This is a genomic window from Gimesia aquarii (assembly GCF_007748195.1).
Lineage (GTDB): Bacteria > Planctomycetota > Planctomycetia > Planctomycetales > Planctomycetaceae > Gimesia > Gimesia aquarii.
In genome coordinates, this window is record NZ_CP037920.1 from 1,441,786 (window position 1) to 1,499,456 (window position 57,671).

Annotated in this window: 49 protein-coding genes and 1 tRNA gene (2 of these 50 only partly in view); 24 read left to right on the forward strand and 26 right to left on the reverse strand. The window is 45.1% G+C overall.

Annotated features, from left to right (window positions below):
- On the forward strand, window positions 1-154 hold the 3' portion of the coding sequence (locus V144x_RS05955) for an ammonium transporter (protein WP_144982830.1). Its footprint begins 1,205 nt before the window's first position; the window shows 154 of its 1,359 coding nt (coding positions 1,206-1,359); its start codon lies off the left edge, out of view; it ends in the stop codon at window positions 152-154.
- A 244-nt stretch (window positions 155-398) separates the two neighbouring features.
- Window positions 399-1,886: a glycerol kinase GlpK gene (gene glpK / locus V144x_RS05960; RefSeq protein ID WP_144982833.1), complete on the forward strand. Its 1,488-nt coding sequence runs from the start codon at window positions 399-401 to the stop codon at window positions 1,884-1,886.
- Window positions 1,887-1,975: 89 nt separating this feature from the next.
- Here glpK and V144x_RS05965 read toward each other — a convergent pair whose 3' ends face one another.
- Both V144x_RS05965 and V144x_RS05970 read right to left on the reverse strand, forming a co-directional pair.
- On the reverse strand, window positions 1,976-2,665 hold the full coding sequence (locus tag V144x_RS05965) for a potassium channel family protein (RefSeq protein WP_144982836.1): 690 nt from the start codon (window positions 2,663-2,665) through the stop codon (window positions 1,976-1,978).
- Between the two features lie 71 nt (window positions 2,666-2,736).
- Window positions 2,737-4,548, reverse strand: coding sequence for a TrkH family potassium uptake protein (locus V144x_RS05970; protein ID WP_144982839.1), 1,812 nt, complete (start codon window positions 4,546-4,548; stop codon window positions 2,737-2,739).
- A gap of 90 nt (window positions 4,549-4,638) precedes the next feature.
- On the opposite strand from V144x_RS05970, the gene V144x_RS05975 reads away from it, so the two are divergent.
- The 5 genes from V144x_RS05975 to V144x_RS05995 all read left to right on the forward strand — a co-directional run bounded on the left by V144x_RS05975 (window position 4,639) and on the right by V144x_RS05995 (window position 9,421).
- Window positions 4,639-6,045 carry an HD domain-containing protein gene (locus tag V144x_RS05975; protein WP_144982842.1) on the forward strand — a complete coding sequence of 469 codons (1,407 nt, stop codon included), beginning with the start codon at window positions 4,639-4,641 and terminating at the stop codon, window positions 6,043-6,045.
- A 281-nt stretch (window positions 6,046-6,326) separates the two neighbouring features.
- A complete protein-coding gene (locus V144x_RS05980; RefSeq protein ID WP_144982845.1) occupies window positions 6,327-6,677 on the forward strand; it encodes a hypothetical protein in 351 nt (116 codons plus the stop codon).
- Window positions 6,678-6,933: 256 nt separating this feature from the next.
- The gene (locus V144x_RS05985; RefSeq protein WP_144982847.1) at window positions 6,934-7,287 is read left to right on the forward strand and encodes a hypothetical protein; all 354 of its coding nucleotides are present in this window, start codon (window positions 6,934-6,936) and stop codon (window positions 7,285-7,287) included.
- A gap of 494 nt (window positions 7,288-7,781) precedes the next feature.
- Complete coding sequence (gene folP / locus V144x_RS05990) at window positions 7,782-8,669, forward strand: dihydropteroate synthase (RefSeq protein WP_232102730.1); 888 nt, start codon at window positions 7,782-7,784, stop codon at window positions 8,667-8,669.
- A gap of 68 nt (window positions 8,670-8,737) precedes the next feature.
- Window positions 8,738-9,421, forward strand: a complete 684-nt coding sequence (locus tag V144x_RS05995) for an SGNH/GDSL hydrolase family protein (protein ID WP_232102731.1) — start codon at window positions 8,738-8,740, stop codon at window positions 9,419-9,421.
- Between the two features lie 24 nt (window positions 9,422-9,445).
- On the opposite strand, the gene V144x_RS06000 is transcribed toward V144x_RS05995, so the two are convergent.
- Both V144x_RS06000 and V144x_RS06005 read right to left on the reverse strand, forming a co-directional pair.
- Window positions 9,446-10,408 carry a carbohydrate kinase family protein gene (locus V144x_RS06000; protein WP_144982850.1) on the reverse strand — a complete coding sequence of 321 codons (963 nt, stop codon included), beginning with the start codon at window positions 10,406-10,408 and terminating at the stop codon, window positions 9,446-9,448.
- Between the two features lie 80 nt (window positions 10,409-10,488).
- Entirely contained in the window at window positions 10,489-11,079 is a 591-nt protein-coding gene (locus tag V144x_RS06005; protein WP_144982853.1) for a DUF2062 domain-containing protein, read from the reverse strand.
- Window positions 11,080-11,584: 505 nt separating this feature from the next.
- On the opposite strand from V144x_RS06005, the gene V144x_RS06010 reads away from it, so the two are divergent.
- The 3 genes from V144x_RS06010 to V144x_RS06020 are packed head-to-tail and all read left to right on the forward strand — an operon-like array spanning window position 11,585 to window position 13,821.
- Window positions 11,585-11,956: an STAS domain-containing protein gene (locus V144x_RS06010; RefSeq protein ID WP_144982856.1), complete on the forward strand. Its 372-nt coding sequence runs from the start codon at window positions 11,585-11,587 to the stop codon at window positions 11,954-11,956.
- 32 nt (window positions 11,957-11,988) lie between these two features.
- On the forward strand, window positions 11,989-12,795 hold the full coding sequence (locus tag V144x_RS06015; RefSeq protein WP_144982859.1) for a biotin--[acetyl-CoA-carboxylase] ligase: 807 nt from the start codon (window positions 11,989-11,991) through the stop codon (window positions 12,793-12,795).
- A 21-nt stretch (window positions 12,796-12,816) separates the two neighbouring features.
- Window positions 12,817-13,821 carry a D-2-hydroxyacid dehydrogenase gene (locus tag V144x_RS06020; protein WP_197998777.1) on the forward strand — a complete coding sequence of 335 codons (1,005 nt, stop codon included), beginning with the start codon at window positions 12,817-12,819 and terminating at the stop codon, window positions 13,819-13,821.
- 1,202 nt (window positions 13,822-15,023) lie between these two features.
- On the opposite strand, the gene V144x_RS06025 is transcribed toward V144x_RS06020, so the two are convergent.
- Window positions 15,024-15,506 carry an SRPBCC family protein gene (locus V144x_RS06025; RefSeq protein ID WP_144982862.1) on the reverse strand — a complete coding sequence of 161 codons (483 nt, stop codon included), beginning with the start codon at window positions 15,504-15,506 and terminating at the stop codon, window positions 15,024-15,026.
- 193 nt (window positions 15,507-15,699) lie between these two features.
- On the opposite strand from V144x_RS06025, the gene V144x_RS06030 reads away from it, so the two are divergent.
- Entirely contained in the window at window positions 15,700-16,479 is a 780-nt protein-coding gene (locus tag V144x_RS06030) for an SDR family NAD(P)-dependent oxidoreductase (RefSeq protein WP_144982865.1), read from the forward strand.
- Between the two features lie 75 nt (window positions 16,480-16,554).
- Here V144x_RS06030 and V144x_RS06035 read toward each other — a convergent pair whose 3' ends face one another.
- Together V144x_RS06035 and V144x_RS06040 are read right to left on the reverse strand one after the other, a co-directional pair.
- A complete protein-coding gene (locus V144x_RS06035) occupies window positions 16,555-17,667 on the reverse strand; it encodes a glycoside hydrolase 5 family protein (protein ID WP_144982868.1) in 1,113 nt (370 codons plus the stop codon).
- Between the two features lie 202 nt (window positions 17,668-17,869).
- Complete coding sequence (locus V144x_RS06040) at window positions 17,870-19,084, reverse strand: DUF3500 domain-containing protein (RefSeq protein WP_144982871.1); 1,215 nt, start codon at window positions 19,082-19,084, stop codon at window positions 17,870-17,872.
- 233 nt (window positions 19,085-19,317) lie between these two features.
- On the opposite strand from V144x_RS06040, the gene V144x_RS06045 reads away from it, so the two are divergent.
- Together V144x_RS06045 and V144x_RS06050 are read left to right on the forward strand one after the other, a co-directional pair.
- Complete coding sequence (locus V144x_RS06045; protein WP_144982873.1) at window positions 19,318-19,935, forward strand: TetR/AcrR family transcriptional regulator; 618 nt, start codon at window positions 19,318-19,320, stop codon at window positions 19,933-19,935.
- Window positions 19,932-20,870: an alpha/beta fold hydrolase gene (locus V144x_RS06050; protein WP_144982876.1), complete on the forward strand. Its 939-nt coding sequence runs from the start codon at window positions 19,932-19,934 to the stop codon at window positions 20,868-20,870. The genes V144x_RS06045 and V144x_RS06050 overlap by 4 nt, the downstream gene beginning before the upstream one ends.
- Before the next feature lie 26 nt (window positions 20,871-20,896).
- Here V144x_RS06050 and V144x_RS06055 read toward each other — a convergent pair whose 3' ends face one another.
- On the reverse strand, window positions 20,897-22,336 hold the full coding sequence (locus V144x_RS06055; RefSeq protein WP_144982879.1) for a catalase: 1,440 nt from the start codon (window positions 22,334-22,336) through the stop codon (window positions 20,897-20,899).
- Window positions 22,337-23,061: 725 nt separating this feature from the next.
- On the opposite strand from V144x_RS06055, the gene V144x_RS06060 reads away from it, so the two are divergent.
- Together V144x_RS06060 and V144x_RS06065 are read left to right on the forward strand one after the other, a co-directional pair.
- Window positions 23,062-23,349, forward strand: coding sequence for a hypothetical protein (locus V144x_RS06060; protein WP_144982882.1), 288 nt, complete (start codon window positions 23,062-23,064; stop codon window positions 23,347-23,349).
- A 393-nt stretch (window positions 23,350-23,742) separates the two neighbouring features.
- Window positions 23,743-24,357, forward strand: a complete 615-nt coding sequence (locus tag V144x_RS06065) for a hypothetical protein (RefSeq protein ID WP_144982885.1) — start codon at window positions 23,743-23,745, stop codon at window positions 24,355-24,357.
- Window positions 24,358-24,437: 80 nt separating this feature from the next.
- Here the strand turns inward: V144x_RS06065 and V144x_RS06070 are convergent, their stop codons facing one another.
- From V144x_RS06070 to V144x_RS06090, 5 genes are all read right to left on the reverse strand, one after another.
- Window positions 24,438-25,382: a sugar phosphate isomerase/epimerase family protein gene (locus V144x_RS06070; RefSeq protein ID WP_144982888.1), complete on the reverse strand. Its 945-nt coding sequence runs from the start codon at window positions 25,380-25,382 to the stop codon at window positions 24,438-24,440.
- A gap of 287 nt (window positions 25,383-25,669) precedes the next feature.
- On the reverse strand, window positions 25,670-25,984 hold the full coding sequence (locus V144x_RS06075; RefSeq protein ID WP_144982891.1) for a hypothetical protein: 315 nt from the start codon (window positions 25,982-25,984) through the stop codon (window positions 25,670-25,672).
- Between the two features lie 127 nt (window positions 25,985-26,111).
- Entirely contained in the window at window positions 26,112-27,293 is a 1,182-nt protein-coding gene (locus V144x_RS06080) for an esterase/lipase family protein (protein WP_144982894.1), read from the reverse strand.
- Window positions 27,286-28,461, reverse strand: a complete 1,176-nt coding sequence (locus V144x_RS06085) for a hypothetical protein (protein WP_144982897.1) — start codon at window positions 28,459-28,461, stop codon at window positions 27,286-27,288. The genes V144x_RS06080 and V144x_RS06085 overlap by 8 nt, the downstream gene beginning before the upstream one ends.
- Window positions 28,462-28,683: 222 nt before the next feature.
- A complete protein-coding gene (locus tag V144x_RS06090; RefSeq protein ID WP_144982900.1) occupies window positions 28,684-29,457 on the reverse strand; it encodes an SDR family NAD(P)-dependent oxidoreductase in 774 nt (257 codons plus the stop codon).
- Between the two features lie 337 nt (window positions 29,458-29,794).
- On the opposite strand from V144x_RS06090, the gene V144x_RS06095 reads away from it, so the two are divergent.
- From V144x_RS06095 to V144x_RS06105, 3 genes are read left to right on the forward strand one after another with little or no spacing between them, the layout of a single operon-like run.
- The gene (locus V144x_RS06095; protein WP_144982902.1) at window positions 29,795-31,474 is read left to right on the forward strand and encodes a DUF1549 domain-containing protein; all 1,680 of its coding nucleotides are present in this window, start codon (window positions 29,795-29,797) and stop codon (window positions 31,472-31,474) included.
- Between the two features lie 44 nt (window positions 31,475-31,518).
- Complete coding sequence (locus V144x_RS06100; RefSeq protein WP_144982905.1) at window positions 31,519-32,778, forward strand: DUF1501 domain-containing protein; 1,260 nt, start codon at window positions 31,519-31,521, stop codon at window positions 32,776-32,778.
- Window positions 32,775-33,848 (forward strand): WD40 repeat domain-containing protein, encoded by a 1,074-nt coding sequence (locus tag V144x_RS06105; RefSeq protein ID WP_144982908.1) that lies wholly within the window; start codon window positions 32,775-32,777, stop codon window positions 33,846-33,848. The genes V144x_RS06100 and V144x_RS06105 overlap by 4 nt, the downstream gene beginning before the upstream one ends.
- Window positions 33,849-33,868: 20 nt before the next feature.
- Here the strand turns inward: V144x_RS06105 and V144x_RS06110 are convergent, their stop codons facing one another.
- The 8 genes from V144x_RS06110 to V144x_RS06145 all read right to left on the reverse strand — a co-directional run bounded on the left by V144x_RS06110 (window position 33,869) and on the right by V144x_RS06145 (window position 40,672).
- The gene (locus V144x_RS06110; protein ID WP_197998778.1) at window positions 33,869-35,008 is read right to left on the reverse strand and encodes a 4-oxalomesaconate tautomerase; all 1,140 of its coding nucleotides are present in this window, start codon (window positions 35,006-35,008) and stop codon (window positions 33,869-33,871) included.
- A 139-nt stretch (window positions 35,009-35,147) separates the two neighbouring features.
- Window positions 35,148-36,722, reverse strand: a complete 1,575-nt coding sequence (locus V144x_RS06115) for a hypothetical protein (protein WP_144982911.1) — start codon at window positions 36,720-36,722, stop codon at window positions 35,148-35,150.
- Between the two features lie 28 nt (window positions 36,723-36,750).
- Entirely contained in the window at window positions 36,751-37,152 is a 402-nt protein-coding gene (locus V144x_RS06120) for a thioesterase family protein (RefSeq protein ID WP_144982914.1), read from the reverse strand.
- Between the two features lie 14 nt (window positions 37,153-37,166).
- Window positions 37,167-37,478 (reverse strand): carboxymuconolactone decarboxylase family protein, encoded by a 312-nt coding sequence (locus V144x_RS06125; RefSeq protein WP_144982917.1) that lies wholly within the window; start codon window positions 37,476-37,478, stop codon window positions 37,167-37,169.
- A 24-nt stretch (window positions 37,479-37,502) separates the two neighbouring features.
- Entirely contained in the window at window positions 37,503-38,294 is a 792-nt protein-coding gene (locus tag V144x_RS06130; protein ID WP_144982920.1) for a 2-keto-4-pentenoate hydratase, read from the reverse strand.
- A gap of 11 nt (window positions 38,295-38,305) precedes the next feature.
- Window positions 38,306-38,935: a TetR/AcrR family transcriptional regulator gene (locus tag V144x_RS06135; RefSeq protein WP_144982923.1), complete on the reverse strand. Its 630-nt coding sequence runs from the start codon at window positions 38,933-38,935 to the stop codon at window positions 38,306-38,308.
- 78 nt (window positions 38,936-39,013) lie between these two features.
- Window positions 39,014-39,568: a hypothetical protein gene (locus V144x_RS28300; RefSeq protein ID WP_197998779.1), complete on the reverse strand. Its 555-nt coding sequence runs from the start codon at window positions 39,566-39,568 to the stop codon at window positions 39,014-39,016.
- Between the two features lie 39 nt (window positions 39,569-39,607).
- Window positions 39,608-40,672, reverse strand: coding sequence for a hypothetical protein (locus tag V144x_RS06145; protein WP_144982926.1), 1,065 nt, complete (start codon window positions 40,670-40,672; stop codon window positions 39,608-39,610).
- 140 nt (window positions 40,673-40,812) lie between these two features.
- On the opposite strand from V144x_RS06145, the gene V144x_RS06150 reads away from it, so the two are divergent.
- Both V144x_RS06150 and V144x_RS06155 read left to right on the forward strand, forming a co-directional pair.
- A complete protein-coding gene (locus V144x_RS06150) occupies window positions 40,813-42,627 on the forward strand; it encodes a glycoside hydrolase family protein (protein WP_197998780.1) in 1,815 nt (604 codons plus the stop codon).
- Window positions 42,628-42,732: 105 nt separating this feature from the next.
- On the forward strand, window positions 42,733-43,923 hold the full coding sequence (locus tag V144x_RS06155) for a pentapeptide repeat-containing protein (protein WP_144982929.1): 1,191 nt from the start codon (window positions 42,733-42,735) through the stop codon (window positions 43,921-43,923).
- A 111-nt stretch (window positions 43,924-44,034) separates the two neighbouring features.
- Here V144x_RS06155 and fae read toward each other — a convergent pair whose 3' ends face one another.
- The 3 genes from fae to V144x_RS06170 all read right to left on the reverse strand — a co-directional run bounded on the left by fae (window position 44,035) and on the right by V144x_RS06170 (window position 45,676).
- Window positions 44,035-44,583, reverse strand: a complete 549-nt coding sequence (gene fae, locus V144x_RS06160) for a formaldehyde-activating enzyme (protein WP_144982932.1) — start codon at window positions 44,581-44,583, stop codon at window positions 44,035-44,037.
- Between the two features lie 96 nt (window positions 44,584-44,679).
- A complete protein-coding gene (locus V144x_RS06165) occupies window positions 44,680-45,417 on the reverse strand; it encodes a class I SAM-dependent methyltransferase (protein ID WP_197998781.1) in 738 nt (245 codons plus the stop codon).
- A 188-nt stretch (window positions 45,418-45,605) separates the two neighbouring features.
- A tRNA-Gln gene (locus V144x_RS06170) sits at window positions 45,606-45,676 on the reverse strand.
- A 286-nt stretch (window positions 45,677-45,962) separates the two neighbouring features.
- On the opposite strand from V144x_RS06170, the gene V144x_RS06175 reads away from it, so the two are divergent.
- From V144x_RS06175 to V144x_RS06185, 3 genes are all read left to right on the forward strand, one after another.
- Window positions 45,963-46,688 carry a tetratricopeptide repeat protein gene (locus tag V144x_RS06175; protein ID WP_144982938.1) on the forward strand — a complete coding sequence of 242 codons (726 nt, stop codon included), beginning with the start codon at window positions 45,963-45,965 and terminating at the stop codon, window positions 46,686-46,688.
- Between the two features lie 32 nt (window positions 46,689-46,720).
- A complete protein-coding gene (locus tag V144x_RS06180; RefSeq protein WP_144982941.1) occupies window positions 46,721-48,091 on the forward strand; it encodes a tetratricopeptide repeat protein in 1,371 nt (456 codons plus the stop codon).
- A gap of 543 nt (window positions 48,092-48,634) precedes the next feature.
- Window positions 48,635-53,509: a beta strand repeat-containing protein gene (locus tag V144x_RS06185; RefSeq protein WP_144982944.1), complete on the forward strand. Its 4,875-nt coding sequence runs from the start codon at window positions 48,635-48,637 to the stop codon at window positions 53,507-53,509.
- A gap of 102 nt (window positions 53,510-53,611) precedes the next feature.
- On the opposite strand, the gene V144x_RS06190 is transcribed toward V144x_RS06185, so the two are convergent.
- Window positions 53,612-54,811 (reverse strand): pyridoxal phosphate-dependent aminotransferase, encoded by a 1,200-nt coding sequence (locus tag V144x_RS06190; protein ID WP_144982947.1) that lies wholly within the window; start codon window positions 54,809-54,811, stop codon window positions 53,612-53,614.
- A 308-nt stretch (window positions 54,812-55,119) separates the two neighbouring features.
- Window positions 55,120-55,929 (reverse strand): hypothetical protein, encoded by an 810-nt coding sequence (locus V144x_RS06195; protein ID WP_144982950.1) that lies wholly within the window; start codon window positions 55,927-55,929, stop codon window positions 55,120-55,122.
- A gap of 327 nt (window positions 55,930-56,256) precedes the next feature.
- Between V144x_RS06195 and sppA the strand changes: the two genes are divergently transcribed.
- Window positions 56,257-57,671, forward strand: the 5' portion of a protein-coding gene (gene sppA / locus V144x_RS06200) for a signal peptide peptidase SppA (RefSeq protein ID WP_144982953.1). Its footprint extends 394 nt past the window's final position; the window shows 1,415 of its 1,809 coding nt (coding positions 1-1,415); it begins with the start codon at window positions 56,257-56,259; the stop codon falls past the right edge of the window.

Here is a 57,671-nt window from a genome sequence, read left to right on the forward strand (position 1 = left end):
AATCCTGGGATCAATTGTAATTCCCGTCTATGCATTTTTCACAATGCTCGTTCTCTTCTTAATCTTGAAAGTCATCGGACAATTACGTGTATCCGAAGAAGACGAATTGAAGGGTCTGGACTTATCAGAGCACGGAATGCAGGCTTACCACTAAGCTATAAATCTGAAAGGACGGCAGAAACACTGGTGCTTTGCAGGAGGTACCATTAAGTGTGACTGACTGATGGCTTGAGAAATGACTTCTCTCGCCATCAGTTTTTTTATGCGCTTTGAGAAGCGCTTCGACAAAGAAATCGGAAGAATTCCTTGAGAACTTTGCTCCGCTTACTTACTGTGAGTAGTAACTCTTGTAGTAACGATCATTCAATGAGCCTGCATTCAGCCCAAGGAGCAATCAGATGGCAAAGTACGTTTTGGCCCTCGATCAGGGAACGACATCAAGCCGATCCATATTATTTAACCATCAAGGGCAAATCGAAGCGACTGCACAGCAAGAGTTTGAGCAGATTTTCCCCTCTCCCGGATTGGTAGAGCATAATCCGGAAGCGATTTGGGATTCACAATTGGCAACTGCTCAAAAAGTCATTCGACAATCTGGTGCTGATTTGTCTGAAATCGCTGCGATAGGTATTACGAATCAGCGAGAAACAATAGTGCTTTGGGACCGTGACACGGGCAAGCCTGTCTCAAACGCCATTGTCTGGCAGAGCCGTCTGACAGCAGGACGATGCGATCAACTCAAAGCAGAAGGTTACGAAAAATTATTTCGTGAGAAAACGGGACTTGTTCTCGATGCCTACTTTTCCGGAAGTAAAATCGAATATCTATTGAATGAAATCAGTGGACTGAGAGATCAAGCCAGAGCCGGTAAAATTCTCATGGGTACAATCGATACATTTCTGATATGGCGACTGACCGGGGGAAAGGTGCATGTTACCGATCCAAGCAATGCCAGCCGGACACTGTTATACAATATTCACACTCATGAATGGGATAATGAATTGCTGGATGTCTTTGATATCCCCCGTTGTATGTTGCCTGAAGTGAAAAGCTCCAGCGAAGTTTATGGAGAGACTGCTTCCGAGCTGTTTGGGGCACCGATCAAAATTGCCGGGATCGCCGGTGATCAACAGGCGGCGACGTTTGGTCAGGGCTGCTTTGAATCGGGCTCAGCGAAGAACACTTATGGGACAGGCTGTTTCATGCTGATGAATACCGGCGAACAGCCTGTGCTCTCTGATGCAGGTTTATTAACCACCATTGGTTGGAGCATCAATGGAAAAGTCACTTATTGTCTGGAAGGCTCTGTTTTTATTGCCGGAGCGGCCATTCAGTGGTTACGAGATGGGTTACAGATAATTAAGACAGCGCCTGAAGTAGAAGCGTTAGCGTCACAAGTCGAAGATTCCGGCGATGTCTTTTTTGTCCCGGCTTTTGTTGGCTTAGGCGCCCCGTATTGGAATCAAGATGCACGTGGGACTCTTATAGGTTTAACACGCGGATCGACGAAAGAACATGTTGCCCGCGCTGTTTTGGAATCTTTAGCATATCAAAGCTGTGATGTCTTACACGCGATGGAACAAGACTCAAACATTAAACTGAAAAGTCTTAAGGTCGATGGAGGAGCAGCCGCTAACAGTTTATTAATGCAGTTTCAGGCAGACATGCTGGACGTACCCGTTCAACGTCCGGTTGTACATGAAACAACGGCTTTAGGTGCCGCCTACCTGTCTGGACTCGCAGTTGGATTTTGGCAGGATCAGGCAGAAGTCACTAACAACTGGGCACTTGATGCAGAATATCAGCCATCCATGGAAGCAAGCAGGCGAGACCATCTGTATCAGCGGTGGCAAAAAGCGATTGAACGCTCGAAGGATTGGGTGTAAATTCTGCTCTCGATGTTACTTTTTTGAGACTGGAATACGATCTCGTTTTTTCCCGCTAGTTAGATAAAACAGAAATCGCCAGATCTAACTTAGGTATTGCTCGTAGGGAGTCTTGCCAGATTTTGGTCGGTACCAATAATTAATAAAATATCAGATTCCTGTATTTGATAGTCGGGGTGAGGCACACAGTCGGTTGTATACATTTTGCCTATTTTTTGTTCGACTTCTTCAGAATTACGTTTCCGGATTGCAACTACATTGACCGAGTATTTAGATCGCATCGAAAGTTCGACCAGGTTTTTACCCACAAATTCATTCGGAGTTAAAAGCTCAATCATGGTATACCCATCACCGACCTGGAGATAATCTTCCAGGTGAGGATTGGCTAATAACCGAGCGAGGTGAGTTCCCGCTTGCACTTCGGGTTGAATGACTTCTGTCGCGCCGATTTGAGAAAAAATTTCAGCATGAAATTTAGACTGTGCACGGCAAATGATCTTGGGAACTCCCATTTTTTTGACGATCACTGTGATGAGTAATGCAGCCTCAAAGTTTTCACCAATCGAAATCACGCAGGCATCGACTTTGTCAATCTCCTGGCTCTTTAAAGCTAATTCATCTGTTGCATTGAGACGGACTGCGATGGCGACATCGTCTTTTACTTCATTGACCAGTTTATCAGAATGATCTATGGCGATGACTTCCACACCACTGTTTCCCAGTCGTTTGGCCAGTTCTATTCCGAATCGTCCTAATCCAATTACTGCTACTTTTATCACAAGATCATTTCTCCCACCGAGTATTAGTGTGTGATTGCTTCAATATATACGGATCTTTGTCTAAGGGTGGATTAACCTAAATTCACACTTTCTTCAGGATAGCTATATCGATATGAGGGACCACGATTTGTCAGGGCTATCAACGCTGTCAGAGGACCAACTCTTCCAATAAACATCGTAAAGATGATGACCCAATGTGAGGGCGTCGTCAAATCAGCGGTAATCCCCGTGGAAACACCAACAGTAGCGAAGGCGCTGGTCGTTTCAAACAGGTGGTTCAGAAAAATGTCTTGTCTGTTTTCAAATAAAACGACTAACAGTGTTGACGACATCAGAACCAGAATGCCCAGTGAGATGATCGTTAAAGATCGGTTAATTAAAGCGCTGGGTATTGTTCGGCCCATGATTTCTACACGATCCCTACCCTTGAGAAGAGACCAGACTGAGAGTAGGGCCAGTGCAAAGACAACGGTTTTGACTCCTCCACCAGTTGATCCGGGAGAGGCACCAATAAACATGAGTAATACTGCAAACAGTTTAGACTGCGGCTGTAATTCTCCTAAGTCTACTGTGTTAAAACCAGCCGTTCTGAAAGAAACAGACTGGAACCATGCTGAGTTGAGCAATTCTCCAGAAGAAACTTCTTTTTGCATATGGATTGATTCAAGCAGGTAGATTCCGATAGTCCCACCTGCCAGTAAGAAGATGGTTGTTATGAAAACGAGTCGTGAAGAAATTGTAAGCCTTACTTTTTGAGTGGGGTGATTAAACAGTGGTTTTCGTACTGAAAAGTTTGAGAAATGAGTGATTCCATAAAGCATAAAGTTATAGTTAACAGCAAAGCCTAAACCACCAATGATGATTAATATTGGCATTACCCCCCAAACTTGCCAGTGGTGTCCCATGTTGAGTAGATTGTCATCCATCAAACTGAAACCAGCATTACAATAGCCACTGATCGAATGAAAAAGACTATGGTAAATACGATCTCCCCAGGGAAGTTCAGGCCAAAGACCTGACAGGAAAAATGCGCCTGTCAGTTCCGTAAAAATCGTAATTCCCAAAATTGCCAATACTAATCGTCTGACATCTCCTCTTTGATGCGATTCCAGCATCTCGCTGAATGTGACACTCTCACGAATTTGCATCGTGCGTCCAAAAGCGGCTGCAAAAAAGGCACCGAATGTTAAGATACCTAAACCACCAATTTGAAAGAGAAACATGATAATGGTATGTCCGGTTCTGCTCCAGTAGGAGCCCGTGGGAACAATAGTGAGTCCTGTGACACAACTGGCACTGGTGGATGTAAATAAGGCAACCAGAAAAGGGGCCGTTTCCGAATCTTTGTCAGTAAGGTCCTGAACTCGGGCTGAAGGAAACATCAGGAGGGTGGTTCCAATGGCAATCAGGATGAGAAACGAAGCGGCAACGATTAACGCTGGATTCCAACCTCGGGATGAAACACGACGAATTAATATGATCGTTTCATAGAGGCTCCTGAGGATAATGCAAAATTCTGAAACATCTAAAATCAATTCCAGTTGGTTAGGGATCAAATTGTGAAAAATGAGAATCGCCAGACTAGTGAGTAACCAAAAGCCGGAAATCAACAGGTAGATCAGATTTCGCTTAATAAACTCTTTTTTTGAGATATACCAAAAATAGCGTAGTGAGAGGCTGAATCCAAAATACAGCATTGCGAGAACAATAGTGCCACCTAGTTCCCAATGTACTATAGTGGTAATCTTCAGTAAGCCATGTAGAATAACAAGGGCGATCACCGCGATGATTAGCGCAAAGATTTCTATTCGTCGCAATACACGGCAGCGCCGCGGATGATGGGTTTGATATTGAAAGCGACTTGGAAGATGTGACAATGCCATTAGGATTTTTTAATCTGCAACAAAATTCAAAATTATGAAAACATGTTCAGAGCACTTGTAGCACTATAATGCAATTGAAACTGTGAGAAAATGGTACGCGATTTTATTTCCGAAAGTTTGACTCATGATCCGATTCATGGATATATTCCCTTTACTTCTAAAACAGGAATTCCTGATGATGAAGTCTCAGAACAGGAAATTATAGATCATCCCTGGGTTCAAAGGCTCAGGCACATTCATCAACTACAAACGGCGTGGTGGGTCTTCCCGTCTGCAGAGCATATGCGGTTTCAGCATGTATTGGGAGCGATGCATCTGGCTTCTGTTACAATAAATGCCTGGTATGATTCTCTGAATAGCGCATGCAGGAATGTTCCTTCGTTGCCCTATGTCGAAAGTCTGGTTCGACTGGCTGCTTTATTACATGATGTCGGTCATGGCCCCTTCGGACATTTTTTTGACGATCATTACCTGGATCAGTTTGAGCTGACCCATGAAGACATCGGTGCCTATATCATTGAAAACGAATTGGGTGATTTGATTCGAGGAATTCGTAGAAATCCCAATGGGCGCTTAAATCCTCTTGAAGAATTGGATCCTAAACAGATCGGTTGGCTCATTCGGCGACCCGCTGGAGATTCTGAAAGCGAAGATGGAAATCCAGATTGGCTTTGCAAACTGCGGGCAATGTTCAGCGGAATTTATACTGTCGATAATATGGACTTCGTTTTACGCGATGCTTATATGTCGGGGTATAACACGCGGGCAGTCGATGTATCACGATTGGTACACTATAGTTTTTTTACGTCAGAGGGTTTAACTATTCATGGTCGTGGGTTACCTGCGTTAGTCAATTTTATTGAAACCCGAGCCAACCTTTTCAGGACGATTTATTATCATCGCACTGTTCGCGCAGTCGACATCGCTTTGGAAGAGATTTTCCCTGAAACAATGGAGCACCTGTTCCATGGAAATCCTCTTGAAAAGTTGGATGAGTACTTGGGATTTACAGAATCATCTTTTCTTGTCGACGTTGGCAGGTTTCAGAAAAGTTCTGATCCGGATGTTCAAAGTTTAGGTAAACGTTGGCAGGGGATTCTTTCACGAAATGTCGAGTGGAAGATGGCCTGTGAACGATCGATCAATTTTCATTCCGGAACGGCCGTCCATACCTCAATTTATTCTGAGCCTGATCTGGTCGAAAAGCGGGTACGTGCCAAACTGCCTGCGGAGTTAAATCAGATTCCACTAAGAATTGATGTCGCCAAGCATTATCATCGTCCTAGTGGGAGATTACCTGCAGGAGGCCAAAATTTCCTCCTTGATCCGGGCACCGAGGAAACACAGGAGCTTAACGATGATGAATTATTTAGGGCGTTGCCGGTGAGCTTTCTGATATTCAGAGTTTATACTCAGGACCATCAACACGATTTTGAGATTACCAACGCCATGAATGCTGCATTAGGTGAGGTCTCTGATTCCAAGACTAACATGTAATGCCCGTTTTAAATAATCGCTTCATCCGCTACAAATTCACCGACCTGCACAAGACTTTTGCCTCCGTGAGTTGTCCTCCAATGAAAACATTGTGAGCCTTGATAGAGCTGAACAAGAATCGAGCTGAGTTCACGAAATGACATTTCGTTGGAATTGAGAATCTTGAGGGGTTTTTGCTGTTTTTCTCCCTAAGTGGGCCAGACTAAAGTCCTGTTATGTCGGTCGTGTCGACAGAGGAAAATCAACGCGACTGATTTTAAGCCAAAGTCGATAGAACAAATATGATCGACTTAGAATTAGAACAGATGATGGAAAATCCCGAGTGGTGTCTTGTACTGAACCATTACAGCCAGTTACAACGTCAGGCTAAGGAACAAAACCCTGAGTTTGATGGTTGGATTGGTCGCCAGAATAAAGTAGAAGGAGTTGTTTTGGAGCGACTCCCCCGTATTCATGGTAAGCTGATTGCCTTCGATTTACTAAAATTCCAGCTTTCCGGGCGAGATTCGGGAGTGTATTATCAAGTGACTCGTTTGGGAGAAAAAATGCTTCCCAGGCTGGAGAAACTGATTACTAGTGCAAGTAATCCTGAGAGCCCCGATTCAGATCTTACCTATGCAAAGTCGGCATAACTACTCTATTGAGTCTGTTGGCGTCCCTTGGAAAAATAAAACAGCCTCTATTGCTCGAGTCAATAGAGGCTGTTTAAGTTTGTTATAGCTCCTGACGGCTGTCACACAAAAAGCGTTACCCGTCAGAATCAGCTGAGCTTACGCTTTTTTAGGAGCGGGAGCTGGAGCTTTCTTTGGAGGAGCTGGTGCGTTTTCTGCTTTTGGAGCAGGGCTAGCAGGTGCAGCTGAACCTTCGCAGCTTGAGCAAGGTGAAGCGTTGCAGCACTTTGGTGCTGGAGCTGGGCAACACTTTGGTGCTGGTGCACAGCATGTTGGTGCTGGAGCTGGGCAGCATACTGGAGCTGGCTTGCAGCAACGAACGCGTTGTGGACGACAGCAACGAACGCGTTCTGGCTTACAGCAACGAACGCGCTGTGGTCGACAGCAACGAACGCGTTCTGGCTTACAGCAGCGTTCACGTCGTGGTTTACAGCAACGAACGCGTTCTGGCTTACAGCAGCGGTTTAGTAACCCAGCTTCTGTGTTTGATGTGCTGAAAGATGCAGCGAACAAAGTCAATGCAGCAATCATTGAGAGTGTGACAGCTTTTCGAATCATGGTGTACTCCTGAGATTCTTTAATTAAAAGTGGTTCCACTTCGCTGAAAAAAGCCACTTGCTCATTCTTCAGCGATGTCTCTAAGCCTACGTACTTAGAGAAAACAGGTCTGTTTTTCTAGTTTGGTAAGATTTGCCGGTTACAGCAAATACGCTGATTACAATACCAGAACGAATTACGTTGTCAAAGTAAAGACAATACAAAAAGTTAAGTTTCTCTAAAAATCCTCAATTTCCTGAAGTAACTCTTTTTGGCTGTTTAATACCGAATATAGTGATGATTGAGCGTTTTCCTCCAAACAGAATCTGAGCGAGACCTGACGTTTTCAAGCAGAATCATAAAACAATAGACTGGTTTTGATTGCTCAAAAAATTATGATGTCGGATTCAACCTGATAAGTGCGGTCTCGTTTGCTTCCGGCTTGCAAGAGTGATGAATGGGCAGTAAAAGTAGGTATAATGAAGCTTAAACCTTATCAACACTGCTATTGATTTGATGGATTATTGAGTGAATTCACCACCTCTCGAAAGCTCAACCGAAAAAACAGGTTCTCTGCCAGTCTGGAAGTGTGGTTCAAAATCGATACCTTTCAGTCGGTTACCACTACTCATGGGAATTCTGAATGTCACTCCAGATAGTTTTTCAGATGGAGGAGAGGCGATTGAACTTGACTCTGCTGTCAAAAAAGGGTTGCAGCTTGTTCAAGAGGGGGCTGATATTTTAGATGTTGGTGGAGAGTCCACTCGTCCTGGGGCGGAGTCAGTTTCTTTAGATGAAGAATTAAGAAGAGTGATTCCAGCCATTAAAGCGTTATCAGCACAAACTCAGGTTCCCATTTCCATAGATACAACAAAAGCAGAGGTAGCCAGGCAGGCAATCCAGGCGGGAGCCACCATCATAAATGATATTTCGGGTTTTACTTTTGATCAGGATATGATCCCTCTCGCTTTAGAAACCCGGGCTGGCTTGATTTGTATGCATATTCAAGGAACTCCACAAACCATGCAAAAAAATCCTGAATATCAGAATGTAGTAACTGATATCAAAGCATGGTTTGGTGAACGTCTGCAAATATTGCTTGAGGCTGGAATTGAACAGGATCGGATTGTACTTGATCCTGGTCTGGGGTTTGGGAAGAATGCTGAGCATAATTTAGACATTTTGTCGAACATTCGAGATTTTAAAGAACTGGGTTTTCCTGTCCTTATTGGCCATTCTCGTAAACGCTTTTTGTCGAAATTACTTAATCGATCGGTTGAAGAACGTCTAGCAGGTACGATTGGAGTTTCACTCGCTTTAGCAGAACAATCTGTTGATATCCTACGTATTCACGATGTGGCCGCTAATCGTGATGCTTTGTCGGCCTGGGATGCAATTTCTCAGCGAGTTCCATGATTTCATTATTTAATTTCAGGAATTCAGAAAACAAAAATCTTTCTGGCATTTTAGTGATGAGGAACGCAATGAAAACAAGAGTCATTATTCCGCGTATGATCATAATGGTTTTGTTCTTTCACTTTTCAATAGATAGTTGGGCCGATGAGAAATCCGAACATGATTTTAAGAGGTGGGAACGATCAATTTCAGAGTTTGAATTGAAGGATCAAAAGCAGGGAGTTCAAAAGCAGGGGGTCTTGTTTGTCGGCAGTTCAAGTATTCGGCTTTGGGACTTAGAAAAATACTTTCCCAGTCAAAAAGCCATTAATCGAGGATTTGGTGGATCCGAAATCGTCGATTCAACTCATTTTGCCGATCGCATCATTTTGAATCACGAACCGCGGTTGATTTTTTTATATGCAGGTGACAACGATCTTTCACGTGATCGGACGGCGGAGGAAGTGGCTGGCGATTTCCAGAAATTTACAGAAGTAATCCATAAACGGCTTCCCAAAACGCGAATCGTTTTTATTGCTATCAAACCAAGTCTTCGACGTTGGGAACTGGCTGATACGATTATGAAAGCGAATCAACTGATTTGCCAGCGATGTGCAAATCATAATTTTCTGGATTATGCCGATGTCTGGAACCCGATGTTAGGAGCTGATTGTAAACCGCGTCCTGAATTGTTCAAATCAGATGGTTTGCACTTAAATCACGAAGGATACCTGGTCTGGACGAAAGTCGTTAAGCCTTATTTATGTCAATAAAAATCGATAGGAATTTGTCGAAAATCAGACGGTCTCAATTGGTAACTCATGAGAACTGACAAACTGATTCAATTCATTTCGGGTAAAAATACCGGCAGTGGCGCCAGTCGCACGAACACAACTATGTCCTAATGCAGAGCCAAACTGGAGACATTCTTCCGGACTTCCTTCTTCCAGTAAGCCGTGGATGAACCCTGCGACAAACGCGTCGCCGCTCCCAGTGCCATCTACCAGATTCACAGGATAAATTTCAGATTGAATCGTCTTGTTCTCACTCATCAAGATGCTGCCTTCACTCCCACAGGTAATGATGACCGTGTTAGCTCCTGCCGCCTTAAATTCGCGCGCTTGTTCAATCGGGTCTGATTTTCCTGTTATCAACTCTCCTTCATCATTGTTGGGCAGAAAATAGTCACTGAGAGGCAGAACCGGTTTCAGCATTTTCCAGTAGTCGTCTTGTTTGGGAGTGACAACATCCAGCACGGTCGTCACGCCGGCTTCTTTGGCGATATGGAACATATTTGACACATTTTCAGGGGATAATTCCTCTGAAAGGCAATATCCACCCAAATAGAGAATCCGACTCGATTGTATTTGATCTGGTGTGACCGTTGTTCCTGTAAACAAGGAATTGGCGGCAACCGAATGAATGAATCGACGATCCTCCCCCTGAACATTGATAACAAAAGAACCACTGGTGGGGAGCTGATCTGATTTCAAGAGGTAATCACAGTGGACGCCAGATTGGATCAAGCTTTCTTCGACATAACGCCCAAAAACGTCCTGACCGACAATTCCGGCGATAGCGACTTGTCTTTCAAGTCTGGCCAAATCAGCTGCCACATTTGAGGCACAGCCGCCGATAGCCAGCTCCATCTCACCTGTAAGCACTAACTCTCCCGGTTTCGGCATATGATCAATGGCTTTACAGATATGGTCTGCAACAATGATCCCCGCGCATAAGCAGTCATACTTTGTAGATGACATTTGCTGTCCCTTAAAATCTCAATAAAATCAGATGAATCATCGATTGACTATTATGAGAGAGTTAAGATTGAGTTCAACGCTTAACTGGAATGGATGTGGACAGATTTTGTAGTCTGGTCTGAATCGACAGGCTTATGTGGTATTACAGTTTGAGTCTCAGATTCATCCTGTGTGGCTGTGGGTCTCATTTTTTGAAAGTGCATGACTAACCTGAGCATAATGGGATAGGTCACCAAAGCACAAAACGTGGCTACGATTAATGATCCAATGATGAGTGGAGAGCCAACTTCCAGAATGAGCTGTTTGACCGTCTCCCACCATCCGCTGAAGCCTTCGAATTCGAAAATTTTGGCGAACTCTTTCTGATTCATCGACCCACCGACGTAGTACGTGCCTACTTTATAATCAAACCAATAGATTGGTATCATTGTTAGCGGATTGGAAATATACACTGTGATCAACGAGGCAATTTGATTAAATCGAAATAAAGGTCGTGTCACAAAAGCAAAGCAAATCACCATCAACATCTGAATGCCAACAGTAGGCGTGAGCGCGATAAACATGCCTATAGCTGTGCCTAGGGCAATGGAATGCGCAGTATCGTCCAACATTAAAATTGAACGTAATAGTCTTCGTGGACTACTTTTCCAGGATAAATTTGAAGCTGACATACGGCTTTTCAACGGGCTGATTCAGGTAAGTTTAGCTAGAGGCTGTCCATATGAGTTTATCGATGGTTTCGATAAATTTATCGGCTGGTTCCTAGTAAAATTCTTCAGATTTATGGAATTATCGGTTTGAAGCGATAATTCGAAATCAGAAAACTCTTTGAATACGCCTGATTATAGGTATTACAACCAGATTCAATGGAACAAAATCTAATTTTCTCCAGCAAACTCCCATTCTAGTTAAGATATTTCACATTAGGCAACTGAAATAACACATTTGAAGATGGGGATTGAGAAAGTGTTTGCTGCCTTATATAGCCGTAATAAGGTACAGACTGTACATTTTAGAATAATCGTTTCGATTTTTTTGAGAGTTTCGAATCCAAGACTGAAATTTGAATAAAGGTTAGTTATGCTCTGTAAAACATTTCGTTTATTCTTCATAGTAAATTAATACATTGGTAACTTCTTGGAGATCCTTGAATTCGTTTCATACTGGGATTGATCGATGATAGAAAAATTGGATATTTTTGAGGTGGAACAGGTTGAACAAAATCTGATCGTAGTCCCTCAAGGTTCGACTCTACAATTTCAATACAGTAACGTTCAGATTGAATCGAATAAGGTTCTACGCATGCTAGATGCTCCTGAAGTGAGAAATGTCATCATTGATCTGACTTATGTTGAGTATCTGGATTCCATTATTATTGGGGCTATTATTCGTCTATTGCAGCGCGCGAAGCAAAGCGGGGGACAAGCCGTTTTCTGTAATGCATGTGAAAATATGCAAAATATCTTGAAGTGTATTAAAATTGGAACACTCTGGCCTTTGTATGATTCAAGAGAAGCAGCCATCACTGCTTTGACTGAAAATTCATAATCTTTGATCTCTTCGCTTGAATTGAGCTTGGAATGTTGCCGTTTACTGCTGATGATTTAAAAGCAATCCAGACGGAAACGTTCATTGAGCATCTAGACTATTTTGAAAGTCTATCATCGACTAATACGTGGGCGCTAAATACACTCTGCTCTCCTGAAAAGTCAAATTCATCAAGTAAAATGACTTTACCAAGTTTGGTTTTGACTGGTAAGCAAACTGCAGGCCGCGGCCGAGGTAGTAATTCCTGGTGGTCACCTGAAGGGGCATTGGCCTTTTCTCTGGTTGTCGATGTTGGGCAAATTCAGATTTCAATCGAGCGGCAACCACTGATTGCATTAGCAACAGGCTTAGCGGTTTGCGAAACACTTAAAAAATATCTTTCTGAATTTAAACTGGCTTTGAAATGGCCAAATGATGTTTATTTGCAGCAGCAAAAAGTATGTGGAATTCTGGTAGAAACCGTAGCCGATCAACCAGGGCTGGTTGTCATAGGGGTGGGACTGAATCTGAATAACTCATTTCATTCAGCTACTGAAGACTTACAATCAATGGGAACATCCCTGTACGAGGTGACCCATCAGCGATACTCAATGGCGACTACTCTGATTGATCTGATCAATGGAATTGAGAATCGGTTGTATGATGTCGCAAATAGAAATAAGGAATTTATGAGTGAATGGCGTCGTTATTGTTTATTAAACGGCAGGAAAATTCGTGTGACAACAGGTTCAATTACCAAAGACGGGGTGTGCCTTGAAATCGATAACGAGGGTTTTTTGATTCTGAAAACTACTGAAGGAATCGAAAGAATTATCAGCGGCACCATAGAACATTTTTGAAGCTAATACTCATTGATTGATATGACAAAGTTATTAATTTATCCCGAAATCGATTCTGAAAGAATCTCAAGAATACAAAAAATTTCTGATGAGTTATCTATTTGTAATGCAAAAGAGATTTCCGAAGCATTACAAGAAATAAAAACGGCAGAGGCATTCTTTGGAAAAATAACTCCACAATTGCTGGCAGTGGCAGAGAATTTAAAGTGGGTGCAGACCCCGACGGCAAGCTTAGAGCATTATGTCTTTCCAGAACTGGTAGAACATCCATGCCAGCTTACCAACATGCGCGGTCTATTTTACGATGTCATTGCCGATCATGTACTCGGGTTTGTAATTTGCTTTGCTCGGAATTTGCATCTCTATATCAGGCAACAGACAAAATCTCATTGGCAGCCTATTGGCGGCCAAGCGGGTAAACCCGATTTTGTGACGGGGCCAGGTCAGGAGAGTGAAGTCGACCGAAGTCATTTACATTTGTCAGATTGTTCGATGGGAGTCGTTGGAGCAGGTAGTATCGGCAGTGAAATTTGCAGGCGTGCTGCTGCATTCGGTATGACAGTGTACGCCGTCGATCCTTGTACAAAAGAAGTTCCTGGAGTAATCGATGAAGTTTGGGAGGTTAATCGCTTAGAGGATTTATTAGCCGTCAGTGATTTTGTCGTGATCGCTGCCCCGCATACTCCTCAGACCGAAAAAATGTTTCGAACAAAACAGTTCCAACAAATGAAATCGACAGGATACCTGATCAATATTGGTCGTGGAGCCATCGTCGATCTGCAGGATTTAACAACTGCATTACAAAACAGCGAAATTGCTGGTGCTGGTTTGGACGTATTTGAAATCGAACCTTTACCGAAAGAGCACCCTTTGTGGAGCATGGAAAATGTGATGATTACACCCCACATCGCGGCTGCTTCAACTCGCGTACCAGAACGACACCTGGAAACATTGTTAGAAAATCTGCGTTGCTTTCTTGTTGGAAAGCCTTTCATTACACCAGCTGATAAACGTCAATGGTTCTAACATTTATGTCCGCTTTCAAAGATTCGTTCTCCAGGATCAACTCAGACTTCAATCCTGTCTGTGATGGAACTCCTGCAAAGGAAGCGGGGAGTGAAGTTGAAGCAAGATGTCGATATCCGAATAATATTCTATCTGATCTCCTGTCAGCCGATCGTTTCAGTTACATTCATTGAAAAACATGTCAAGAACTTCATTGAGAGGGGTAAGTACATATTTATCCTCGAGATTTTCACTCTCATCTGCCAATTTGGTCTGTATTTGATGAGCCAGATCAATGTCATATATAGGCCCATACGAGCCAATCACCTCGAAGCAGTCTGATGATCTATCTTTTCGCAAATGAGTAACAACCCACATTATTTTATTCCTTTTTAATCTACAGTCGTATCTTGAAGCAAACTGTTAATGTAGTGCCGTTTTTCAGTTGTCTTTCAATACTTAAAAATCAATTAAAATTGATTACGCTTTCTTATTTCAAAATGGATTTTCGACAAGCTAAGCTCAACCAGTTTCAACTTCGGTTGGGCATATGCAAAATTCATCACAAATAAACTTGTCGAATAAGTTGGTAGAACAGTTTAGTGCCTAAAGAAAACACTTAGGTTTTCTCTTTATTTCGGTGAGAAGCTGATTTTCTTTAGATTTGTATGAACTTTCCTTTTCAAAAATACGTCTTACTCGGAGAGTTTGTTGAGCTCAAAACGAGGTCTGTTTTTGGGATTGAGAAGTAGCCCACAGTCTTAAATAGGTAAGATGTATTTTTAGACGTATATTCAGCGAATTAAGTTCAATGAAAAACAAATAAATGAGTATCTTTTTGAATACTTATAGGTACTTCTGCTTTGATATGTAGGTGAAATTAATACAATAGTTCATTAATATACATTCGATTAATTACAGTCTACAGAGCTGCACAAATATGTCAATATATTTATGGTCAATTGTAGGAAAAGTAATTTATCACGTTGATACGATGAATCTAGAATTGACTTAAGTGATTATTGAATTGTTACTTAACGTCAGGGTTCACTGAAAGCATATACCAATCTTTTTGAGGCGGGGGCATTTTCAGGGAAGTATTGAAATCTTAAATCTTGAGCTTCGGAAAATAATTCGAATTGACTAATCCTTGTCATTGGATCAATTCAAGCCAAACAAATCACTTGGATCTGATCTGTTTTTTCACATAATGAATGACTGTCTCAGCTCTTAATTCCCTCTGCAGTAAATTCTTTTAATCGTTCGTGTCTGTAACGAAAAATACGTTCTAGGTCTCGTCTGACGAACAGCCAGTTTATTAATGGGCCACCATAAACCGAGTAGTCTACTTTATCGATCACGAGCGTCCCCTTCTCTTGCTCTTGAAACGTGTGTTCATGACGCCATAAGCGATATGGCCCTTTAATTTGATTGTCAACAAATCGATGAGGTGGTTCCCAGTCTGTAATTTCCGTTTTCCAACTCAGGGGAATTCGATGAAGGCTGATCTCGTAATCTATTAGCGTCCCCTGATGCATCTCGATCGGCTTGGGTGTCAGAATTTGAAAGTTTAAAAATGGAGGTGTAATGACCTCCAAATTTTCCGCTTTCGCAAAAAAATCAAAAACGACTGAGAGTGGGAAAGGAATTAATATTTCCGATTGCAGTCTATAGATTCGTGAATCTGATTTGCTGATTGTGAGCATATGAATTCTCAGCTTAATTATTGAACAAATATTTGGATTAAGAGCCGAAGTTCTACAAATAATGAGAGAAGAACTAGTAAATCGAAAATTCTCTTATTGACAATTCTACGTCTCTAACTATGGAGATTTATAGAAGGCTTTTCTTGTTTAAGAAGGTCTAATCTCCATTTTTAAATTAAGATAAAGTGAGAACATGAACAGATCTGGTTCAAAGTTAGAACAACAAAAATTCGTGGTTCTGGGGGCAACTGGTTCCGTTGGTTCCGAGTTGAGTCGTGGTCTGATTAGTGCTGGCCATCATGTATTACTCGGCGGTCGTGACAAAAATAAACTTCAGGAATTGGGGGCGGAGTTAGACTCACCTTTCTGTAATATAGATGCATCTGAATTAAGCTCCATCGAGGAATGCCTGCAGACAGCACATACTGAATACGGTCGAGTTGACGGGGTTGCGAATTGTATCGGGTCCGTGCTTTTAAAACCTGCGCATCTGACTTCGGATGAAGAATGGCAGGAGACTTTGATGACAAATCTTAGTTCCGCGTTCGTGACAGTACGCAGTGCTTCAAAAGTCATGCGGCAGACGGGAGGTGCTATTGTATTAGTCTCTTCCGCAGCAGCGCGGATCGGTTTTGCAAACCATGAAGCCATAGCGGCTGCCAAAGCAGGGGTCATCGGCTTAACGCTTTCGTCTGCTGCAACGTATGCAAATCGTGGAATACGAGTCAATGCGGTTGCTCCGGGATTAATTAAATCTAATATGACAAAAAAGCTATGGGAAACTCCCACTGCTCAGTCTACTTCGGCCGCAATGCATGCACTGGACCGAATCGGTGAACCCGCTGACGTTGCTTCGATGATCGCATGGTTATTGCAACCCGCAAATAGTTGGATCACAGGTCAAGTGCTGGGTGTTGACGGTGGTTTGGCTACCATCGCGCCAAGGCACAAACAAAAAGCAACTCATCAATAAATTACAGTGTGTTTCAAGTCTTTGTTCTCCTTTATATTGTTTAAATAAAAACACTCATCGACCTGAATGATGTAGTTACTTTTTGAGTTCTTTAGCTCGCTGTTCGAACACACTCCAACTTTCTCGGGGTGTCCCATCCACTTGATGCAGACCGAGAGTGGTCAGGAATCTAACCAATGGCTTAGTGTCGTCGTCAACGCCATAATAAGTGAGTTGATCATTAATAATACTTTCCGGGAAGTCGTACATCATGAAATAGTTCAGGAATGGCACGCGAGAATTGAGTTCGTCCCAGGCATCGAAAACTCCATTCACAAATTCAGCCTGTTTCTCTGCAGAGCTGATCTGGTCATGGGCAGGAAAACCAATCTCTTGAAAAACAATCGGACGCTCATCGAGTTTTGTAGATAATTTAAGGATCTCTTCTTTTACTTTCGTTGTATCTTTAAATGTTCCCTCCACACCAACTTGACCATGGTAGTAGGTAAGAAAATGGGCATCTGCGTTTTTAACTAACTGCTGAAATTCAGGCTGTAATGCACCAGCATCAGTCAAAGTAGTTCCTACGATTAAATCGGGAGCAATTTTTTTAGCATGTTTGTAAGCAGAATTTAAAAATGTTGCATAAGCATTGATTTCGTCAGGATGGGCTGTCAGATAAATATCGCTTTCGTTTCCGATTGAAAGATAGCGAACGCGATTTTGCAATAAGGGAGCTAAAGCATCGAGGAAGGATTGAAAGCGTTCGATAACCTGAGGATCGTCAAAACGTTTTGTCTGCAGGTCAGTGGGGAGATCCTTCACAGTTGTATTGAGTACCTGGATCCCCAGGAAAAGGACACGTCCCTTGTTAATAACGATACCGTTTTTTAACTCTTCCAAAGTCAGGTCACCTGGTCGGGGTTCCAATGAAGGCCATGAATAGGTCAACACAGCACCATCACAGCCCACTTCCTTACTTTTTTGAATGGCGGCAAGCAGAATATCGGGAGTCGGTGCCGGTTCGAGTGGGGGTAGATCTGTTAGAGCCAGCACGCGCGATGGTATTGTTTCGGGCAATGTCGAATCTTTTTGCATCCAGGATTCTGCTTGCCAGAAACTCGCTGAATGCGAGGGGACTACTGGTAATGAAAAAATGAACCACAGGCTTAAGACGATGACAAGTATCGCACCTAGAAGTTTCCACATACTGCTGTCTTTCAGGTCTATCAATGATTCATTGGTATTTTAGATTGAATAGAGAGTAACTTTAATGTTAACTCGTCATCGTTAATACCAATCGGTTGAGGATTTGGTTTCAATTCCTTTTGCGACTTCCAGACAAATACGCAAAAGCTGATAATTTAGATCAAAAAAAGCAACAATTCTCTGGCATCGCTCCCATCCATGATTATTTTTGTGGCTGTGAGTGCTCATCAGTCTCATGATGATGATGGTGCTTCAGATAATGCTGTCGCAAGAGATCTTTGCCGTAGTCATTTCCGTTCGGAGTGCGTACCACAGTGTGAATGTGATTGCGCGTCGGCGTCCCTGAACGACCCAGGGCAATTGGTCGTTGGTGATCGAATTCAATCAGGATCACCGGGCTCTGAATACGATAATAGTAAACACTCTCAGAATTCGTACCACCCATCCAGGCAAAGTAGGTTTCGTCCAGGTGTTGTTTGACCTCACTCATCTTAACCCGAGCATGTCCTGCGTCCATGTTACCAACAAATTCGGAGATTAATTCAAGTAGTAGCTCCCGTTGTTGGGCATCCAACTGCGAGGCCTTGATGCCGGCGTACTCAAGCACAACATTATCACGAAATGCTTCAGTGAGATTATTGGTCGGTCCCTTCGAACTACGGACGATTGCATCAGCCTGCTGTGTTGCATTTAAGGATTTGATCAACGTAAGCCCTTTGTTCTGCTCCTCCTGCATGACCACTGTGCCTTTGAACTTGCCCGATTCTGCTTTGACCGGCTCGGAACCCATGAAGACCGGAGTCATCACCACCTGATCGCCCAAAACGAAATAGTTGATGACGACATGATGACCATCTAACTGCCAACCCCAGGGCTTAATTGCCGACGGTTCTCCCATAATCGTGATCCAGTACAGCCACTCGCCATACTCGTCAAATCGTTTAGTCAACTCTGCCAGTGTGCCGTTGAGTTTCATGATATCCTGAGTTTTCTTGAGCCCCTTCGCACTCAAACTGGCGCGGAGCATGGCGAATGCCAGTTTTCGTTGTTCTTGCGACATCTCATTGAACCCGATTCCCTGACGTGGATACCGATGACGATTATCCCATTTCCGCCATTCCAGATCGTCTACCGGGAACTTCGTGCGGCTGGCTTGCTCTTTCGAGAGGCTATCCAGGAAAGCCTGTGCCGCGACCCGCACCGGCTTCGTTGAGACACCCGTGGATTTGATTTTGAAGAGCCCTGTTTTCGTTTTGCCAGTAGTCGTCACTCCCAGGAACGGTTCAGCAAGAGACTGTTCGCGTTGTTGCTGTTGTTGTCGCCCACGATGGGGGCGTTGTGAAAACAGTGAGCCAGTGATTCCGACAGCCAAAGCGGATATGCCAACACAAAGTCCAATAACAAGCAGTCTTTTCATTCTGATTTCCCATCTAACGACAAAACACGAGTCAGACGAACTCGTTGCGACATGACATGTTGAAATTCTCTTCTGCCGACGGCATGAACTCTACATTAAACACGGAGTCGTGCCCAAAGTATCGAAGTAGAATGTTGAGGGCGATTTGTTCTGTACTCACTAAGTTAGAATTAGGTCAAAATTTACTGAACGCGTTCATTGAACGTGTTCAGTAAATGTGATAGTATTATTGTATGACTGATTTGCGACCAGAGTCAAAACGTGAAAAACAAAGGCAGGCAACACACTCTGCGATCCTTTCTGCTGCGCGATCCACCATGCGAAACCGAGGTTTCAAGAATACAACGATTCGCGAAATCGCTTCGATATCCAAAGTTGCTGTCGGAACGGTCATGGCTCATTTTGGATCGAAAGAAGATTTGTTGTATGAAGTTTTCCATGGCGACATTCAACAGTTTGCTTACGAAGTTTTTACGACGTTAAAACCGACTAAGCCATTGGATGAACAGCTAGTTCACATTGGAGAGTCATTTTTGAATCATTATGCGTCCGAGCCAGAGTTGTATACCGATTTTCTTGAGCATTCGTTGTTTGCGCGAGGCGACTGGGGTGAACAATTCACAAACCAGGTGAAAGAAGCAGGCACTCGAATCGCCGCGATTTACGTTGCATCAATCCAACGTAAGGAAATTCGCGAAGACGTCAATATCGAAGCAGCCGTGTTGGAGTTTTTTGCTCACTACTATTTTGTGTTGATGATCCAAATCAAATCAAAATTCTCAGACGTCGAGTCTGGTGCAGCACAACATAAGCTGCTGATTGATCAGCATTATCGGGGAATCAAATTATGAAGCAAGTAAAACTTGCTAAGAGTGACGATGGATTCCGGATCTTAAACGAATGGCATGATCGATTCGAATCGAGACTATCATTCGAAACACGTACCGAAAGAGTCAATACTTCATTTGGATTCACAGATGTAATGATCACGGGGCCTGAAGAGTCTCAAGATTCGAGTCCTATAGTAATCCTTCATGGTGCGACAGCGGGAGCCCCGTTCGCCCTTGGTGAACTCCAAGATTTACCGGGACGACAACGGTTTTATACCGTCAACATACCCGGTCAATCAACACGTGCCGAGCAAGTTCGTCTGGATTTTGGAACGGACGAATATAGCCGCTGGCTTTGTGAAGTTTTCGATCAACTTTCAATTGAACGCGCGACTGTCTGTGGTGTCAGTTGGGGTGGAAGTGTGGCTTTGCAATTAGCAAAATACAATCCTGATCGGATCAGTGGATTAATTTTAGTCGTACCTGGTTCGATTGTTCGCGGACCTGTCCTGAAAGGGATCTGGGAAATCGGTTTACCCATGCTGCGATTTAAATTGTTTCCCACGCAGAAAAACTGCGATCGCGCGGTTCACAAAATATTTACGACGTCCGATGAATATTGGTCTCCTTACATCACGGATGCCATGCGGTACTGGAATGTCGATTTCTCAGTTCCACCGCTTGTTTCGAAGAACGATATGTCATCTCTTAACGCTCCCGTTTTTGTAATCGCTGCCGACAAAGATCTCTCATTCCCCGGAGAACCTCTGATTGCACGCTCTTATTCTCTATTCCCCAATTTAGTCGGCGCTCATTTATTAAAAAACAGTCACCACTGCCCTTCATTTGACTCTGATGACCGCCGGCGATTTACTCAAATTTTCGAGTCAGCCTTAGAGTCAATTCGAGCAGCATCGCCCTCAGCGTTTTGCGTTCAGTCTGAAACAAAACACTAAAGGCGGCCGCTACTCTACGACTTTGACTAAGAACGCCCCAGTGCCTCTCGCACACCGGCTCCATAAGCAGGATCAACCAGTTCGAAATGCTTGAGCTGTCGTTCCACAATCTCTTCGGGAACACCCTGCATAGCTGCGGCGATGTTCGAGAATAAGCGAGCTTTCTGTCCGTCATCAAACAGATTAAACAATGCGCGAGGTTGTGCATAATCGTCGTTACCTTCACGGTGATTATAGCGGTCGGCATCACCTGAGATTTTGAGTGGCGGCTCTGCCACATCTGGTTGCTCCACAGGTCCGTTGAAGGAATTCGGTTCGTAGTATGCATCCGAATTTGTGCCGTTCGACTTAAAGCACATCGCGCCGTCTTTATGGTAATGATGCACGGGACACTTCGGTGCGTTGACCGGTAGCGATTCATAATGCGTGCCCAAACGATGACGGTGTGCGTCCGCGTAGGAGAAGATGCGGGCCTGCAACATTTTATCAGGAGAAAATCCGATGCCCGGCACGATATTGGACGGAGAAAACGAGGCCTGTTCAATCTCCGCGAAGTAATTATCCGGATTGCGATTCAATTCCATGGTACCAACATCGATACAGGGATAATCACTGTGCGGCCAGACTTTGGTCAGGTCGAACGGATTATAAGGCGTCAGGTCGGCATCGGTTTCCGGCATGATCTGTACCTGAAACTTCCATTTAGGAAAGTCACCGTTTTCGATGGCATAGAACAGGTCTTCCTGAGTACTTTCGCGCGTCTTGCCGACAACCTGCTCGGCTTCTTCGTTCGTCCAGTGCTTGTGCCCCTGCTCTGTTTTGAAATGAAATTTGACCCAGAAGCGTTCGTTCTGATCGTTGATCAAACTAAAAGTGTGGCTGCCATAGCCGTTGATGTGACGCACACTGATAGGCAACCCACGATCTGAAAACAGGATCGTAACCTGATGCAATGATTCTGGTGAGAGAGACCAGAAATCCCACATTGCGGTGGGGGAGCGTAAATTAGTGCGCGGGTGCCGCTTCTGTGTATGGATAAAATCGGGAAACTTATAAGCGTCTCGCACAAAGAATACCGGGGTGTTATTGCCGACCAGATCCCAGTTTCCTTCTTCCGTATAGAACTTCAAGGCGAATCCACGCACATCCCGCTCTGCATCGGCGGCACCCGCTTCGCCGGCCACTGTCGAGAAGCGCGCGATCATTTCGGTTTGCGTTCCCGGCTGCAGCACTTTCGCTTTGGTATATTTGCTGATGTCATGTTCGATTGTCAGTGTTCCAAACGCCCCCCAGCCTTTGGCATGCACAACCCGTTCCGCGATCCGCTCGCGATTTTGATGAGCCAGTTTTTCGATCAGCTGGTAATCCTGTAACAGAACCGGACCACGGGGGCCTGCTGTGATTGAATTTTGATTATCGGCGATCGGCGCGCCGCCTGTTGTGGTCAGTTTTGGCTTCTTATTCATTCTCTTTGCTCCTCGAAAGATCCTTAGAATTTGATTCTTAGTGAACTATATTGGCCAGGAGTCAAGATGTCTAATGAATTATCCGGATAGTTGTCATGCACCAAACACATCATAAACAGAGGCTGCTTTGAGCATAGCTCAGTTTGATCACCTGAATGTAAATCTCAAGACACATTCCCCATTTTCAGTACTCATTTTCAACTTGACACCGCCGCGCCCTTCGCGAAAGTTCCCACTTGTGCGTCGCGCGCGCGAGCGAATTTTATTTTGTAGATGAACAGGAAAACGCGTGAGGTTTTTAGCACTATGAAAAACACTGGTATTGTAGGGTTAACGAAATATGTCACGAAAACCAGTGCAACATGAGCACTACGTTTCGAATCGCTCTGAGTACAATTCATGCAAAATATCGTTCCGATTAAACCACTTCTCAGACAATGTTGCGCAAATCTGAAACTCATCAGCTTACCGCCCTTCTCCATCATGACACTCTCATGCCAGAACCTTATCCAAACGAGTTTCAATACAATCTAAATTTGATTACTTGCATGACGCACGAGGTCATGAAGATTGAAGTAGCAAGCCAATTTTAACCTCTATTCTACTCGATATACCTTCTGCCGACGAAGTGAAAATCATGAACTCGTTGAACAAGTTGCTGAGACATAGTGGGCTGAAAAACGAAGGGCTCAATCCAAAGATATCAGTTAAGTGCACTCTCCATCTTGCGAGCCATTGCCATCGCTTATGCCAAGTTCTATGAACTCAACCCTGAAGCGATGGAAATCATGATCCAGGAACGAGCCGAGTTTCGAGACTCCGTTTTCCCATCGCACCTCATATACCGTCAAGAACAACGCAAACGCATGGATAATTTTCTGCGGGCTGCCATTAATTTGAGTGAAATTCGTGATTTTGACGTCGATAACGCAACATATCCATTTGCCGATCTGTTGTTCGGCAGCGTCATAAATGGCTGTGTCGAGGGCAGAACATCGAATCCCGTTGCTTGAGTTAAGCCTGCTATCTACCTCTATTTGAACGGTCTTGCACCCTATTCAAATTAGGGAGTTTTCTGAATGGGGATGGAGAAGACGAATGAATTTTGCTATTCCCTCTTTTTGGGTATTCTGGTAACAAAGTATCTCCAATATACAGTCATATCATTACAGAACTTGCTTGCTTATCTTTCGATTTTCATCTCAGCTGACTTCCACATCGCAGTGATTTGCTTCTTGAGTTTCTCAAAAGAAGTCTACACACAGAGTAAAAAATGTTATCTCAATTTTTTGAGACAGAGATTTCAAGATTCTGACTTCTGGAACGATATCACATAAAGCATAAAGCGGCACGGACGGACTGGTCCGTTTGTTTGGTTGAACCTTAATTTTACCAGGTAAAATGGTATGGATTTACAAGAAACCACTTTCACAAACACTTTTGGAGAGGCTCTTGGCCCATTGCTTGTCTTCGTGCGATCAACCTATTTTTTTGAGGCTTATGTGTTCATGCCCGTGATGACGGCAATCTCGATTCCAATCTTCTTGAGTCTTATCCGTTGCGAAGAATTCAAAACATCTGCCAGAAAGTCAAAGCTCTGGTTTGTGATGTATTACAGTCTTTGTTTTCTAGCAACAAACGTGACAGCAGTCGCGTTCAAAACACTCATTGTTGAAGAACTCGACTACACGACACATGTCTGGTATGAGGCATTTGTCGGACCTATGCATTTCTACATTTTGAGTGTGATTCTATCTTACCTTTGGCTGATTTCACAAAACTGTGGCTCATCACTCCGTCTGTATCTGATTGTGTATATTCAAATTGGCTTACTGGGTGGATATGCAACTGGTCTTTATCGTTTGTTAAATGAACCACTCAACATATTGGATCCAACCAGTGGTGTTAGTGGAATACTTTTCTTAATTTGGTTCGGAATTTTTAATTGGGACATACTACGGCGTGTTGAAACTTCTCACTTTAAGTTAATGGAAATTGCAAACCACAAATCAAGTTATTGAACTCAACAAAACTGGTGCTCAAAATACAAAATCTTTAGAGAAGTGTAATAGAACTTGTTCCTTTTATTCATTTTCCAATTTCACTCATCAAAGGCGTTACGCAGCATCGCCAGTGATTTGGGAATCGCGGTTTCGTAATCTTCTTTACCTTCGAATTCCAGCGTGATGTAACCTTGGTATTTGTTTTTCTTCAAGATTTGGGCAATGAGACTATAATCCAGATCTAACGTGTACCATTTCCCGCCGCCGTAGTAGGTTTTGGCTTGCACATAAACAGTTTTCGGTGCAATTTGTTCCAGTTTCTCGTACGGGTCTTCCAGGAAGTTGCCGGTGTCCATGGTAACTTGCAGCCAAGGCGAATCGATGGCATTCACAATGCGCATTAAACCTTCAGGTGTGCGCGCCATTCCCCAGTGATTTTCCAATCCTAACAGAACGCCACACTCTTCTGCTTTTTTCAAACATTGTTCCAGACTGCCAATCACCCAGCCATAAGCGTCGTCATCGGTGTACCCTTTCAGTCGCGGCTCGATACCACGATTGCGCATCAACTCATCAAAATTGGCAGAGGTCCCCCACCCGCCTGTATTGACCCGCATCGTGGGAATTCCCATTTGATATGCCAATTCAATCTGATGTAAGGTCTTCTCTACATTTTTCTGGCGTCTGGCTTTATCGGGAGAGACAAAGCCCTGGTGTGTTGAAAAGCCACACAAATCAATCCCATGCAGAAACGCACGACGCTTAATGTTTTGCAGTTTCTTGTTCGACTCGCCTTTCATCTGCACGTGCAACACATCCACGCCATCAAAGCCGGACTCTGCCGCCAGATCGATACATTTTTCAATCGACAGCTTGGTACGCGCATTGTACCGCCAATACGAATACGTAGAGATCCCAATCCTGGCCCGACGTGGTTGGGTTTGAACTGATTCTTTTTCTCCCGCGGTACCAGACGAGGTCGCACCCAATACTGTTGCGGCGGCTGTGGAACTGGTGAGAAATTCTCGACGGCTGATAGGCATATCCGTTGATCCTTAAATACATGATGATCGATTCATCAAAGAGCTGATGAGAATGGCGAAGTGATTCGATCTCTAGTGTATGCTTCAGCTTGCCTGTTCGCAACGATTATCAGTCGATCGGGTTTGGTGGGAGGAATCCTGACAGGAGATGCTATTAGTTACTGTGTCAGAACATACTGCACGTTGAGAGAGTTACGGTAGATTGAGAGCCGATTCATCTTGATATAGTGAGAGACGAGAATGTCAATCTATATCTGTTGTGCATCATGAAACGATCAATACGACATCTACTTCTCTGTAATTAGTTCCGAACTCAAGACTTCGTCTTTTTCGGGATCGTAAGTGACCACATACTTGATGCCATCACAGTCGACATAATATCGAAAGCCGGTTTTGTCTTCTTCGTCTCGTTTAATGCCACATCTTTCGCATTTCAGCTTTGTTTTGATGGTAGCTAATGCGGCAGCGGCGATTTTATCGTCTTCGGGAACGGGAATGTTTCGTTCGCCAAGATTTTCGGAAGTGGCATTTGAAGCTGTTCCTGGATCAGTTGTCTCAGAGCAGCCAACAACAAAGATGGTGAGTAATAGTAAATATTTCATTCGCTAAGAGTACATAAAGTTGTGCTTTTGAATCAAGTCTAAACCCATGAAATCTATGAAAGGAATTTTGGGACTTCTACTTGTTATATTCGTAATGTGATTTGGTATCTCACATGCATCACTCTTGTCAGTCGCTTGCTTTCTTATTTTTATCGACGGTATTTAAGATATGTTTTGCAGCAATATTGTCTGCACGATCTTTCGGTAGTAACCCTTTATTCTTCAAGAAGTCATAAAAGTACTCATGAGTGCAATGTTTTTGATTGTCTGGTTTTACACTTGTAAAATGGTCGCTATTGGGAATGAGCTTGGGGGCTCCAAAATAGCGTCCCGCTGATTCCTCGGTGACCACAACGTGACGTGTTCTTAGCGGAATCCACTTCCATTTGAGAAAGCGTAAAATTCCCGGGGCAATAAAATGATTTTCGTAGAATTCTACACCACTTAATCCAGGTATACTTTTTTTATCAATCAGCTTCTTGAATTTAAAATCGAGGTCTTTATTCAATTCCCCGCCCCACTTTAACTGTTTGCCTTGAGAATGACCATAAAATCGAATAATTGGTGACAGACGGTTGGCAAGTTTTGAGCCGTATGATGGAGAGGCAATTAATACGAGCCCAATTTCCTTATTTTCGAATTCTTTTTGATTCGATTCCAGTAAATATCTGGCTACGATGCCACCCATACTGTGGCAAACAAACACAATTCGCTGCCAATTCAACACAGGAGCATGTCCATTTACATCTGGCCTGCCTAATGCAGAAAAAACTTGTTCTGCACAATCTCTGATTGTTGTCGAACCACTGTTGATTTCGGTGTAGTATCCTGCAAGAAAGATCGCAGGATCATTGAATCGAGAATCGGCGCCAATCAAATCGGGCCAAAAGACATGCTTGTCTCTTTCCTGATTAAGCCAGCAACTTCGGCTGTCCGAAAGGACTCCATGAATAAATACAAGAACGGTATCGCTATTGTTATAGGTATACCACTTATTGTTATCACTGGGATTTGAATTTTGCAAGTCGTTTTGATATTGCAAGGATGTCTGTTTTTTTCTTCGTATCCAGAGAATGAACCAGGGAAGTGTAGCCAGAATTGCAGAGAAAGGTAAAACGAATTCCCAGCGGACTGCATTGAAATGGAAATTCCCATCGATAATACGAGTCTGCCAAAGAGCGTATCCAAAAGAGGCGAGTATTAAAATCAGAGAAAATAGAAAATTTAAAAGAATGCTATGGCCCATTTTTTTTGGGGGCCCATGGTTGACTTCCTCTTTGTTGTGTTCACGATGATTGGTATCAGTCATTTTTCACTTCCGGACTAATTGCAATCCGTCGTACTACAGGTTTAGGCGTTCCGATTGTTTGTTCTCGGATCCATAAAGATCCCACCGTGCGTCCTACCATAGACTGAGAGATATTTATGGATTGTATTTTTGAGGGTACACGAATCTTTGCAGTAAAAGCGTAAGACCCTTTTTCAATCGCATCACCACTCATCGACCAGAATACTTGATTTTCTCGTAGACCTCCGGGAATAATTTTAGGTTTAAGGTTTTTGTATTGATCCCCCGATTTACGAAGTTCAGGAACAAGCTCTAAAGAGATCACAGTGGGAGGTGATATTTCGACGCAGAAAGACAGGTTTTTAATTTTTTTCGGATTCAGATTGCGAATTGTGAAGAAAAATTCTACTGATAATACTTGACCCTCTTCACCGACTGGCAGTGGTTTACTTTGAGCTACATTATGGATGAGCGGTTCTCCGAACGTAATTGAGCCATGTTTCAACGTGATTGAATTATAGGTTGATGGCTTTGCGGTAAGACTGCCTGCTATACCAACGACTTCATTTGACCAATTGTGAACGTCGTTTGACTTCCATTTCGATGGGTCTCCGGGAGGTCCTTTTGGAATTTTATCATACGCCTGTTTAAACATTGTGGTTGTTCGAACATCCGTGCGAATCAAGTTAACTTCTTTTCCCTTATAGTAAAAATCTTTGTTTTGAAGCTTATTGTTTTGCCATGTTGGAAATAATTCAGAAGCAGAAAGATCAACAAAAAGATTTCCATCTAGCTTATCATTTTTTCCAGAAAATGGTGATTTTGCTATAACCTGCATTTTTCCTGAGGGAGTTCGTTGTCCTGTATTCCAAGCCATTGATGAAGCCACGGTTTGTGCTGCAGAAAACCAGTCCTCGACGCGTGCTTGCTCTTCGTTTATCCCTTTTGCACGGAGCGCTTTGCGCACTTCATCTGAAGACTTGACTCCAGCAATAAAGATATCTGAAGGTATACCTGCGACTTCTTTTCCATCGGAGATAATCAGATTCGGGTTCAGTTCTCGAAATCCAATGAGTGGTAAGGTCTCGAGTGCCTCTGGTTCTTCACTTAAAGAAGTGTTAGTGAAAAAACTGATATGAAAGATCAAAATTAAAATAGAGCGATCAATGTATTGACAACATTGGAACATGTTCGGCGCCTTTCAGTCTGGATGACCATTGAGGTACTGTACAAGGTAGTATCACAACTTTGCTCTTATTTGGCAAGTTTTTAAGAAAAATCTGACTTAACCAAACCGTGATGCTTACTGTCACCTATCGCATCCAGGGATAATCTTCAGTCATCTTTGAGTCTGACCCTTAATCGAATGAGCATTTATTTTTTGCCGATCAGATTAAAAAATACAAGCAATCTACGGCAGCATACCTCGTCCGCCGCTGAGGACGAGGGTTTGTCCTGTTGTGAAATTACTCTCCTCGGACAGCAGGAACGCTACCATTGCCGCAACCTCTTCCGGGGTTCCCATTCGTGGGATCGGGGTTGCCTCGATGATTTTATCAAGATCAGTTTTGTCGACATTCGAGAGAATTTCGGTTTCGATCAATCCCGGTGCGACCGCATTCACGCGGACATTCTCGCCTGCCCAGGCAGTCGCCGTACTTTGCGTGAACGAGATCATGCCTGCTTTACTGACGGCATAAGCGATCGCCATCGGACGTGGCTGCAGACCGGAAAGTGAGCTTAAGTTGACAATGCGACCAAACTGGCGTTTCAGCATTCCTTCTTTCACCCGCCATGTGACAAGAAACGTGCCCGTCAGATTCACGTCCAGCATTTGACGCCACGAGTCTTCCGTCAATTCGGTATGTGACTCATAATGGAAGATTCCCGAGTTATTGACCAACAGCTCGACTTCTCCCAGTTGAGCTTCGACTTCGCCTATCATTTGATCGACTTGCTCACTGTCGGAAACATCGCCTTGCACAACAATGCCAGTGCCTCCGATTGTTTGAATCTGTCGTAAGGTTTCTTCAGCATCCTTTTGACCACTGCGATAACTTACGGCAACACGCGCTCCTTCTTTCGCCAGTCGTAAGCAACAGGCCCGCCCAATTCCACGAGATCCTCCGGTGACTAAGGCAACTCGGTTTTGAAATCTCTGTGGATGAATATTTGCTTCTGACATGATCGTTCTTCGTCCCGATGTTTCTTGAATGGAATCGACTCTGATCGTCCGTGCGACCAGTGGATTCGATAATATCTCCAGATGGTTTCCTGTTCTACCATACTCAGAGGAAAGAGATAGGATCGACTATCCATAACAGTCATTCCATATCGATCAACACAGAAAAATCAGAGTTCAATTTATGCGGAATCAAAACCGCTAAAACGAGAGAAAAAGTAAGTTATCCGGGGAAATTATTGATTTCATCACTGGATTCCGATACAATAATGAACGCTGATATATGATTGATTCTACGTTGGCTCCTACCTGCTGATTCCTTCCTAAATAGAGTAGTAATATGAATTTACGCTCCATTCAACGGGTTGTTTGTTTAGCAACACTGATTGTTGCTGTGATGGACTTGCCGCTCTTTGCCGAGGTTCCCCTGCATCAACAGATTGATTCCCTCGTTGGTGTCGGAAATGAACAGTTCGAAAAGAATGCCAGCAAACCAGCCGATGATGCCACATTTTTGCGAAGGGTCACACTCGATTTAACGGGAACCATCCCGTCTGTTGACGAAGTCCACGCGTTCCTGAACGATCAGTCAACCGACAAACGAACTCAGTTGGTCGACCGCTTGCTTGCCTCTCCTGAACATGCAAGGCGACTGCAATACTTTTTCGATACGATGATGATGGAACGGCGTCGTGACAAATATATTCCTGCTGCACAATGGCGGAATTATTTACGAACCTCGTTTTCAGAAAACAAACCCTGGAATGTGTTGGTTCACGAAATCTTATCCGCTGATGGAACCGATGAAAAAACACGGCCGGCGGCCAAGTTTTTACTCGATCGCGAATTAAAGGCCGAAGAAGTCACTCGCGATTTAGGACGTGTGTTTTTGGGACGCGACTTACAGTGTGCCCAATGTCACGACCATCCCAATGTCAATGATTATCTGCAACGACACTATCATGGCTTAAACGCGTTTTTGAATCGCAGCTATCTCTTCAAAGATCCGAAAACGAAAAAGGCTTCCATTGGCGAAAAGGCAGAAGGTCTGGTTTCGTTTACATCGGTATTTACTAAGGAAGAAGGTAAGACCGCTCCTCGCATGCTCGATTTGCCTGAGATCGCTGACCCACCGATGCCAAAAGACCCCTATAAAGTCAAGCCGGCCAAAAATGTACGTTCGGTGCCCGTTTATAGTCGCAGATTGCAGTTAGCCAATGCGATGACGAACCCGACAAACGTTGCGTTTCAACAAAACATCGTCAACCGGTTATGGGCGATGATGATGGGCCGCGGTTTGGTGGAACCATTGGATATGTGGCACGCAGACAACCCTCCTTCGAATCCTAAACTACTCAACTTGTTAACCGAATCGTTACGCAAAAACAAATACAACATCCGCTTGATGCTTCGCGAAATGGCGTTAACAAAAACCTATCAGCGTAGTAGTCATGTTGCCAAAGACGCTAAAATTCCGGAAGAGACCAGCTTTAGTGTTGCGTTGTTAAAGCCTTTGTCTCCTGAACAACTCGCCTGGTCAATGATGCAGGCAACCGGGCTCACGGAAAAAACGCTTCACAGCCTCAAAGCAAAACAGTCAAAAGCGGATGCCAAAAAAGGGCAGAAAAAAACGGAAGACCCACAGTGGCAGGAAGAGGCTTTGCACGATGCTTTAAGTAGAAACGTAACTGCCTTTGTGACGACGTTTGGCATTGTGGGAGCGCAAACTTCACAGTTTGATGCATCGGCCAATCAGGCGCTCTTCTTACGAAACGGTCCGTTACTGCAATCCTGGCTGGTTCCTTCTAAAAACAATCTCACGGCCCGGCTCAAGAAACTGAAAGCTTCTGACCAAATTGCAGAAGAACTTTACTTGTCTGTCTTTTCGCGTCATCCCAACAAAATGGAAAAGGCACAAGTTGCAGCATATTTAAATGAGACTCAAGCACAATCAAATCAAGGCTTGCAGCAATTGGTTTGGGCGGCGCTTGCTTCTGACGAATTTCGATTTAATCATTAATGACAATCTCACCTGTTCCACTTCACCGGAGCGAAGGATAACCGATGCGACGAAATCAAGGCTGTCATCAACTGGATCACCAATTGGCACGACGTCAGTTTTTGGCGGGAGCCGCCAGTGGCGCGGTCGGTTTAGGTTTGCTGGGCTCGCCTGCCAACGCGGAAAAAATCAAAGGTCAGCACAAACGTGTCTTGCAACTCTACCTGCAGGGGGGCGTCAGCCAGTTGGAATCGTGGGACCCCAAACCGGGAACCGAGTATGGAGGCCCCTTTCGCGCCATTCCAACTTCAGTTCCAGGCATGCATATTTCCGAACTTTTGCCGTACACTGCGCAACGCATGCATTTACTGTCGATCGTCCGTAGTATCAATTTAAAAACGAACGACCATGGACAAGGTCGCTTGTTCATGGAAAAAGGGAGAAGAGCAGGTGAGTTTCCCTATGTCGGCTCAATTGCTTCGAAATACCTTGCACCCGCCAATAGTGAACTGCCTGGTTATATTCATATTTCGACACGTGGCCTAAACGATAGCACGGCAGCCTTTCTGGGGGCTCAGCATGCCCAATTGAAATTTGAAGGAGTCAAACCTCCCAAGAACTTAGCGATACCAAAAGGCCTTGATCAAACCACCGATGCTCGCAGAGTTCAGCTCAGACAGCAATTCAATAAGCAGTTTGGACGGGGACGTACGAAATCAATGACGGAATCGTTCGATGCTTCGTTTATTCAGGCTGCGAAACTGATGGGCCGTAAGTCATTCTTCGAGAAGCCACCCGCACAAAAAGATCTGGAACGTTACGGCACACACGACTTCGGCCGAAATTGTTTACTGGCTCGCGCCTTACTTGAAAACGATGCGACCTGTGTCAAAGTGACGCACCACGGTTACGATTCCCATGCCGAGAATTTTAATTTCCATCTCGAACAACTGGGCGAGTTCGACAAAACCTTTGCGATGTTGCTTGACGACTTGCACGAACGGGGTTTGTTGGAGAGTACGTTAGTGATGGTCTATTCCGAATTCGGTCGGACTCCTAAAATTAACGTGCGCTATGGTCGCGATCATTGGGGCACCGCTTGGTCAATAGCTCTAGGAGGCTGTGGTATACAACCGGGGGCCATCATCGGAAAAACCAATGAGAAAGGCACCGCCGTCGCTGACCGCGAAGTCGATGCCGGCCACCTGTTCCACACCTACCTGCAAGCGCTCGGTATTGATTCAACCGGTGATCACGAAATTGCCGGCCGCTCGATTCCCATTGGCGATCCTACTGCACAAGCCATTAAGGAGTTGTTGGCATGAACGCGAAGCAATCTGATTTATCCGATGCCATCGTCGCTAAGAAGCCTGTCGTCGATTATGATTTGATCGACCCCACAAAAACTCATCGGGTGGCGCAATTTAAACATGATTTTCCACTCACTTCCTGTCGGGTCGATCCGAAAGGTCGCTTTGTTGTCGCCGGTGCGCAAGATTTAGATATCCAGGTTTGGGATTTGAGTACCAAAGCCAAGCGTACGTTGAAAGGGCATACCAGTTGGGTGCGATCTTTCGACTTTTCGTCTGATGGTAATACGCTTTATTCAGCCTGCTGGGGCGGCGATATCAAAGTCTGGAATATGACAGACGCCGAACCAAAACCGACAATGACCATTCCTGCACACAAAGGCTCGGCGCGCTGGGTTCGTGTTTCTCCCGATCAGACCAAACTTGCCACATGCGGGAACGACTTGTTAGTCAAGGTTTGGAATATCAAGGATGGCAAATTACTCCAGACGTTTAGAGGTCACGAACGTCATGTGTACGCGGTTGACTTTCATCCCGAGGGCCAGCACCTGGTTTCTCAGGATTTGATGGGATTCATCAAAATTTGGGACATGAAAACCGGTAAAGAGGCCCGAGGCATTGATGCCACCGTGATGACCGGCTATGACAAAAAATTCGCCGCTGATATGGGGGGAGCCCGTGATTTGCAATTCAGCCCGGATGGCAGTGAACTGGCGAGTGCGGGAATTACAAATGTCGTCAACTCATTTGCCGGCGTGCAAGACCCCATTATCATGCTGTTCGACTGGAAAACCGGCAAAGAGAAAGCACAACTTAAACCTGAAAAAACATTTCAGGGAATCGCGTGGGGTGTGCGGTATCATCTCGATGGATTCTTAATCGGTGCAGGTGCCAATCGCAGTGGCAAAGGGGAACTTTGGTTCTATAAGCCAGATGAGAAAGAGTTCTTTCACACATTCAAGCTTTCTTCTGCGGCCCGTGGCCTCGACCTCTTGGCCGATGGGCGACATCTGGTCGTCCCTCACTCCGACGGATCAGTCTACACCTATCGCATGACTGCCGAAGCAAAGAAAACTAAAACATAAACGTTCGTTTTCATTCCATATTATTCGAATGCTACAGCGGGAACGAATACCTGGCCTTCCATGAGCAGACGCGCCGTTCTCAAGACACTGGCACTGAGCACATGTTGTTGTCCATCAGACTTCGGATCAAGTTTCAGAACAATATCGACATGGCCTGCCGGATGTTCAACTACCACCGTGCATTCATTTCCCGATTCGTGTCCTGTAATCGACTCTGCAACTGTTCCATCAAAGGCTGCAGCGACAGCAATTGAAATCGCTCCCGTAATCGCGTGTGCGGCGTGACAGTGGTCAGGGACAAAATAGCGAGAGCAGACATGTCCCCCTTCGCGCGGTGGTGAGAGAAGAGCTACTTTGGGAGTAACGCGCCCCGTCGCGTCTCCGAGTCCCATCTTGAGCGATGCCGCGCGACGAATCGATTCCAGTCGCACAAGCATTGGATGGTCGGCGTCCAGTTCCTCCGGTCGTTCGTGACCATCCTCACCAAGTGCTTCGGCATGGAGCAGGATTGTCGGGTTTGCACTGTCGATGCAGGTCACAGGCACACCTTCGATTTCATCAGTACGCGAACCGGTGGGAAAAACATCCCCCGTACGTGGTCCCAGAACGTCAAGGAATTCAAGTTGGATCGGTGCGGCTGTTCCCGGGACACCATCGATGCGCGCATCACCTGCAAACTCGACCTGACCTTGGGGGGTTTGTACGTTGACGTTGATTCTGGTTTTGGTATTCGTATTAAAAACGCGTACGGTTGTTGTATCATCTTGAACCGGTACAAGGTCTCGCAAAATTGCGGCGGGGCCTACACCAGAGACAATGTTGCCGCAGTTGGCAGATGTGTCTACTGCGGACTCGGTCACCTTAACCTGAGCAAACAGGTAGTCGACGTCACAGTCTGGTTGTTGAGAAGGTGAGAGGATCGCTACTTTGCTGGTGAGAGAGTCACCACCTCCAATGCCATCAATTTGCCGTGCGTCAGGCGATCCCATCATTGCCAGAAGTACGCGGTCACGGCTGGTGACATCTGCGGGAAGGTCAGAAGCGAGCAGATAGGGGCCTCGAGAGGTACCACCACGCATGAATAAACAGGGTAAGGCAAACTGGGGCATCGATTCCATTCTATGCGGCAACGCAGAACGAATTGATTCTGTATCTTCCATTTGAACTTACCTGAAACCGTTCCAGGCATTGAAGTTTTGATGATTGTAACAACCAACGCTTGCGTGTCTATTGCATTCGATGGTTTTCGAGGTAAAAGCATTTCGCCATTTATGATCTTGAGATGGAAATCATTGAGATCTATTTTGATGGGGGAGCAAGATGTTCTCGATATGCCTGGAGTGCTTCTTTGCCCCAGACCCCTTCAGTCAGTGAATCCGAAAGCGCTTTACTTGTGGCTCCGGTATTAAACACGATGACGGTCGCTCCATAATCAAAGTGCCGGGCCAGATAATCTTTCATTGACAGTGAGTGTTTCCCGCCGGAGGGGCCCATCGTCGGACTTGCTTCTGTACTGGCCCAGTGTGGATTTCCGTGGCGAGCAAGTTCTTCATAGAGTAATGCAAAATCGTTTCGAAACGGTCCAACCGGGTAGGTTGTCCAGCCTGGGCGCGAGTGATGATTAAAGGCAATGTCGAGTGGAGCATTGGTAAATTCTACCTGGGGAGAACCAACGACACCGGCACCGGCGGCAACGTGAGTATACATTTTTTGAATGGGAATGCCCGCCTCAGCAAGTTTCTGGGACCAGAAAGAAGTATACTCCTGATTGATCTGCGCCAACGCCCGCCCGAAATCTTTTGGGGGCTCGGTTTTGCTATATCCTTTATTGGTCAAAGCGTTAAAACCAAGACGAGCCTTGGGTGATCCATCCTGATCCATCAATTTGGCAATTTGTGGCCTTAGCCGATCAATGTTCTCATAATTCGGCAGCGATGGTTCCGCACCGACGGTCACGCCTGAGAAGAGATATTCCTTCCCCTCTTTCTTCAATCTGTCAAGTCCTGCTTTTATCGGTGGTGCGACAACCTCGCCGATCATACGGGATACTTCCCGCAAGACATGCGGACTGTTATAGCAGATCACCGGCGCCATGCTCTCAGGGACTCCCCAGTTGCGGTATCGATGTGGATGCGGCGTGCCGTCCCAGTCAATCCATTCGACATTTGCTTTGTTCTTCGGGTCATAGCCTGGCTTCTCTTTGTCTGCATAGTTCCAGAGGTCTGGCCGGTTTTCCCACTCATGACTGTCGATAGTAAAATGTACGGCTACATTATTTCGAATTGCAACATCAAAGGCACTACGCACGGCCCGTGCGATGTCCGCGCGTTTGTTGACACTGTGTTTCGGATCGAACTTCCAGGTATGAATGATCAAGTGAAATCCCCAGTTTCTCTGCCTGGGATCTGTTGCCTTACCGATTTTGGCAATGGTTTGTTGAATGCCGTTGTCCAGGCCGTCGGTCTGACCACCGTAGAGCTGACCCGCTTCGCGTATTGGTAAAATAATGTACTGTGTCTCTTTTGTTTTCCGAAGATATTTTTTCAAGTCTTCTGGTTTATAAACGAGTGGTCCTTTTTTCAACATTTTCAGGGCGCGGTCAGCGACTTTTTCCGCCTCCTGATATTTTCCGGCTTTCATATTTGGAATGAATTCGGCGAGCATGATATCACGAATCTTGAAAGGCGGTATCCCCGCAGATGCCCAGCGTTCCATACCGGCTTCGACCTGTTTCAGTTTTTTCTCACATATTTTTACCCATTCTTCGCGCGTTCGTTTGTTCTCATCTTCACCTCGGAGAGGAATCAGAAACGTGCTAAGTAGAAATACTACAGTGAGCACTGGTAGCAAGTACTTTCTTTCATTAAGCGACATAATTCTTGTTCCTTTTTATAGGTCAGCGCTAGTCTCGTCGCTGCTTGCTTTCTACTTTTTTGGCAAGGCGCGCGGCCTGAATCACATGCAGTTTGTGTGTGCCACGGGCGATTTGTTCGTGTTCGTCATGAGCCTCAAATTGAAATGAAATCACCGGCCCATCGGTGTAGATCACCCGCGCGCTGCAGACGACCTCTGCTCCCAGAGGTGTCGCCGCGATGTGTTCGACGTTGACGACCATACCGACAGTGCTCTCGCCTGGTTCAAGCAGAGGTAGCATGGCTTTACGAGCCGCGTGCTCCAGAAACCAGATCAACCACGGTGTGCACAGAATCTGAGGCATCCCATCATGGGCGAAATCGATGAGATGTTCCTCACTCACAACGAACCGTTCCTCACCGACCGTGCCGATTTTTACGACATCTTTCATGTTTCAATCTTCCTTCACTCTGGGTTTGGTGAGCAGACGTCGCCACATTCTGCTGTCTGTTCCTGCTCAAGCATACCGAACGCCACGCGCGCTGTGGCTCCGGTGACGCCGCTATTAACGGCAGCTGTCACTGCCACGAGTGCGTTGAGTTCGTCGTCGGAGATTCCGATGCCGCGGGCTTTTTCGATCCGGTTGCGGGTGCAGACCTGACAACCGCGTGTCATTGTCACAGCCAGGCCCACTAGATGTTTCTCTCGTTCACTCAACAGTTCTGTATTGTGCGTCTGTTTGATGTGATCCACAATCAAAGTATCGTCATAAGCCATAGTAAGCTCCTTTTGAGAACGGATTCAGGTAGTAAACTCCACTTCTACACGACCAAAGGGCGGTGCTTCGACGTGGATATGACAGTCTTCTTCAATAGGAATCAGACTCGGGATCGATCCGGTTAATATTATTTGACCTGCACAGAGTCGATCATCGCGAGTCCGCATCATTTCCATCAACCATTTCAGAGATGTGTGAATTGTCTGAATCAGTGAAGGTCCCCTGCACTCCTCAAGTAATTGCGCATTTGCAAAAATTGCCAGTGATGTCTCACCAGAGGCTTCTTCAGGGCTGATACCTGTTGCTCTAACAATTCCGGCGTGAAGTGCGTTGTGCGCAATCAGTTCTCCCGCGGAGGGCTGTTCCCCTTGCATCACCAGGTTGTGCAACTCGACAACAGGAAACAGACACGCCACACATGCGGGTAGTTTCATTTCGGAAAAATCTTCCGGTGTCGGTTCACGCGAAAGCTCTATCGCTAATTCGCCTTCGATTGCAAGGTTTGCGTATTCTTTGCGGGACAGTACTGCCCCTGATTTGTGTAGTTCCGAATCATATAATCTGCCAGAGACACAATGGTCAATTCCCAGTTGTGATCGTATTTTGGGCGATGTACAACCGACTTTGTAACCAATGATTCGCTCACCTCTTTGGTGCCGCAACTCTGCGACCGCTGATTGAAGTTGGTAACCTTCGACAATGCTCAACATGACTCCTTCAGCGAATATCGTACCTGGTTGGCGCGCATCGTAATCCGAAAGTTGCCGAGTTGCCCACTCTTGGCACAGAGTCATGGATCGTTCGGTTGGATTCATTGGCTCTTCCCTCAGGTGGCGTGAAACGATCGTTTGAGATCTTCTTTCAGGTACTGCATCTGTCGCGCGATGAGGTTGATATCGCGATGAGTCCGGGTGAGCATGATCGCACCTTCAATGACGCTCACGATATAGCGGGCTACCTCCCAGGTGTCCTGATTGTTTGATAAATTATGTTTCGCGACTGCTTCGTCCAGGCGAACCTGAAATTCGGAAGCCATCTCGTCAAGACACTCTCCCAGCCGTTTTCGAAACGCAGGATGTGTATCACTCAGAGTCGTACTGAGGTTCCCGATCAGGCAGCCCCCTTTGCGGTTCCGACGTTGGACAATCATCGCACCCACAGCGTCTAGACGTAAAAAGACCCCTTCCAACGGATCGTTGTCATAGGAGGTAGTGAGACGTTTTTCAATTCGGTCCAGCGCTTGACGTCGTTGCTCCATGTGGCGGTCGATTACGGCGAATCCCAGTTCTTCCTTGCCATGAAAATGATGAAAGAAGGCACCACTGGTCACTTCGGCAGCTTTGATGATTTCACCGACTTTAGTGTCGTGAAAACCCTTCAAAGCAAACAGTTGCGCTGCTTCATGCAGAATGCGATCACGTGTTTCGATTGCCCGCGGTTGTTTTAGAGTTCGCATGCTATTCTCAAAAAATACCGAATGGTTGGTATGTTTTATTGTAAACAGATCTGATTTCGAGTGCAATTAAATTTTGCTTCAATCGGGGGGCGGGGGAGTAAGTTGAACTGAAGCGGCTTGCAGCACCCGATCAAATACGGGTTTGGGCGAATCAGTCAATGTGTACCCTTCAGATTCTTTGCCATCAGTATACCATTTGCCCGAATAACACTGGAAGCAAATCACAAAGTCGTGTTGTTTTCCATCATACTCTACTCTAATTCCATGCCGGGGTTCAAAACAGGCTGCAACGGTTCCATCATTCTCGGCGATGCCAGCATCGAGTGCGTTAAGCAATGTATTGCGAGTTGCAGAGTCAGAAACTTCAACGGATCCCAGTATCTTCCATCCGTGAAACATATCGACACCCGGTTTTTGATCGCGTTGATTTGGATCGAGCGAGAAGAGTTCAAATGTTGTCGCATTATGGAGTGCATTCGATGCTTCGGTTGGGAGTTGATTTTTTGGTGCATCGGTCAATGGTTGTTTAGTGGTACAACCGACCACGGTCAAAAACATAAGCAGGCTAAGAGTTCGCATCACAACTTTGTGATCCATGCGTTGAATGAGATCTGATGGAACGATTTGCGTCATGATGTCCTTTTTCTACCAATAGTCGGTGTCAAGAAACATTCAAAAAGTGTCAAACGAAAGAATGATGACATAGTCGTTGGACCCTGCCGGTGTTCGGTCGTCAAAAGTAATGTGTATTTGATCTTGTTCGATCTTAAGAGTCACGGGTCCGCGGCCACGTTGCTTTTTTAATCGAACACTTGTCAGATGAATGTGATGAGGCAAAATACGAGTCCCACCCTGATTTGCTAAAACTGTGCTTTGTTTCGTTTCCCATTTGATTCCATTCATAACCAGTATACTGGGATATTTGAATGAGTGATTGCGCCATGTTAGTTGGCCTTCGGACAAGGTCAGTGTGTCAGAACCGTCAATGCGAACTGCAATGTTTAATTGAAATGTTTTTTTGGGGATGCGATTGATACGTCTGACCAAAGTTCTTTGCTCTAATGTTGATAATTGAGGCACGGCCTTCAGATACCAATACTTGGCACGTTGCATGAGAGACGTTTTTAATTTGGGATCACTTTCCTTTGCATATTCTGCCCAGAGGTCTCCCAGTTTGATCTGATCCGCCGCGGCAGAAGGAACTTGTTGTTCCAAATTTGCCAGTGACACAAGCGACGTGTCAGAACACTGCTTTAAAAGGGGGAGCCCTTTTTTCCAGTCCCAGTTGTGCAAACAGTAAAACAGACCTGCTTCTAACGCAGCTTCTTTATTTTTGGGATCAGACTTTAGAGAATTTAATGATTTTTCAACGGTTCGATAATCAGCATCCAGGCCAAGCGCATATTTAGAGTAATAAATACTTGATTTCTGTAGATATGCGTTATTTGCCTTTTTCGCTGCCGCTTTCGAAACAGATGCTGCTTTAGCGGCATCTGAAAAATATTTCTGTTTGATCAATTCGTCTGCCAGATCCAATCCAACCACAGCGGCTTCAAATGCTTTTTGGGGAGTCACTGCCGATGAATTGAGAGATCTCAATGCTTCAAGGCGTTGTTTGGGAGAATCAGCTTCAGCAGCACAAAGAACTAAAGGTGCGATCAAAAAAATGAGGATCACATTTCGAAAAAAAGTGATCTTTACCTGATGATTACTAAAAAATCGTTTGTCTTTATTCATGAGTTGGTCTTTTGAAATTCTGATTAAAAAAGAACTTCGATATCGTACATTGTATCCCACTTGTATACTATAAAAATACTCAAAGGCGAATCATATTCTTTACTAATACTTAGATCCATCATTGTTTTTGTGAGATCGATATGAGATTAAACCACAGAGCATACACTATCTTTTGGTCGTTATTGATTGCTTGGGTTTGTTGTGCTCCTGTGGCGAGAGCAAAGGAAAAACCGCAGCGTGAGTTTCGTGAGTTACAGCGACATGCCGCACAAGAAGCTCATCAGGCGGTTGCCGTTGATGAGACTTCGTTCTTTGCCATTTCCAGTCGTGAAATTGCCCGTTATCGAAAATCGGACGGGAAACAACTGAAAAAATGGGCCGGTGCGAAAGACTCTCACATTCGCCATCTGAATAGTGGAGTGGTTGTTGATGGTAAGCTGTATTGTGCCCATTCGAACTGGCCTGACTATCCATTGAAGAATACGGTTGAAGTGTTTGATGCGAAGAATCTGAAACACCTTGAATCTCTGAAATTCAGCAATACGACTGGAGCGATTAACTGGATAGATCGGCGAAACGGAGCATGGTGGATTGCGTTTGCTTTCTATGGCGAGTTGGCAACAGTGCGTAAGACACATCTCGTTCGTTTTGACGATGAGTGGTACGCAGAGGGAACCTGGACGTTTCCCGATTCAGTGCTAAAACGTTTTCTACCAAACAGTAATTCCGGTGGCGCCTGGGGTCCCAATGGTCTGCTTTATACTACGGGCCACGATCGGGGTGAGTTATATGTTTTACAGGTGCCAGAAACATCTGGAGTTCTTCACCATGTAGGAACCTTGACTGCCCCCATTGCCGGACAAGGGATCGCCTGGGATCGAAGCGATATTGGTACGCTTTTTGGAATCCATCGCCGTCAAAAACAAGTTGTCAAGTTGCGGATCACGCACACAAAAGAATATGCCAGCCTGCGTAATCAGATCCAATGGGTGCGTGATAAAAACAATCCCATCTTACCGCCCCGCCCTGCGGGAAGTTTTGATTCGACGCGTTGTATGAACCCCTGGGTGTTGCGCGAAGGAGATCAGTATCGTCTTTTTTATGCTGGAGGCGATGACCAGTCAATTCATCGAATTGGTGTTGCAACGGCTTCCATCAAGAATCTCAACAGATGGAACCGGAAAGGTCCTTTGCTGGAGATCGGGCTCCCAGATTCATTTGATGCACGTTGGTGTGTCTTGCCGCACGTAGTTCAAACTCAAAAAGATCAGCTGCATCTTTACTACACTGGTAATAGTGGGAAAGGCACTGGTTTGAGTGCGTTCCCCGGTATTGGATTGGCAACCAGCGTCGATGGTCAAAACTGGAACCGATATGGCAACACCCCAGTACTCGCTCCCAGCGGAGAACCCGGTAGCCCCGATGCGATTGGTATCGCTGGTGGCTCAGTACTTCAATTGAAACGAGATGATGGTACGACTGAGTGGCGTTTTTATTACACCGGCTGTCCTACGATTGGGAAACCACATTTAGTCAATCAACAAAAAACGATCTGCCTCGCCGTTTCCAACGATGGAATCCACTGGAAAAAACGGGGCACGATTATGCAGCGCGATCCAAATCGCGATTATGAAAATGTGGGTGTTGCAGGCCCGGTGGTCCTGCAACGTGATGATGGAACTTTTCAGATGTGGTATTCCGCGATTGGGTCACGTTGGGGGTATTACTGCATCTGCTATGCGGAATCAGATAATGGCTATTTATGGACACGTGGCGCACAATACGGTGACAATTTGCAGCTTGAACCCAGTAAGACTGGTTGGGACAGCCAGATGGTGGAGTATCCAACAATCATCCGAGAGAACAACCGCTTACGCATGTTTTACTGTGGCAACGGCTACGGTAGAACCGGCATCGGAACGGCACTCAGTTCTGAAATTGATCTGCAGAAATAATCTATTAATACACGAACTCAGTCACTTTAATAAATGAAACGTGTAATTAATCAATTGCACTGAGAGCTTAGCATCTTCAGAATAAGGAGAGAGGTTCGTTCGAAGTTGGCTTCAAATAGATTCTTGCTAAAAAATGGCATTATTATGAAAACAGTAAGCACCATTAACGTTGTATTAATGATTGTCTCCGTTTGCGTCGCAATTCTGGCAGTTATCATCTCTGTGGCTGTAGTTATCCTTTTTGTTCAACAAGACCAGTTGCTAGAGTTCCAAAACGCGGAATTAAAAAAACAGATCCGGGAACTCCAAGAGCAAGTTCAGCAAGCAACAAATCCAAACAAGAAGACCACAAGAAATCAATTAGTCGAGATTCTCTACAATGAAAAAAAGACTGAACATGCTCTGCTTGAACCCCTGTCCGAAACAGTGAAAAAAAGAGTGCCCGCAGCCAACGAGCGTCTCAGACGTGATGCAGCATTAGACTTTGTCAAGCTTGAATACGAGGCTGGCAAGCGTTGGCGTGACATGGATTTGAGTAATGCATTCCTGAGTGGTGTCGACCTGAATTTTTATGAATTAAAAAGATTCAAAATTAATGATGCATTGGAAAGAAGCGATTTCAGTAATGCCGATTTGCGAAATAGTAGTTTTAGAAATACAAATCTGTATGGTAGTAACTTTAAGGGAGCTGATCTGCAACGAGCCGACTTATTTGGCGCTGAACTGGAAGATTCCGCTTTCTCTGGAGCGAATATGAACAAAGCGAACCTGGGTTCTGTCAACGCAGTAGGTGCCTCGTTCATCGAAACCCAATTAGAAGGGGTCAATTTTTATGCTGCTAACCTAGAGGGGGCCTATTTTTGGGATTCCCATCTGGAAGGTGCCCGTTTCTGGAGAGCACACTTAGAAGACGCGGCGATGTCAGGAGCTTTTTTAGAACAGGCAGAATTCAGAGAAGCTCATATGGAGGAAATCGAACTTTCTGGTGCAAACCTGGAAGGCGCTTCCTTTGCTAATGCTCGTATGGAGAAAGCTGATCTTAGAGGAGCATATCTGGCAGGAGCTAATTTTTACGGTACCTCTCTAGAAGGAGCGATGGTTGATTCTCCTGACTGGATTAAAAACCTGCGCCACCTTGATCCCCCTGTCAAACACTTTCGATTTGATGACTGGTCTCTCATCGAAGATGAAAATGACTTTGATGGGAAGTTTTTTATGTTAAGAGGACCTGTGGTCGCCAAAAAACCTGCTATTAAGATAAGCGAATTCAGTGAGAAGAAAAAGATCGGAAAATGACCTATCGTACTAGCCTACTATTGTGTATTTATAGATTTCGTTTTCTATAAGCACGAAAATATCTCAGTTGGTTACCCCCAGCACAGGGGCAATTTATTCAGCACCTCAGCATCACAGCGTCCCGTCCAACCCCTTCTGATAGTACTTGTGCGTGATTTCGTCCTGGTGTTCGAGCAACCAATCAATGGATGGTTCGTTGCACATCGCTTTGTGGATTGCTTGTGCGGTCGCTTTGCGGTGAATCTCAAACAGTGCTTTGTGATCCAGGTTCTCATCTGTCGCAGCACCTGGGTTCAGCCAGACAGAACAGATGATTCCCAGGTCATTGGCTTTTTCCTTAGGAATATCACCAGCGCGAACGGCATCGAGTACACCATTGGCAATCGCTGCCTGGACGGTTCCCATTAGAATGTTTGTGTAGGCATTACTCTTCACAGTCACCTTGCTGACCATCAGAGTGACTGGTCGAACTTGAATATCGGTGTTCAGAATGGCAAAGACTTTGGAGTGACCCGCTGATTGAGAACCGGTCAGAGTTGCTATCGCAGTGCCGACAGGTCCGTCAAGTTCTCCAATGACGACTTCTGGTTCTGCTGCTGTAAAAGGGGGACCACCGGCGACCAGGCTTTCGCCGGTTCGCATGATAATTCGATCACTCATATCAATATTCCTTAAAGGTTAAAAGCAAGACGCTCAACAGCCTATCTGATCTGAAAGAAACCTACAAGCGAGGCAGTGAGATCAGCAAGAAATCTGTCATTTCACACATTCAATGAATGTCATGGGGGGAGACTCCATCAGACTTGACCAGAATTCTTTGTCGTTTTCCTGTAATCCTTCCGGCGCTAATTGGGGAGCGTGCCAAACTACTTCTCTGAAACCTGCCTGGCGAAGTGCCTCTTCATGTGTGGTGATACTTAAGTAGTAGTTTTCGACGTCAATATGCCCGTCGCTCAAGTGAAACCGCCATTGAATTGGTGCCCCTTCCTGCCACTCTCCCAGCACAGAGGTCTCAAATCCGTACTTGCGATACGAGGGGGCGTTTGGGAATGTTTGCGCGGGGTTGCAGTTCACTGTAACAAATCGGCCTCCCGGCTTTAGTGAGCGAGCAAGGCCGTCGCACATGGCTTGCAGCTCATCCCGATTGCGGGCATAGTTGAGCAGCCAGGCTGCCACAGTCAAATCGAATTGATTGGTATCAAGTAATTCTCGAGCATCGCCGACAACATATTCAATCCCCTGCTGATGCTTTGCTTCCTGACTACGTGCCAGATCAATCATGCCTTGAGAAAGATCGATTCCGGTAACGTGTGCAGCGCCCTGTTCTCGAATCAAGCGGGTATAAAAACCTTCTCCACAGGCAACATCGAGTACCGACATTTCTGCTGGGTCCCCTACCAGATTCATCAAAGTAAAACATTCAACGAAGGTGCGCCACGGTTGTTTTTTCGATCGTTTGTACTGCTCAGCAATCGGATCGTAGTTAGTTGTCATCCATAACCTCATATCAAGTGATGTGATTGACTTCATAGAGCATTCAAATATCACAACACTGAGTGTGAGTCAAAAGAGAATCGGAAATATCTAAGAGTTTTCAGGTTTAAAATTGGGCCTGCGATCTCTCAATCCAGAGTAGAAAAAAGAAAAGCCCTAAACCACTATAGGTATAGGACTTTTCAAAATTGCCCGACTAGGATTTGAACCTAGACTAAATGAGTCAGAGTCATTCGTGCTACCGTTACACTATCAGGCAATGAAATCAAATGGTTGAAGATGGCACGACAGTGAATCGCAAAACACCCTCTTTTCGTGCATTATACGAAATTTTTTCCGTTCGCCAAGCGGTTTCGAGAGAGAAATTCTACACTTTTCAACCTGATTTACCCTTTCGAGGCACTATGCTCTTATGACACTATATGAGTTAGCAGGTTCCATTCATTATGACCACTATGAAATCAAATCAGCCGGGAAAAACTCGACATATGAAATGCTTGACTCGCAGCTCACGATATTTGTTGATTCTATTTCTTGTATTCTGCATGAGCAGAGTAGGGATCACTGAGGAACCTCCTAAATCAGAGCGATCAAAAGAGGATGCCGTCATCAATTCAAAGTTGAAACAGTTAATTGATGAGTTAACCGCTCAGATTAAACAAACACCTGGTGATACCTCTTTATATTCGCGGAGAGGAGACGCATTTTTTTTTAGGGGACAATTCAAAAAGGCCGTTGCCGACTATGATAAGATGATTGAGCTGAATCCGAAGATTAAGACCTCACACTGGAGACGGGGCATTGCCTGTTACTACGCCAAGCAGTATGCAGATGCGGCTAAGCAATTTGAGAGCTATCATACGTTCGACAACGTTGATCGTGAAAATGGTATTTGGCGTTTCTTCTCCCAATATAAAGCAAAAGGAGCGGATGAAGCACAACGTGGACTGCTAAAGTATGAAAAAGATGACCGCGAACCATTTCCTAAACTCTATCGTTTATTTGAAGGTAAAGTGACCCCAGAGACTATTTTGAAAAACATTCAGAAAGCAAGTATCGATGAAAATGAGCGAGAGAAACGAAATTTTTATGCATACCTTTATATTGGTCTGAATGAATCATTGCATGGGCGGAAAGAAAACGCTCGACAATATCTGCAAAAAGCGGTTAATAATAAATGGGGGCCTGGGGCTGGTTTTGGGCCGAATTACATGTGGCACACTGGTCGAATCGAGCTACAATTACTAACAGCACCAGAAAAACAAAAATGAATTCCCTGTGTCTTCAATTGGGGCTTAATAACATGAACAGGAAGCATTCAGACTTTATTTCCGCTTTATTTTTTTGTTTGATCGCGCTTATCTCTGTTATGGAAAACAGTGTTTTTGCACAGGATCAAAACAAAGAAGCAGTCTCTGTTTCAGAGCAGGAAAAAAAAGAAAAAGCTCTGGAACATGCCAAAAAAGGTCAGAAATTTCTCAGACAGAAATATTGGAAGGATGCAATTTCAGAATTTGAAAAAGCGATTGAATTACAACCAAAAAACAGTGTTTTACATTATTTACTCGGCGTGAGTTACATGGAGAACTCTGAAGCGAGTAAGGGGTGGGTCGAATTACGAAAAGCAGTTTTACTTGACCAAAACAACAAACGCGCTGCGAATGATTTCATGAAGATCTGGAATTTTTTTGACAGTAGAGGTTTATTAAACGTGGGAACTCCGGAAGTGGAAGTCCTCAAGGTATTGGGAAAACCAGATCGACAGCGAAATCAAAACGGTGAGTCACTCTTAATCTACGGGTTTATGTGGATCAAATTTCGTAACGCCAGGTTATTTGCTTTAGTTGATGTACGGGGCCTCGTTAAAGATCTTACCAGAGCCATTAGTACTATGGAATTTAAGCTGGGGCCTTCATGGAAAGAAGGCTATCGAATGATGAATGCGACCAATGCTTTGACTGAATTTGTTACAGCAGAAGAAACCGTACAGAATTATCGACAATTATTCTCGACACAGAGACTATTCAAACTGGGTGAACAGATCTCTGCGAAAGAAATGATGAATCGTATGAAGTCTAATTTGGAAAAAACACATCAAATTGAAGAGTGGAATGTCATCCGGGAAGGCGATAGTGATATTTTATTTGAATGGCGTGTCGCTAAGAATGAACGCGCTCCTGCGCAATACGAAATTACGAGACTCATCAGAGGGAAAAGGGATATGCATCGCCTGGCGTATGTGACTCGGAAATTACCTCTTGATGAAACGACACGTAAGACATGGATTCAGCAGTTGGAAGCAGCAAAGTTGGTAGTGGCTCATCCAGTAGACAGCAAACTCACCGCTGCACAAAAGAGGAGTCTCGCTGAGGAACTCGAGAAAAAAACCAGAGAAATCATTGTGCTTCAGTTAGGGTTAATCAAAAAGCAGGATGTTGAGGCACTCAAACCTTACTTCACCAAACGGCTGCGCAATCGTATCACTTCCAAAATGTTGGAACAAGCAGCGCGGCAGATAGAGTCAGCGACTCCTGAAGAGTTAGTTCATTCTGTCCAGGTTGATGACACGAAGAACCAGATTCAAGCCAGGATCATGATGAAAAATGGTCGAACTCTGACGACTTTGATCCCCGTAAATGGAAAATGGGAAGCAGACACAATTTGGTTTAAATAACTGTTGATAAGTTACCAAATTGACCAAATTATCCTATCGTCGCAAATCTCATTCATTACACTCGAAGATGAGTGCTTGTTAGATCACCTCTCGATGTCTGCTTTGCATGCAATTGCTGAGAATATTTTCAAAGAAAATTCTGTTGGATCATGTACCAAATTGGGTCCGGTTTTCATCCTTTAGATTGTGCTTAATACCTTATTTCAAAAGAGCTTACGCTATATAGAAGTCCATTCGGATTTTCGATTCACCTAAGAGGTTTTCCACTGACCCCTTCGATTAGCATATTTCGTCTCAACTTCTTAACACGATTATTCCGAAAGATCAGAATAACCGCTTGTACCCGGATAATCGGAATATCTTCACACCGAGCCGGGTAGAAGTGGGATGAATGGGATCTGGCTTGCCCAGCCATTCATGTCAATCAGGTTTTGTTTGGGGACATGAAGTCCACAATCACAGGATTCTGAAAGACAAATAAGGAACAGAGTTGATCGTCTGAAATTGTTAGAGACGAGTTACACATCGACGTTGGAGTTTTCGATGATTAAATTACCTGTTAGTCTGGCCTGCTTCTTTTTAGCGACTCAGTGTTTACTGGCGTCTGCCTATGCAGATCCGAAGCAAACTGAGGACTCTCAATCAGAGGGACGCGCTACTGTTGGCGAACAAGAAGGTTCTGCCATCGTAGGGAATGTTTCGTCTGGAGCTTTCAGACATGATTTTATTCCACAGAATAATGTCCAACCGAATCATGTGCCCGGCTTTACAACAATGAAGGATGCCAGCTACAAGGATACTCCTCAAGGGTATATGCCTTATAAATATCCAGATCCACAAACGATGGTTGTTGATGAATACATCGATAGTGGTATGGGGTATCAGCCACTGCGAGACGCCCCGTTTCAACCCCTCTTTCGTTTGGATAAAGGGATCGGTGGTGGAATTGGTTATGACGATGGTTATTCGAATTTAGGAATTTTACTTCCGTTTACAATTAATCCAGATCAAAGTATGTTGTTTCTTGACGTCAGAGCTTTGGTGACAGACGGGGGGCGCGGTGGAGTCAACCTGGGAGCTGGTTGGCGTGGATACGATGAAACGGTAGATAAGATTTTCACCCTTGCTGGCTGGTATGATTACGATGATGGGCACGTTCAAGATTATCACCAAATCGGTTTGAGTGGTGAAATCATTGGTCAGTATCTAACCACTCGCATTAATGGTTACTTCCCCATCAATAACGGTCAAGTCATCGTTTCCAATAATCTGACAGGTGGAGCATTCTTTAAGTCAAATCGAATCATGTTAGATAGAGACCTTCGTACAGAATCTTCCTATGGTGGTGTTGACGCCGAAATCGGTGGTCCACTACCAGTCCTTGGAAAGTTTGGAATCGATGCGTTTGTTGGCGGGTATTATTATGACTCGGATCATGATAAAAGTGCGGCCGGAGCTAAGTTTCGTGCAGAGGCAAATATCAATGACTGGTGGCAGATGAGTGTCAGTTATGCCAAAGATTCCGTCTTCGGATCAAATGCATGGATGAATGTAATACTGACGATGCCTGACGGCAGATCGAATAAATGGATGCGTCCTAAAACACGCAGACAGCGTATGTATCAACCAATGAATCGTAACTACCGTGTTGTTGCAAATGTGAAAAGCACGATTACAAACGAACTTGCCATCAACCCAGACGATGGTATGCCTTATACAGTGGCCCACATCGATCCGGACTTTGGTGCTGCCGGGAATGGTACCTTTGAAACACCATTTGGTTCTGTGGCCGCTTATAATGCTTCACCTCCAACAGCAGTCACAGATATCATCTTTGTACAAGATGGAACTGCAACGAACCTGGATGGAGCTATTACATTGCTTGATAACGGTGGAGGTATCGGAGGACGGCTGGGACAACGTCTCTTAAGTGAAGCGGTAACACACACTTTCAATACACTTCAGCCGGGTGGTGGTATCGTAAACATGACTTTACCTGGATTTAATTCCGCGGCCAGTCGCCCTACATTAAGCAATACGACCGGGGGTGAAGGAGCTGTTGTAATCGGCAACGGTGGTGCCTGGGAAGTATCTGGTTTCAACATCAGTGGGGAACGGGCAGCAGGCACACCACATAACGACGGTATCATTTCTGCCGGCACTCGTGGTTTCAATATCAACCGTAACTCGTTCGTGCTCTATAATCGCGGAATTGATGTCACAAACACTGCCAACGGAATTGGTATCGTCTCAGAGAATACATTCTCAGGAGATGCCGCGAATTCTTTGCATGGAGCACGGATCACTCAAAATGTAGGAACACTTGAACTTGCGTTCCAAAATAATACAGCGACAAATAATCTTGGTGTAGTTCCACCCGGTACGGGAACTGGTTTTGAGATCATTGCCAATGGTGGAAGCACTATTGATGGAGTTGGGACAGCCGCTGATGGTGTTACAACTCTCGGAATTACAGGGAACACCGCCAATGCAAATGGTACTGGTATGATCATCACAGCCAATGGTGGATCAACCATTGATACTGATTTCTCAAACAACACGTTTAATAATAATATCAATCCTAATACTGGATTACATGTGAATTCCAATGCCAGTACTGTTACGTTCCGTACCTTTGATTCGATTACAGCGACTGGTAATACAGGAATTGGTATCGCCTTTGATACCACCGGTGGCGGTACTCTCACGGCCTTGTCGGAAGATACTAATGGGAATGGAACACTTGACCCTGGGGAAGACAATAACGGTAACGGAGTTTTGGACCTGGGGATAACCAACATCAATGCCAGTTCGAATACCACAGACGGTTTTGTAGCGACATCTGATGGTGCTGGTTCTAGAATTGATCTGAATATTGGAAATGTAAACTCGGTTGCGAACGTATTTAGTAATAATGGTCAAAACGGAATTAGCCTGAATACACTAAATACAGGCACGATTCGTGCTAACATTGCAAACAACTCAGCGATAGGAAATACTCAGGATGGTTTAGCGATCACACTGACAACTGGTACCATTGATCTCACCACCTTCGGGTCACCTTCGATTACCGCTAATACCTTTACCGGAAACACGCGGCATGGTATGAGCATTGTGAATAATACAGGTGGGGTTTTCACTACAGCGTTGATTTCAGAAAATGACTTCAGTAATAACACTCAGGCAGGTATGTTCATCGGTGGAGCAGCATTGGGTGGTACAGATACTGCTGTAAATACGCTTGGCTCAATCGATTCGAATAACTTTAACCGGGATACGAGCGGAACGGAGGGAATACTGTTTGGTTCCAGTGACGTTCGAACGACGGCAAGCATTACACGTAACACCTTTGTAGGTCGTGCTCCCAACTTACCTGGTGATGATGGTGCAGGTCGTGGTATTGGTGGTACAGTTACAGGAACAACAACCGTTGGTGGTAACGGTGGAGTGACTCTGGCGATCGGAAGCCTGGCAGCAATTGACAATTCACTCATGAATACCTTTTCCAACAATGGTGATGCTCACATCGGGCTAGAACTTCAAGGAAATACCACAAACCAGGTCGACATCGATCAACAACTTTTTGATACAACATTTAACACCACGCTGAGCACTGATTTCAATGGCGAAGGTGTGGGCTTCCTACTGAGTGATACTGCTACCTTTACCGGAACCATTCAACGTAATGTCTTCCAAAATAATGTTGCTTCCGGTTTACGGCTTGATACAACCGGTAACAACTTAGGAGATTTTGCAACAATCAATGGTGTTACCATCGGTGGTACAACAGCAACTTTTGGAAACCTCTTCCAGAACAATGGGGGTAATGGTATTCAAATGGCGCGCACTTCAGACGGTGTGCTCACTAACACCACGATTCGCTTTAACACTCTGACTGGAAACACCTTGGATGGTATTGACTTGACTGCAACAGGTGCAAATAAGGTAGATACCTACACCATTAACGACAACATTATTACAAACAATGTTCAGAACGGTGTCGATTTGCGAGTAGAAACAGATGCCGGACTATCTGCGAACATGACTCGTAATACAATCACAGGAAATACTCTGGACGGTATTAGTACCACCGAGCTGCAAAACTCCTTTGCTGATCGACGGCATATTACAGGAACCTGGACAGTCAATAATATTTCCAATAACGGAGCCAATGGTATCGATCTTGGTGCCGCTTCGGATAATCTCGTCATTGGAGATGCTGCGGATTCCTCACTGGGTAACCTGATTCAGAACAACACGGAAGATGGTGTGAATGTTACTGGAGCGGGTAGCATCACCATTGCCCGTAACATGATTGCTGAAAACACAGTACATGGTGTTGATTTGGACCTGGAGGATGATAGTGAGATCTACGCGAATGTGATCACGATTTCGAACAACGATATTACAATGAACCAGGGAGATGGTATCGAATACATGAATGTCTCATCTTCTTTTAATCCTACCGACGTGTTTACATTAAGTATCACCGGAAACGTGATCGACTTCAACAACGGTCGTGGTTTCGATGTCTTGGCTAGACCAGGATTTGGTAATTCGTATTCAGAAACTGATATCACATTTAACAATAACATTGTCAATGCCAACCAACTGGAAGGTATCTATGTGGTCTACACCGCATCAAATACCCAAACACAAACCGGTCCTTCAACAGATCCTCTGAACGCAGATGGAAGTCCGTTCCAGGATGTCTACCTGAGGTTTAATATGGATGGTAACCAGATTATTGATAACGGAGTCAGCAGTGGCTTTGGTACGACTGGTCTAGTGGTTCGTGTTGGTACCACACGAGCGTTCAATAATACGACTGCCACAGGTGGTTTTGCCAGCGATGGTGCTGGGAACTTTGATATTTCAGGTGTCATCATGAATGTCACCAACAATACTTTAACGGGTAACCTGGGTGATGATGTGTACTTCGAATCATTCACTTCCACTGTCGATCCTGTTGACACAGCTGGAACTTGGGGTAACACCATTGACCCAACTGCCATTACAGCTTTCGCGAGCGATCCCCTGGCTCGTTTAGACCTGGATTGGGATAACAATACAATTTTGTCAGCTGATACAACGAATATCGGTGCATTCTACAACAACGCAGATACTTTCAAATCACGTTTGAACAACGTTGCCAGCCCGGGGCCCTTCACTTCAACCTCTCGACGTCGTAATGCTCAACGTCTGGCCGCTCGCATACCTAACTTGAACGCTCCAGGAGCAGGTACCTTCCTCTATTCCGGTACCGGTGCCAGTACGTTCCGAGTTGACAGTACCGGGGACCTTGGAATTTTCATCTTGGATACCAATCCCTTCCTTGTCACACCTAATGACGCAAACGGTGTCTTACTACCTGGGAACATCGTTGGCGAACTTCCATTCGGTTGGGGACAGTTCTAATCTCCCCCACTGGGCATGATTTGAATCTCTGTTAAAATGAAAAGGCCATCCTGAAGCAATTCAGGATGGCCTTATTTTTTTAATAGATGAACTCACTGCCGGTTAAGCGGGTGACAGAAACTGCTCAATCCGGTTCAAACCTTCTTCCAGAGTTTTGAGATCAGTCGCAAAAGAGAGTCGAACATATCCCGGTGCGCCAAAGGCATCTCCGGTTACTAGAGCCACATGCGCTTCTTCCAGTAACGCGGTGCAGAATTCGCTGGAGTCTTTCACCACTTTGCCGCCACCAAGTGGTTTGTTGAAATGGGCGCTCACATTGAAAAAGGCATAAAACGCACCCCCCGGTTCCGCAAAGCTGATTTCAGGAAATTTTCGTAAACGTTCGAGTACATACTTGCGACGTTCTGTAAAGGCGGCCAACATTTCAGCTACACTCTCCTGGGGGCCACTCAAAGCGGCAATGGTAGCTGCTTGGCTGATGCTACAGGGGTTCGAGGTTTCCTGACTTTGTAATTTTGTCATGGCAGCCGTTAGTTCAACAGAGGCAATTGCCCAGCCAATTCGCCAGCCCGTCATCGCATAAGCTTTACTGACACCACTGACGATAATCGTTCTCTCTGCTACGTCTGGTCCGAACGAAGCGAAGCTACGAAATTCAGAACCTTCGTAAATCAGCTTCTCATAAATCTCATCGGAAAGTACGGCGATATCTTTCTCAACGGCCACACGAGCCAATGCTTCCAGAGTTTCCACGGGATACGCGGCACCTGTCGGGTTACAGGGGTTGTTGAGCATCATCAGTTTGGTTTTGGGAGTGATTGCCTGTGCGAACTGATCAGCGCTCATGCAGAATCCACTTTCCTCGGTCGTCTCTACCATCACAGGCGTGGCACCCGTTAATTCAACCAATGCGCTATAGCTTACCCAGTAGGGGGTCGGAATGATGACTTCATCGCCGGGGCCACACAAAGCCGTCAACACGTTATGAATCGAGTGTTTGGCTCCATTGGAAATCACAACTTGATTGGGTTGATAAGACAAACCGTAATCGCGTTGATAGGAATCGCAGACGGCCTGCTTCACTTCCAGTGTACCGGCGGCAGGTGTGTAATGAGTCTGACCAGCATCCATTGCCTCTTTAGCGGCCTGACAGATATGAGCCGGAGTCGTGAAGTCTGGTTCCCCTAATGTGAACTCATAAACTTTGACACCAGTACTTTTTAATTCTTTGGCTTTGGCTGCAGCGGCTATTGTGGCAGAGGGCTTTAGTTTCTGAACTGTAGAGGAAAGCTGCATCGACATAATTCTGATCTTTGTAGTTGAAATGAACGAAACCTTGTATGTCTGAAATACGCATTCAGACTGGATTGAGTCCCCTGCTCTGACACCCGGGAATCAATAATTGTTCGAAAACACCCGATTCTTTTCACCTGGGGGGATAGCGTCAAGTCTCCGATAGCATTGTTTGGAAATCGAACAAGATTCCCGCTAAAAAAATGTGTTTGGCGGGAATGCATTGCCGCTTGACGTATCAAGATTAAACCGGGAAAGCGACAATTCTGAGCCCTGTGTTGCTTAAGAAGTAGCAGCTTATTGAATCAGAGAATCGCTTAGCGGGAACCAGGTAGCTCACTCTCGGCATCATTCCCCACTTCGTGCGCTGACATCGCGACCTGAATCCGTGAAGTCATTTTGAAGTCGGTGCGGGGCTGAGTTCCGCCTTTGGTATCACGTGTGACAGTCACGGCCCATTTTGCGACTCCAAAGGGAATCTCGCTGGTGCGCCAGATGGTTCCCTCATTCTTGGAGCGTGTGGTGGTGCTCTCACTCACATAGCTGCCTTTATACTCACGGGCGGAGACTGCACCCGTGGGAATGTCAATTGTGGCGGGGCCTCCCTCCGACTCCCATTTGGTGTAATGCTCAAGCATCGTGATCATTGGGTAAAATCTTAGCACGTTTGTTTTCAGAGGCTCCACTGGCCGGTCTCCCACTTTTCGATAGCCACGAATAATGGGAAGAAATGTGACGGGGAGCCCACTTTTGTCTTTAATTTGACCGTTAACCACCTTTTCAGGTATTAAGACCTTATAGATGCGCGGACCGGACACTCCTGGAGCGACTCCCGATTCGGTTTCTTTGCCGGTTATGCACTTGAACTCAAGCCAGCGGCAAGGGGTTTGGGCACCTTCGAATTCCGCCATTTCTGAACCGACAGAACTGATAATCAAGTGTCGTGTCCATTTCAGTTTGACATTGAGGTCATTGGAATCGGGCCCCGGCATTTCTTTTTCGTAGGTTCCTTCAAAACGGACCCAGGATCCATCGGGAGGGAGTTCCCAGATAAGTCCTTGTGCAAATATGGGGCTGCAAAGCGAAACCACCCAGAAAACAGAGAGAAGTAATGATCGGACAAACATATTTGAAAACCAGAATTGTAAACAGAAAATGGTCTGAAAAGGTTCATATAGACAGACTTTAGGTTCCAGTGTGACAAAAGAAGCATGCCCTGACAACACTTTTTGGTTTTTCCAGCAGGAATTTTCTAAAGCGAGTTACTTTCACAGCGTATAACGGGAGCATCAGTCAACTCTTTCTTGACCATAGCTGGTCGTGTGGCTTAGACTGCTTATAGGAATAAACTGGGTTTTACCGTTTCTAAACAAGATCTGACACTGGTTGAAATCTCTGTTGAGACGAAAATGATTCTCAACACAATACATACGTCCCTCTACTGGAGTTTCCTTATGTTTTTACCTGTTATGAAATGTCGATGGATTTCATTCGCACTCGTTTTGGGATGTAGTCTTTGCCTGAGTGTGCCCGCCACCTCGGCCGCAGAAGAGGAGTCCAAACCAACACGCGAAAATTGGGGGCACATTATCATCAAAGGGGCTTACCCTGAAGGTCCACAAATGCCCGGTTTATTTGGTGATGTCACCGAGTCCCTTTCTAAGGCAATGACTCGGCTGGATAAGGCGGCAGAAGATAAATCTCTGACGGGTGTCATATTACATTTAAAGGGAACATCAGTGGGTTGGGCCAAACTGAATGAGCTTCGCACGGCAATCATGAAAGTGCGTAAAAACAACAAAAAAGTGTATGCCTGGATCGAATCCGGGATGACCAAGGATTATTTGATTGCCAGCGCCTGCGACAAAATTGTGATGCCGGAGTCTGCAACATTGATCTTGCTCGGTTTGCGAGCCGAAGTCAGCTTCTATAAAAATCTATTCGATATGTTGGATGTCAAACCAGATATTTTAAGGGTCGGAGAATACAAGTCAGCTGCGGAACCTTATACACGCACAGAAATGAGTGAGCCGTTCCGCGAAGAAATGGGGGCAATCCTGGATGATTATTTCCGACAGATTATTGAAATGATTTCCAAATCACGAGGCTTGTCTGCTCAACAAGTCGAGTCTGCCATCAATGGCGGTCCTTACATGGCCGTTGATGCCAAAAAACTGGGATTAATTGATGACACTGCTTATGAAGACCAACTTCCCAAACTGATTACTGGAGCCAATTCCAAAACGGAAGTCAGAATCATCAAACGTTATGCCAAAAAAAGGCTCGATAATGATTTCTCAGGTATCGCCGGTTTGATCAAATTGATGGACCTTTTTGCTGGCATTGATTCCACACAACGAGTCGGCTCAGGACCCCGGATTGCAGTTATCTATGCCACGGGGGCAATCATGTCTGGATCCAGTTCACAGGGAAGTCTGTTTGGTGCGAACGTTCTGGGATCTGATACGTTTATTAAAGCGGTACACAAAGCCGCAAAAGACGAGAAAGTCAAAGCCATCGTTTTGCGTGTCGACAGCCCTGGAGGCAGCGCTCTGGCCAGCGATCTGATGTGGCGTGCCTTGGAAAAATCGGGTAAGCCGGTTGTCGTCAGTATGGGAGATGTTGCCGCCAGTGGCGGATATTATATCTCGATGGGAGCAGACCGCATTTTTGCCGAGCCCGGAACTCTAACCGGTTCCATTGGTGTTGTCGGAGGGAAACTTGCGATTGAAGGGCTCTTTAAAAAAATTGGAATTACCACCAGTGTGATTTCGCGAGGCACCAACAGTGGAACATTCAGCCCGATGACTGGTTTTTCTGAAAGTGAACGTGTTGCCGTGACAAACTTACTCAAATCAGTCTATAAGCA

Bases quoted from the DNA above. Each gene is read 5' to 3' on its own strand.
- V144x_RS06135 (WP_144982923.1), bottom strand. From the start codon at position 38,935: ATGCGAACTCTAAAACAACCGCGGGCAATCGAAACACGTGATCGCATT.
- V144x_RS06175 (WP_144982938.1), top strand. From the start codon at position 45,963: ATGAGCAGAGTAGGGATCACTGAGGAACCTCCTAAATCAGAGCGATCA.
- V144x_RS06080 (WP_144982894.1), bottom strand. From the start codon at position 27,293: ATGACTGATACCAATCATCGTGAACACAACAAAGAGGAAGTCAACCAT.
- V144x_RS06110 (WP_197998778.1), bottom strand. From the start codon at position 35,008: ATGGAAGATACAGAATCAATTCGTTCTGCGTTGCCGCATAGAATGGAA.
- V144x_RS05970 (WP_144982839.1), bottom strand. From the start codon at position 4,548: ATGGCATTGTCACATCTTCCAAGTCGCTTTCAATATCAAACCCATCAT.
- V144x_RS06070 (WP_144982888.1), bottom strand. From the start codon at position 25,382: ATGCCTATCAGCCGTCGAGAATTTCTCACCAGTTCCACAGCCGCCGCA.
- V144x_RS06180 (WP_144982941.1), top strand. From the start codon at position 46,721: ATGAACAGGAAGCATTCAGACTTTATTTCCGCTTTATTTTTTTGTTTG.
- V144x_RS06165 (WP_197998781.1), bottom strand. From the start codon at position 45,417: ATGACAACTAACTACGATCCGATTGCTGAGCAGTACAAACGATCGAAA.
- V144x_RS06040 (WP_144982871.1), bottom strand. From the start codon at position 19,084: ATGAAAAGACTGCTTGTTATTGGACTTTGTGTTGGCATATCCGCTTTG.
- V144x_RS06185 (WP_144982944.1), top strand. From the start codon at position 48,635: ATGATTAAATTACCTGTTAGTCTGGCCTGCTTCTTTTTAGCGACTCAG.
- V144x_RS06195 (WP_144982950.1), bottom strand. From the start codon at position 55,929: ATGTTTGTCCGATCATTACTTCTCTCTGTTTTCTGGGTGGTTTCGCTT.
- V144x_RS06065 (WP_144982885.1), top strand. From the start codon at position 23,743: ATGGATTTACAAGAAACCACTTTCACAAACACTTTTGGAGAGGCTCTT.
- V144x_RS28300 (WP_197998779.1), bottom strand. From the start codon at position 39,568: ATGACGCAAATCGTTCCATCAGATCTCATTCAACGCATGGATCACAAA.
- V144x_RS06030 (WP_144982865.1), top strand. From the start codon at position 15,700: ATGAACAGATCTGGTTCAAAGTTAGAACAACAAAAATTCGTGGTTCTG.
- V144x_RS06055 (WP_144982879.1), bottom strand. From the start codon at position 22,336: ATGAATAAGAAGCCAAAACTGACCACAACAGGCGGCGCGCCGATCGCC.
- V144x_RS06025 (WP_144982862.1), bottom strand. From the start codon at position 15,506: ATGCTCACAATCAGCAAATCAGATTCACGAATCTATAGACTGCAATCG.
- V144x_RS06190 (WP_144982947.1), bottom strand. From the start codon at position 54,811: ATGTCGATGCAGCTTTCCTCTACAGTTCAGAAACTAAAGCCCTCTGCC.
- V144x_RS06005 (WP_144982853.1), bottom strand. From the start codon at position 11,079: ATGTCAGCTTCAAATTTATCCTGGAAAAGTAGTCCACGAAGACTATTA.
- V144x_RS06115 (WP_144982911.1), bottom strand. From the start codon at position 36,722: ATGTCGCTTAATGAAAGAAAGTACTTGCTACCAGTGCTCACTGTAGTA.
- V144x_RS06120 (WP_144982914.1), bottom strand. From the start codon at position 37,152: ATGAAAGATGTCGTAAAAATCGGCACGGTCGGTGAGGAACGGTTCGTT.
- V144x_RS06050 (WP_144982876.1), top strand. From the start codon at position 19,932: ATGAAGCAAGTAAAACTTGCTAAGAGTGACGATGGATTCCGGATCTTA.
- V144x_RS06045 (WP_144982873.1), top strand. From the start codon at position 19,318: ATGACTGATTTGCGACCAGAGTCAAAACGTGAAAAACAAAGGCAGGCA.
- V144x_RS06035 (WP_144982868.1), bottom strand. From the start codon at position 17,667: ATGTGGAAACTTCTAGGTGCGATACTTGTCATCGTCTTAAGCCTGTGG.
- V144x_RS06090 (WP_144982900.1), bottom strand. From the start codon at position 29,457: ATGTCAGAAGCAAATATTCATCCACAGAGATTTCAAAACCGAGTTGCC.
- V144x_RS06150 (WP_197998780.1), top strand. From the start codon at position 40,813: ATGAGATTAAACCACAGAGCATACACTATCTTTTGGTCGTTATTGATT.
- V144x_RS06130 (WP_144982920.1), bottom strand. From the start codon at position 38,294: ATGAATCCAACCGAACGATCCATGACTCTGTGCCAAGAGTGGGCAACT.
- V144x_RS06125 (WP_144982917.1), bottom strand. From the start codon at position 37,478: ATGGCTTATGACGATACTTTGATTGTGGATCACATCAAACAGACGCAC.
- V144x_RS06085 (WP_144982897.1), bottom strand. From the start codon at position 28,461: ATGTTCCAATGTTGTCAATACATTGATCGCTCTATTTTAATTTTGATC.
- V144x_RS05975 (WP_144982842.1), top strand. From the start codon at position 4,639: ATGGTACGCGATTTTATTTCCGAAAGTTTGACTCATGATCCGATTCAT.
- V144x_RS06000 (WP_144982850.1), bottom strand. From the start codon at position 10,408: ATGTCATCTACAAAGTATGACTGCTTATGCGCGGGGATCATTGTTGCA.
- V144x_RS06145 (WP_144982926.1), bottom strand. From the start codon at position 40,672: ATGAATAAAGACAAACGATTTTTTAGTAATCATCAGGTAAAGATCACT.
- V144x_RS06015 (WP_144982859.1), top strand. From the start codon at position 11,989: ATGTTGCCGTTTACTGCTGATGATTTAAAAGCAATCCAGACGGAAACG.
- V144x_RS06010 (WP_144982856.1), top strand. From the start codon at position 11,585: ATGATAGAAAAATTGGATATTTTTGAGGTGGAACAGGTTGAACAAAAT.
- V144x_RS05995 (WP_232102731.1), top strand. From the start codon at position 8,738: ATGAAAACAAGAGTCATTATTCCGCGTATGATCATAATGGTTTTGTTC.
- V144x_RS06105 (WP_144982908.1), top strand. From the start codon at position 32,775: ATGAACGCGAAGCAATCTGATTTATCCGATGCCATCGTCGCTAAGAAG.
- glpK (WP_144982833.1), top strand. From the start codon at position 399: ATGGCAAAGTACGTTTTGGCCCTCGATCAGGGAACGACATCAAGCCGA.
- V144x_RS06020 (WP_197998777.1), top strand. From the start codon at position 12,817: ATGACAAAGTTATTAATTTATCCCGAAATCGATTCTGAAAGAATCTCA.
- V144x_RS06075 (WP_144982891.1), bottom strand. From the start codon at position 25,984: ATGAAATATTTACTATTACTCACCATCTTTGTTGTTGGCTGCTCTGAG.
- V144x_RS06095 (WP_144982902.1), top strand. From the start codon at position 29,795: ATGAATTTACGCTCCATTCAACGGGTTGTTTGTTTAGCAACACTGATT.
- fae (WP_144982932.1), bottom strand. From the start codon at position 44,583: ATGAGTGATCGAATTATCATGCGAACCGGCGAAAGCCTGGTCGCCGGT.
- V144x_RS06100 (WP_144982905.1), top strand. From the start codon at position 31,519: ATGCGACGAAATCAAGGCTGTCATCAACTGGATCACCAATTGGCACGA.
- V144x_RS05980 (WP_144982845.1), top strand. From the start codon at position 6,327: ATGATCGACTTAGAATTAGAACAGATGATGGAAAATCCCGAGTGGTGT.